Source organism: Rhodococcus rhodochrous (assembly GCF_900187265.1).
Lineage (GTDB): Bacteria > Actinomycetota > Actinomycetes > Mycobacteriales > Mycobacteriaceae > Rhodococcus > Rhodococcus rhodochrous.
Window position 1 is genome coordinate 3330219 of record NZ_LT906450.1, and the last position, 57671, is coordinate 3387889.

The following is a 57671-nucleotide window of genomic DNA, read 5'->3' on the forward strand; positions in this document are numbered from 1 at the left end:
GACAACGGACTCTTCGCGGCGCTGAGCATGGTGGTGATCGGGATGCTCATCGGCCTCGACGGATCCGGCTGGGCCGGACTGCCGCTCACCGGCGGCATCGCTGCCTCCCTCGCTCCGCAGGTCGGCATGGACACCGCGACGCTCGCCGCCCTCGCTCAGAACGCCGCGACCTGGACCGGAGGCGGCACCCTCGTCATCTGGTCGTCGCTGATCGTGGTCGCGGGATTCTGCCGCGTTCCGGTCGGAGATCTCGTGCGCCGCCTCGCGATCCCGGTGGTGAGCGGATTGCTCGTCGCCGCCGTCGCCGCTGTGGTGCTCTGGTGACGACCACACACGCAACGAACAACCAACTTCGACGAGAGGACCCTCGCATGAACGAGTCGGGATTCCGCTACGACCCGCAGCGGTGCGCGCTGGTGGTGATCGACATGCAGAACGACTTCTGCTCGCCGGACGGCGCTCTCGCCGGGTGCGGCTTCGACGTCTCTGCCGCGGTGACGATGACGCCGCGCCTCGCGGAACTGATCGCCGGTGCCCGCCACGCGGGTGTGCCCGTCGTCTGGGTCCGCACGGAACACGACGAGACCACCGACTCGCCCCAATGGCTGGGGCGGGTCGGCGACGGGCCCGGTACCGCCCGGACCGGGCTGACCTGCCGGCCCGGGACCGTCGGCGCCGAGTTCTACGGTGTCCGGCCGGCGCCGGGTGAACCGGTGATCGTCAAACACCGCTTCAGCGCCTTCGTCGGCACCGACCTCGATCGGGTCCTGCGCTCACGCGGGATCGAATCGCTGTTGTTCACGGGCGTCGCGACGGAGATCTGCGTCGAATCGAGCCTGCGCAGTGCCCTCTTCCACGAGTACTGGGTCTCTCTCGTCGAAGACTGCGCCGCCTCGTACAGTCCGGCCGCGCACGCCGCATCGGTCGCGGTGGTCGCCCAGAATTTCGGGACCGTGGTGACGGTGGACGACCTGCTCCCGAGGTGGGCCACGCGCCCGGCCGTCACTCGCGTCTGAACGACCACGGCCCGGATCCGGACAGCGTCAGAATCCCAGACGTCCGAGCTGTTTGGGATCGCGCTGCCAGTCCTTGGCGACCTTGACGTGCAGATCGAGGTAGATCTTCACCCCCAGCAGTTTCTCGATCTGGGTGCGCGCGGCGGTGCCCACCTCGCGCAGCCGCGCGCCCCCCTTGCCGATGACGATGCCCTTCTGGCTCGGCCGCTCGACGTAGAGCAGGGCGTGCACGTCGAGCATCTCGCCCTGCTTCTCGGTGCGGCCCTCGCGTTCGGTGATCTCCTCGATCACGACGGCGAGGGAGTGCGGCAGTTCGTCGCCGAGACCTTCGAGGGCTGCCTCGCGGATGAGCTCGGCCATGAGGGTCTCCTCGGGCTCGTCGGTGAGCTCCCCGTCGGGATAGAAGGCCGGTCCGGGCTCCATGTGCGAGACGAGGACATCGATGAGGACCTCGACCTGCTCACCCGAGGTCGCGGAGACGGGCACGACGTCGCAGTCCTCGCCGAGGAGCTTCGAGACGGCGAGCAACTGCGCGGCGACCTGCTGCTTGCCCACCTTGTCGATCTTCGTGACGATGCCGACCACCGGTGTCTTCGGCGCCATGTGACGCACCTGCTCGAGGATCCAGCGGTCGCCGGGGCCGATCTTCTCGTCGGCGGGGAAGCACATGCCGATCGCGTCGACCTCGGAGTAGGTGTCCTGCACCAGATCGTTCAGCCGCTGGCCGAGCAGCGTGCGGGGGCGGTGCAGTCCCGGGGTGTCCACCAGGATGAGCTGGGCGTTGTCGCGGTGGACGATGCCGCGGATGGTGTGGCGGGTCGTCTGCGGACGCGACGAGGTGATCGCGATCTTGCTGCCGACGAGCGCATTCGTGAGCGTCGACTTCCCGGTGTTGGGCCGGCCGACGAAACAGATGAAGCCGGAACGGAAGTCGGTGTCGGTCATGCATGCTCCTCGGTGGTGGCCGTATCGGTATCGGTGGGTTCTTCTTCGGGTGTGGCGCGCTGCACGAAGACGGTGCTCACGCGCACCCGTCCGCGGACGTCCGGGCCGCCCTCGCCGCGGAGCAGCAGGCCGTGGGTCCGGACCTCCGCACCCGGCAGCGGAACTCGGCCGAGTTCGTAGCCGAGGAGTCCGCCGACGGTGTCGACCTCGTCGTCCTCGATGTCGATGTCGAACAGTTCGCCGAGGTCCTCGACGGGCAGTCGCGCGGAGACCCGGTAGGTGTCGTCGTCGAGTTCCTCGACGTCGGGGATCTCCCCGGTGTCGTACTCGTCGGCGATCTCGCCGACGATCTCCTCGATGACGTCCTCGATCGTCACGAGCCCGGCGATGCCGCCGTACTCGTCGACGAGGACCGCCATGTGGTTACGGTCGCGCTGCATGTCGGCGAGCAGGTCGTCGAGACGCTTCGAATCCGGTACGAAGACCGCCGGCCGCATGACGTCGGCGACGGAGACGCTGCGTCCGCCGTCGCGGTGGTAGTAGGTCTGCTGGACGAGATCCTTGAGGTAGACGACACCGCGGATGTCGTCGACGTTCTCGCCGATCACCGGGATCCGGGAGTGCCCGCTGCGCACGGCGAGCGAGGTGGCCTGACCGGCGGTCTTGGTCTCCTCGATCCACACCATCTCGGGACGCGGAACCATGATCTCGCGGGCGGTGGTATCGCCGAAGTCGAACACCGACTGGATCATCCGGCGTTCCTCGTCGGCCACGACCCCGCTCTCCTGAGCGAGATCGACCAGTTCGCGCAGCTCGATCTCGTTGGAGAACGGGCCGTTCCGGAAACCGCGACCGGGCGTGACGGCATTGCCGACGCTGATGAGGATCCGGCTGATCGGACCGAGCAGGACACCGAGGATCCGCAACGGTCCGGTGGCGGCGAGCGCGATCGGGTACGCGTGCTGGCGTCCGAGCGTGCGCGGGCTGACACCGATGACGACGTAGTCGACGATGACCATCACCGCGGCACCCACGACGAGCGCCCACGTGCGGTCGAGCACGGCGAGCAGCGCACCGACGAGGACGACGGTGGCGGTGATCTCGCAGAGGATGCGCAGCAACACCGTCAGATTGACGTAGCGGGGCCGGTCGTCGAGCAGACCGAGCAACCGGCGCGCACTGGGGCGGCCCTCTTTCGCGAGTTCCTCGGCGCGTGCCGCGGATACGGTGTTGAGCGCGGAATCGACGGCGGCGAACAGGCCGCCGAGCACCACCAGGACGACCGCCAGGACGACGAGGGGCACGGTACTCACGCGATCGTCACTCCCTCGATCGGTGCCGTCCGATCACGATGGCTCGTACTGTCGCCGCTCATGATTCGGGGGTGTCGACGAAACCGGCCTTGCCCAGCAGCTTCCGGTCGCGGGCGGCGAGCTGCGCCTCGTGCTCGGCGCGGCGGATCTCCTCGTACCACTCGGCGAGGAGCTGGTTCTGCAGGCCGAACATCTCCTTCTCCTCCTCCGGTTCGGCGTGGTCGTAGCCGAGGAGGTGGAGCATGCCGTGCACGGTGAGCAGGGCGAGTTCGTGGGCCACCGGGTGACCGGCTTTCGCGGCCTGGTCGGCGGCGAACTGCGGGCACAGCACGATGTCGCCGAGCATCGACGGTCCCGGTTCGGGAGCGTCGGGACGCCCGCCGGGCTCGAGTTCGTCCATGGGGAACGACATCACGTCGGTGGGGCCGGGAAGGTCCATCCACCGCACGTGCAGATCGGCCATGGTGTCGAGGTCCACGAGCACCATCGACAACTCCGCCGCCGGATGCACATCCATCCGGGCGATCACGAAACGGGCGACGTCGAGGAGTTCCTCCTCCGAGACGTCCATTCCCGATTCGTTCGAGATCTCGATGCTCATGACTGGAGTTCCTTCTGCACGACGGTATTCGGTTGATCTACAAGGGTGTTCATCGACGCTGCACCCGCTGCGCGCGACGCTGGGCACGGTTGCCGGGGATCCCGTCGCCGTCGCGGGTGGCCTCGAAACGGCTGTAGGCGTCGACGATGTCGGAGACGAGCCGGTGCCGCACGACGTCGCTGCTGTCGAGTCGCGCGATGTGGATGTCGTCGATGCCGTCGAGGATCTCGGTAGCGGCGGCGAGACCCGAACGGGCACCGCCGGGCAGGTCGATCTGCGTGATGTCGCCCGTCACGACGATCTTGGAATTGAAGCCCAGACGCGTGAGGAACATCTTCATCTGTTCGGCGGTGGTGTTCTGCGCCTCGTCGAGGATGATGAACGCATCGTTCAGGGTGCGGCCACGCATGTACGCCAGGGGCGCGACCTCGATGACCCCGGCCTGCATGAGCTTCGGGATCGCCTCGGGATCCATCATGTCGTGCAGCGCGTCGTGCAGTGGACGCAGATACGGGTCGATCTTCTCGTGCAGGGTGCCAGGCAGGAAGCCGAGCCGCTCCCCTGCCTCGACGGCGGGACGCGTGAGGATGATGCGGTTGACCTGCTTGGTCTGCAGCGCCTGCACGGCCTTCGCCATGGCGAGATAGGTCTTGCCCGTACCGGCCGGTCCGACACCGAAGACGATGGTGTGGGCATCGATCGCGTCGACGTACCGCTTCTGGTTCAAGGTCTTGGGCCGGATCGTCTTCCCGCGCCGCGACAGGATGTCGAGGCTGAGCACGTCGGCCGGCGACTCGGAGAGCCCCTGGGTGAGCATGCCCACGGTGCGACGCACGGCGTCGGGGGCGAGCGCTTGTCCGCGACGGACGATGGTGACGAGTTCGGCGAGCGCGCGTTCGGCGAGTGCGACGTCGGCGGGCGCTCCGGTCAGCGTGACGGTGTTGCCCCGCACGTGGATGTCCGCCGCCAGGAGGGCTTCGAGGGCGATCAGATTCTCGTCCGCGGCTCCGAGCAGGGGCGCAGCGGCCTCCGAGGGGAGGTCGAGGCTCGATTTCACCGTGGTCGGTTCGAATTCGGCGGGCTCGTGGGGTCGGTCTGGTTCACTCACGTGGACGGTACGTCCTGCTTTCGGTTCGGCTCCTGCACGACGGTCGTCGTGTTCGTGCCAGTCTAGCGCCGGACGGGGCGTACCCTCCCGCAACAGCGCGTTTCACCGGGGTTCGGTTCCGCCGCCGCGGGGGGTGGCCTCCGCGAGCCACCGCCGTGCCTCGGCGAGGATCCCGGGCGCCCGGTCGGGTGAGACGCCGGCGAGCACGAGGTTGCCCAGGACGATGGTGTCGCCCGAGTCGTCCACGAGCCCGAGATTGGCCTGCTCGAGGGTGGCCATCGTCAGGCCCTCCATCATCCCCACGAGCACGGGCGCCGGAAGGTAGTCGGAGAACTGTCCCTGGGCGAGTCCGCACTCGACGTGCCCGAGGACACGCGAGCGCACCGGGGAGACGAGTTCGGCGATGCGCTGCTCTCCCATCTCCTTGCGCGCGAACGAGAGCAGCACGCGGTAGCGGTCGCCGATGGGCCAGGTCCGCAGCCCCACGACCGCGAGCGCGACCGCGGGATCGTCCGGCTCGGGGTGATCGAGAGCATCGGCGAGAGCGGTCGAGGCGTCGTCGACGATCCCCTCGACGAGAGCTTCCCGGTTGGGGAAGTGCGCGTAGACGGTGCGGCGGACGACGCCCGCAGCCTTGGCGACGTCGTCCATGCTCGCGTCGGAGTCGGCAGCGAAGCACATCACCGCAGCGTCGAGTATGCGCATGCGGTTCGCATTGAATCGGGTGCGCGGTCGTGTGACCGAGTTCTCCACGTTCTCGTCCTGTTCGCCGACTGTGATCTGTCTTTCATTTTAGTTGCACATGAATGTGCAGCTGCGTAACTTGCACACCACCGTGTAGATCGGGGCTCCGGTCCCGGCCCGTGTCGCACCCGAGGAGAACCCATGACCACTGCCGTCACCCCCGCAGGAGGGACCGCAGCGAAGGAACCCTATCGGCTGCGCTGGGCAGGACTCGCGGTGCTGTGCCTGAGCCTCCTCATCGTCGTGATGGCCAACACCTCACTGATCGTCGCCGCCCCCGGGATGCTGCGCGACCTGCAGCTCACCAGCGCCGACATGCAGTGGATCATCGACGGCTACACCGTCCCCTACGCCGCGCTGATGCTGCTGTTCGGTGTGCTCGGCGATCGCTACGGGCGACGCCGCGCGTTGCTGGCAGGCCTGATCGCCTTCGCCGCCGGCGCGGTCTACGGATCGTTCGCCGACAGCGCCGGTGACGTGATCGTCGCGCGCATCGTCATGGGTGTGGGCGCCGCCGTGATCATGCCCGCGACGCTGTCGCTGCTCGTCGCGATGTTCCCCGTGCACGAGCGTGCCCGTGCGATCGCGGCCTGGGCGGCTACGTCCGGGCTCGCGATCGCACTGGGCCCCCTGCTCGCCGGATGGCTCCTCGAATCGAACTCGTGGGGTTCGACCTTCCTCATCAACGTGCCGATCGCGGCGCTCGCCGCCATCGCGGCCCTGATCCTCGTACCGGCGTCGAAGGCGGACGATCTCACCCGCACCGACTGGGTCGGCGGTGCCCTGTCGGTCGCTGCTCTCGGCGGAATCGTCTACACCATCATCGAGGGATTCCACTTCGGTTGGGGTACCGGGGTGATCGCCACCTCGATCGGCTCGGTGGTCGCCGCCGTCCTGTTCGTGGGGTGGGAACTTCGCCACCCCCGGCCGCTGCTGGACGTGCGCCGGGTCGCGGACCGGACCGTCGGCGGCGCCTGCATGTCGGTGCTGCTGCTCTTCCTCGTCGCCTTCGGCGCCATCTACTTCGTCGCGCAGCAGTTCCAATTCGTGCTCGGTTACGGCCCGCTCGAGACCGGACTGCGCCTGCTTCCCCTCGCGGCGACGGTCTCACTCGGCGCCGCACTGAGCGGCCGGCTCGCACCCCGACTCGGTGCGCGGATCCTCGTGGGCGCGGGCATGATCGCCGCTGCGGCAGGCATCCTCACGCTGACCGTCACGGACGGCGCCTCCGGCTTCACGCCCTTCCTGATCTCGCTGCTGCTGCTGGGATTGGGCATCGGTCTGGCCACACCCCCGTCCACCGACCTGATCATGGGCGGCTTCCCCGACTCGGATCTCGGAGCCGCGGGCGGATTGAACGACACCGCAGTGGAATTCGGCGGTTCGCTGGGTATCGCCGTGCTCGGTTCGATCCTCGCGACCACCTACCACCGCGAGATCTCCGGCTTCCTCGACGGACTGCCGTTGGCGAACCTGCCGGACCCGATGGCCGATCAGGCCGCGATGGCGATCGAAGCGGCCGGCGATTCGGTGGGCGGAGCGGCGATCGTCGCGGAGGAACTCGCGGCGAACCCGTTCGCGGCGTCGTATGCACAACCGCTGCTCGACGCGTCGTCCGCAGCCTTCGCCCAGGCGATCTCGTCCGCGAGTCTCGTCGCCGGCATCGTCCTGCTGGTCGGCGCCGCAGCGGTCACCGCGCTACTCCCCCGCGGACTCCACACGCGCGCCCGCAGCGAAGCCCAGATCGGCAGCTGAACGGGCGGTGAGCAGGTCGAGCGATCGTTCCCAGGCGCGGGTGGTCCGGTTCAGGAAAGCGACGTGATCCTCGCCGTCGAACAGTTCCAGCAACACCGGATCCCCCGCCGCGTCGGCCGCGTCGACGTAACGGTGCGCGACGCTCACCGGCACCTGTTCGTCGGCGGTGCCGTGCAGCACCGCGACCGGCACACCGATCGGCGGGCGGTGCGTCGGTGAGGCCGACCGGTAACGCTCGGGCGCATCCGCGTAGGACACACCGAAGAGCGCCTCGAACGCCTCCACGCGACGACCACGCTCACCGGCCGTGACGAGGTCGAGCGCACCCGCCTGCGAGACCACGAATTCCGGTCGCACCGACGTGCTCTCACCCGCGAGCCACACCGCCAGCTGGCCTCCCGCCGAGTGACCGACGAGCCGCACACGGTCGGGATCGACCTCGACACCGCCGCGCTGCGCATGCGGAACCACCTCGGTGAAAATCGTCTCGTACGCCGCGACCACATCGGCGGACATCTCGTCCCACGCGCCACCGGCCTCGAGACGTCGGTACTCGACGTTCCACGCCACCACACCGCGACGCGCGAGTTCCACGGAAAGCGCCGTGCCGAGGGTTAGCTGGTAGCGGCCGTGCCACGAACCGCCGTGGACGACCATCGCGACGGGAACGGGCCCCGTCACCGTCGCGGGGTCGGGCAGGAAGACGTGCCCGAACTGCTGCGAGTGGGTGCCGTAGGCAATCTTCGTACGAGCCAAGAGAATTCCTTCGGTACAGATGGTCGGGACCCGCAAGCGATCCCTAGTGCAAGGGCCGAGCACGCCACCGGTCGGTCAGCACACCGATCGCGCCGAGTGCCACGGCCGCCGCGGTCGAGGTGCGCAGCACCGTGGGGCCGAGGCCGACGGCCACCGCGCCCGCATCGACGAGGGTCTCGACCTCCGCGTCGTCGAGTCCCCCTTCGGGACCGACGATCAACGTCAACGAATCGGCATCGCGCACCGGCAGATCAGCGAAGGGGATGGTGGCGGATTCGTGGAGCACCGCGACGACGTCGCCGCGCTCGACGGCCGACCGGACCCGGGCGACGACCTCGGGCGTGCGGTGCAACCCCGCGACCGTCGGCACGTGCGCGCGCCGCGACTGCTTCGCCGCGGCGGTCGCGACCGCCTGCCACTTGGCAACACCCTTGTCCGCCTTGGCATCCCACCGCGCGACGCACCGCGCCGACTGCCACGGCACGAACTCGTCGGCACCGGCCTCGGTGGCCAGCTCGACGGCGAGTTCGGACCGGTCGGACTTCGGCAGCGCCTGCACGACGGTCACGCTCGGACGCGGCGGGTCGACGACGCGACGATCGAGCACGAGCGCTTCGAGCCGGTCCTTCGCCACCGCCGTGACCTCGACGTCGGCGACCTGCCCGGCACCGTCGGACAACACGAGCCGCTCGCCGACCGCGATGCGACGCACCGTCGCGGCGTGCCGGCCCTCCTTGCCGTCGAGGACGGCCGTGCGCCCCTCGTCGGGCAGCGGGTCGAGGTAGAACAGTGTCGCGGCCACCCGAGCGACCTAGCGGGCGCTGAACGCGTCGCGCAGGCGCGAGAACAGACCGCCGGTGTTCTGCGAACCCGTGGTCACGACCTCGACGTGCTCCCGGTCGCTGTGCCGACGCAGGTCCTCGAGCAGCTTCGTCTGCTTGTGATCGAGCTTGCTCGGCACCACGACCTCGAGGTGCGCGTGCAGATCGCCACGGGTACCCGAGCGCAGCTTCGGCATGCCGTGGCCGCGCAGGACCGAGACCGAACCGGGCTGGGTGCCGGGATCGATGGTGATCTCGGTGGGACCGTCGAGGATGGTCTCGACGGTCACCTTGGTGCCGAGCGCAGCGTCGACCATGGGCACGCGGATGGTGCAGTGCAGGTCGTCGCCGTCGCGCACGAAGACCTCGTGCTGCTGTTCGAGCACCTCGACGTAGAGATCGCCGGCGGGGCCGCCGCCGGGGCCGACCTCGCCCTGGGCCGCGAGGCGGATGCGCATCCCGTTGCCGACACCGGCGGGCACCTTGACGGTGATCTCGCGGCGGGCACGCACGCGGCCGTCGCCGCCGCACTTGCGGCAGGGATCCGGGATCGTCTCGCCGACACCGCGGCAGGTGGGGCACGGACGGGACGTCATGACCTGGCCGAGGAACGAACGCTGGACGGACTGGACCTCACCGGCACCGCCGCACGTCTCGCAGCGCACGGGCTTCGAGTCTCCGTGGGTACCGGAACCGGTGCACGCGTCGCACAGGATCGCGGTGTCGACAGTGACCGTCTTGGTGACGCCGCGGGCGCATTCCTCGAGGGTCAGGCGGGTCCGGAGCAGCGAGTCGGCGCCGGGCTGGACTCGGCCGCGCGGACCGCGGGAACCGCCGGCGCCGCCACCGAAGAACGCCTCGAAGACGTCGCCGAGGCCGCCACCGAATCCGGCACCGCCGAAGCCGCCCGCACCGCCGCCACCGGGTTCGAGCGGGTCGCCGCCGAGGTCGACGATGCGTCGCTTCTCGGGATCCGACAGCACCTCGTAGGCGGCCGAGATCTCCTGGAAACGCTTCTGCGCCGACTCGTCGGGGTTCACATCCGGGTGGTGCTCGCGCGCCAACTTGCGGTACGCCCGTTTGATCTCCTGGTCGGTCGCGTTCTTGGACACGCCGAGCGTCCCGTAGTAGTCCCGTGCCACGTTTGGTTCTCGTCCTTACGTCGTTCTACAGAGCAAAAATGGACGGTGCTCAGCGTTCGCCGAGCACCTCACCGATATATCTCGCAACGGTGGCGACCGATGCGATGGTTCCCGGATAGTCCATCCGGGTGGGGCCGAGCACTCCCAGACCACCGAAGACCGTACCCGCGGCCCCGTAACCGGTGGACACGACCGAGGTGGTGCGCATCTCCTCGAACTGGGTCTCCTCACCGATGCGGACGGTGACCCGGCCGGCGTCCTGGCTGGACGCGAGCAGTTTGAGCACCACCACCTGTTCCTCGAGGGCTTCGAGGACCGTGCGCAACGAGCCCGGCACCATGCCGTGGCCGTCGAAGTCGGCGGCGTTGCGGGTGAGATTGGCCGTGCCGCCGAGCACGAGACGCTCCTCGGGGTGCTCGACGAGGGTCTCGACCAGCACGGTGGTGCACCGGATCAGCGCGTCGCGCAGATCGTCCGGTGCGTTGTCGGCGAGTTCGGTGACCGCGATGGACGCGGCGGCGAGCCGCTTGCCGGTCAACGCCCCGCCGAGCAGCTCACGCAGCCGCGACAGGCCGTCCTCGTCGATCACGTCGCCGAGTTCGACGATGCGCTGATCGACGCGGCCCGAATCGGTGATGAGCACGAGCAGCAGCCGCGCCGGTGTCAGCCCGACCACCTCGAGGTGACGCACGGACGACGCCGACAGCGTCGGGTACTGCACGACCGCCACCTGACGGGTGAGCTGCGCGAGCAACCGCACCGCGCGTCGCAGCACGTCGTCGAGGTCGACGCCCGATTCGAGGAACTGCAGGATCGCGCGGCGCTCGGCCGACGAGAGCGGCTTGACCTCCGCGATCCTGTCGACGAACTGGCGGTAGCCCTTGTCGGTGGGCACGCGTCCCGAGCTCGTATGGGTCTGTGTGATGTATCCCTCTGCCTCGAGCACAGCCATGTCGTTGCGGACCGTGGCGCTGGACACACCGAGGTTGTGCCGGTCGACGAGAGTCTTGGAGCCGATCGGCTCCTTGGTGGACACGTAATCCGCCACGATGGCGCGCAAGACCTTGAATCTTCGCTCCTCGGTACTCGACAACCCGCCACCTCCGTTTCCGCCGCCTGTAGGACTGCACCTCTCGGGGCCGTACCCTGCCAGTCTAATCGCGCGACGACCTCGAAGGTGTCGGGCACGTGTGCGACACCACCCCCGACACCGGAAGCGACGCCGGTGGCGCGTCCCCCGTAATGTGTCCGCATGATCTTCAAGGGCGTCCGGGACGGCAAGCCGTATCCCGATCACGGACTGTCTCTGCGCGACTGGTCGAGGATTCCGCCCCGTCAGGTGCGCCTCGACGAGATCGTCACGACGACGAAGGTGCTCGAACTCGACCGGCTGTTGTCGGAGGATTCGACCTTCTACGGCGACCTGTTCCCCCACGCCGTCCAGTGGCAGGGCGTGCTGTACCTCGAGGACGGACTCCACCGTGCCGTGCAGTCCGCGCTGCGGAACCGCCCGGTGCTGCACGTACGTGTCTTCGAGTACGACGTGCTGATTCCCGGTGGCGTGTCCGACCCGGGTGCCGGGGTTCGGGGCCCGTCTCCCGCATAGCCCGATCATGGGTACATTCGCCCCGTTTCGACCGACGTCCGACGGACCGACCGAGCTCTCGGACCACGACCGGAGGAGAGGCATGGGCAGTGCGACGGGCCGTGGCACGGGCGAGACGTTCGGTCGCTACGAGCTGCAGACCCGGCTCGGTCAGGGCGGGATGGGCCAGGTGTGGTGCGCATTCGACTCGGTCACCGATCGTCAGGTCGCGGTCAAGGTCCTGCCGCCGGAACTCGCCGACGACGCCGGATACCGCGCGCGTTTCGATCGTGAGGCCCGGGCCGTCTCCAAGCTCCGCCATCCGAACGTCGTCCCGATCCACAATTTCGGTGAGATCGACGGTCGGCTGTACATCGACATGGCCCTGCTCGAGGGCGAGGATCTCGGCACCGTCCTGAGACGTGAGGGCTCTTTGCCGCTCGACCGCACCGTGCGTGTGATCGGGCAGGTCGCTGCGGCTCTCGACGCCGCACACGATTCCGGATTGGTACACCGGGACGTCAAACCGGCCAACATCGTGCTGCACCCCAGCGGCCATACCTATCTGATCGACTTCGGGATCGCGCATGCCGACGGCCAGACCGCCCTCACGCGCGACGCCGGGGCGATCGGCACGCTCGCGTACATGGCCCCGGAACGCTTCGACGGCCGATCCGGACCGGGTTCCGACATCTACGCGCTGACCTGCGTGTTGTTCCAGTGCCTCACCGGACGGCCACCGTTCGCCGCCGACAGCACCGCCCAGCACATCGCGTCCCATCTGACGAAACCGCCGCCGCGCCCGACCGGCCTCGTGCCGGGCCTCCCCGCCGCGCTGGACGGTGTCGTCGCACGCGGGATGGCCAAACGGGTCGAGGATCGGTATCGCCGTGCCGGTGAACTCGCCGAGGATCTGGCCCGGAGCGCGATGGATCGGCGGCCGCCGCGAGGGGCGCCGGTCCCGCTCCGGAAGGTCCGATCCGGACCGCCGCCTACGGCAGTGATCCCGCCGACCGCGGTGAACCCGCCGGACTTCCCGAACACACCGGACTTCCCGAGCCCGGCCTCGATGGGGCCTCCTCCCCCACCGCCGACGCGTGCGCCGCGCCGTGGTGCGGTCGTGGCACTCGCGGTCGCCGCCGCGGTGCTCGTACTGGGGGCGGTGCTCGCCTTCGTCCTCGGGCGGGACACCGGCGACTCGTCAGCCGTTGCCACGAGTCCGATATCGACGGAGACCTCGACGCCCCCCACCGCGCCGTCCTCACCCGAATCGGCCACGTCCGAGTCGCCGCCGAGCTTCGAACGCATGGCGACCTTCGTGCGGGACTACTACGGGTTGCTCCCGGACGACACCGAACAGGCCTGGGCGCTGTTCGATCCCCACTACGCGGAGAAGGTCGGCCGGGCCGGATTCGACGAGTTCTGGCCGACGATCCGGTCCGTCTCGGTGGGCGCCGTGGAACCCCGCGATGCGTCGAGTGTGATCGTCACCCTCACGTTCGTCACCGTCGACGGCCGGACCGAATCCGAAAAGCGCTGGGTGTCCGTGGCCGAGAACCGCGGGCGGCTGTCGGTCTACGACTCGGAGCGAATCGGAGCAGCCTGACGCGGCCGGTCGATCGGAGCGGCGTGACGCGGCCGGCCGGTCAGTCGTCCGCGCCGAGCAGGATGGTGCGGACCACCGCGTCGGCGAGCAGCCTGCCCCGGTCGGTCAGCACCAGATGGTCGTCGCGCACCACGGCGAGACCGTCGGCGACCACCGTCTCCGCCGCTTCGCGCTCCCCGTCCTCGAGTTCCGACAACGGCAGGCCCGTGCGCAGCCGCACCGTGAGCATCACGAGTTCGGTGTGCCGGTCCTCGGCCGTGAGGTGTTCGCTGCCCCCGACGGGCAGGACTCCGTCGGCGAGGGTCGACGCGTAGCGGGCGGGATGCTTGACGTTCCACCAGCGAACACCGCCGACATGGCTGTGCGCGCCCGGCCCGGCGCCCCACCAGTCGCCGCCGTCCCAGTAGCCGAGGTTGTGGGCGCACCGCGCCGACGGATCGTCGGACTTCGCCCAGTTCGACACCTCGTACCAGGTCATCCCGGCGTCGGCGAGCCGCGCGTCGATCCGCTCGTACCGCGAGGCGAGCACGTCGTCGTCCGGGGCCGGCAGTTCGCCGCGCCGGACCCGGCGAGCGAGGGCGGTGCCGTCCTCGACGATGAGCGCGTAAGCCGAGACGTGGTCGACACCCGCTTCGAGCACGGCGTCGAGGGAGGCGTCGAGATCGGTGTCGCGCTCGCCGGGAGTGCCGTAGATCAGATCGAGGTTGACGTGGCCGAAGCCGGCCGCGCGCGCTTCCTTCGCCGCCGCGACCGGACGTCCGGGCGTGTGGGTGCGGTCGAGGACCGCCAGCACGTGCGGCGCGGCGGACTGCATGCCGAGCGACACGCGGGTGTATCCGGCCTCGCGGATCGACGAGAAGAACTCCGTGGAGGTCGACTCCGGGTTCGATTCGGTGGTCACCTCGGCGCCGGGAGCGAGCCCGAACGAGTCGCGGATCGCGTCGAGCACTTGCGCGAGACCGTCCGCGCCGAGCAGCGAGGGTGTTCCGCCGCCGACGAAGACCGTCTCGGCGGCGGGAGTCCGTCGTCCGGATTCGGACAGCAGCCGGGCACCGGCGTCGAGTTCGCGGCGCAGACCCTCGAGCCAGGACTGCGGCGAGGCCGCGCTGCCGAGTTCCCCGGCGGTGTAGGTGTTGAAGTCGCAGTAGCCGCAGCGGGTCGCACAGAAGGGCACGTGCACGTACACGCCGAACGGTCGTGTCCCCACGCCGGCGAGTGCCGAAGCGGGAAGTTCGAGACCGGCCGGACGACCCGCGATACCGATTTCCGTGCCGGTGCGTCGACCGATCCCAGTGCTGTTCACGCCCTCCAGTGTTCCAGAGACCCGGAGGGTGGCCCCGCACACGAGGCCCCTACCTCGACATTTCCCGAAAATCTGGTGGAAATACCGCCCGCAATTCGGATTCGCCCCGGTGACATGGCACAATGGTCCGCATGACAGGACACGGAGTGCGACTCGTGGCGCGACGCCACGTCGACTTCAAGCGCGTCTGCGCATCCTGTTGTCTGCCTTGCGCCGCTTGTCTCTGCGCCGACTGTCTCTAGTCGGTACTCCCCGGCACATCCCAGATCCCGCCGGGTCGAAGCATGCGTGCACGAGGTCAGCCCCCTCCTGCGCTCGTCGGCCCGGTTCCAGCGAATATCAGGAGACCCTGTATGTCGTCGACCACCGACGTCACTCCCGCCGACGAGTCGGCCAAGCCCGCGCGCCGCGCGCGTCCCGCCAAGCGTCGCGCCGAAGGCCAGTGGGCTCTCGGTTACCGGGAGCCGCTCAACGCCAACGAGCAGACGAAGAAGGACGACAACCCGCTCAACGTCCGCAAGCGTATCGAGAACATCTACGCGCACACCGGTTTCGACGGAATCGACAAGGGCGATCTGCGTGGCCGCTTCCGCTGGTGGGGTCTGTACACCCAGCGCGAGCAGGGCTACGACGGCACCTACACCGGTGACGAGAACATCGACCTGCTCGAGGCGAAGTACTTCATGATGCGGGTGCGCTGCGACGCCGGCGCCCTGAACCTGGCGCAGCTGCGCACGATCGCCGGTATCTCCACCGAGTTCGGCCGCGACACCGCCGACCTGTCCGACCGCGAGAACGTCCAGTACCACTGGATCGAGGTCGAGAACGTCCCCGAGATCTGGCGTCGCCTCGAATCGGTCGGGCTCAAGACCACCGAGGCGTGCGGCGACTGCCCTCGCGTCGTGCTCGGTTCGCCGCTCGCCGGTGAGTCCCTCGACGAGATCATCGACGGCACCCCGGCGATCGACGAGATCGTGCGCCGCTACATCGGCAACCCCGAGTACTCGAACCTGCCGCGCAAGTTCAAGACTGCGATCTCCGGCCAGCAGGATGTCGTGCACGAGATCAACGACGTCGCCTTCATCGGCGTCGAGCACCCCGAGCACGGACCCGGCTTCGACCTGTGGGTCGGTGGCGGTCTGTCCACCAATCCGATGCTCGCGCAGCGGGTCGGCGCGTGGGTGCCGCTGGAGGAGGTCGCCGATGTGTGGGAGGGCGTCGTCGCGATCTTCCGCGACTACGGCTACCGCCGGCTGCGGTCCAAGGCGCGCCTGAAGTTTCTCATCAAGGACTGGGGCATCGAGAAGTTCCGTGAGGTGCTCGAGACCGAGTACCTGAAGCGTCCGCTGCTCGACGGCCCGGCCCCGGCCGCGCCGGAGCGTCCCATCGATCACGTCGGTGTCCAGAAGCTGCGCAACGGTCTCAACGCCGTGGGTGTCGCGCCGATCGCCGGCCGGGTCTCGGGCACGATCCTGTCGAAGGTCGCCGACGCCGCCGAGCGTGCGGGTTCGGACCGGATCCGGTTCACCCCGTACCAGAAGCTGATCGTGCTCGACGTGGCCGACGACAAGATCGAGCAGCTCGTCACCGAGCTCGAGGCGCTCGGTCTGCCGGCCTCGCCGTCGCCGTGGCGCAAGAACCTCATGGCCTGCACGGGAATCGAGTTCTGCAAGCTGTCCTTCGTCGAGACGCGCAAGCGTTCGCAGGCCCTCGTGCCCGAGCTCGAGGAGCGTCTCGCCGACATCAACGCGCAGCTCGACGTCCCGGTGACGATCAACATCAACGGCTGCCCCAACTCGTGCGCGCGCTCCCAGATCGCCGACATCGGCTTCAAGGGTCAGCTCGTCGACGACGGTGAGGGCAACCAGGTCGAGGGCTTCCAGGTGCACCTCGGCGGTGCGCTGGGCTTCGACGCGAAGTTCGGGCGCAAGCTGCGCCAGCACAAGGTCACCAGCGCCGAGCTCGGCGACTACATCGAGCGGGTGGTGCGCACCTTCGTCAAGGAGCGCACGCCCGGTGAGCGCTTCGGCGAATGGGTCGTCCGGGCCGAGGAAGCCGACCTGCGATGACCGGCGCTGCTGCAGCGGTCGACACGAAGACGGATCGGGAAGGGACGCGATGACGATCGATACGAACATCGACGAGCTCCGGAGTATTGCCGCGCAGGGGGCGGCAGCACTCGAGGGCGCGTCGGCGCAGGAACTCCTGCGGTGGACGGACGAGACCTTCGGCACCCCCACCACCGACGGTGGACGGAGCGGCTACATCGTCGCGTCCAACATGCAGGACGGTGTCCTGGTCCATCTGGCCGCGCAGCAGCGTCCGGGCGTGGACGTGCTGTTCCTCGACACCGGCTACCACTTCGCCGAGACGCTCGGCACGCGCGACGCGGTGGAGCAGGTGTACGGCGTGAACATCGTGAACGCCCGGGCCGAACAGTCCGTCGCGGAGCAGGATGCTCTGCTCGGCAAGGATCTGTTCGCCCGCGACCCGAACGAGTGCTGCCGGCTGCGCAAGGTGGTGCCGCTGAAGGAGAGCCTGAAGGGCTACCGCGCCTGGGTGACCGGCATCCGCCGTGTCGAGGCCCCCACCCGCGCGAACGCACCGCTCGTCTCGTTCGACGACGCGTTCGGACTGGTGAAGATCAATCCGATCGCGGCATGGTCCGACGAGGACATGCAGAACTACATCGACGAACACGGGATCCTCGTCAATCCCCTCGTCGACGAGGGCTACCCGTCCATCGGGTGCGCCCCGTGCACCACCAAACCACTTCCCGGAGCCGATCCGCGCAGCGGGCGCTGGGCCGGCCGAGCCAAGACCGAATGCGGGTTGCACGCCTCATGACACTCATCGATACGAATCCCACCGACACCCGGACGCTGCTGGACGGCAACCGGTTCGACACCCTCGACGCCCTCGAGTCGGAGGCGATCCACGTCTTCCGCGAGGTCGCGGGCGAGTTCGAACGCCCCGTCATCCTGTTCTCGGGAGGCAAGGACTCCACCGTCCTGCTGCACCTCGCGATCAAGGCGTTCTGGCCCGCGCCGCTCCCCTTCGCGCTGCTGCACGTCGACACCGGCCACAACCTCCCCGAGGTCCTCGAGTTCCGCGATCACGTGGTCTCGAAGTACAACCTGCGCCTGCACGTCGCGAGCGTCGAGGACTACCTCGCCGGCGGCCGGCTCACCGAACGTCCCGACGGCATCCGCAACCCGCTGCAGACCGTGCCGCTGCTCGACGCGATCTCGGAGAACCGGTTCGACGCCGTCTTCGGTGGCGGACGCCGCGACGAGGAGCGTTCGCGCGCCAAGGAGCGGATCTTCTCGCTGCGCAACGCATTCGGCCAGTGGGATCCGAAGCGTCAGCGTCCGGAGCTGTGGAATCTGTACAACGGGCGGCACGCACCCGGGGAGCACGTGCGCGTCTTCCCGCTGAGCAACTTCACCGAGCTCGACATCTGGCGTTACATCGCCCGCGAGAACGTCGAACTGGCGAGCATCTACTACGCGCACGAACGCCCCGTCTACCGCCGCGACGGCATGTGGATGACCCCGGGTGTCTGGGGCGGTCCGGCCGAGGGCGAAGAGCTCGAGACACGTTCGGTGCGCTACCGCACCGTCGGCGACGGATCGACCACCGGCGCGATCCTGTCCGAGGCCTCCACGAACGAGGAGATCCTCGCCGAGGTCGCGGCATCACGACTGACCGAGCGCGGCGCCACCCGCGGCGACGACCGGGTTTCCGAAGCGGCGATGGAAGACCGCAAGCGAGAGGGCTATTTCTGATCATGAGCGACCTTCACGAGCAGAGCGTGCAGAGCGACACGCAGCTGCTGCGCCTCGCCACCGCCGGTTCGGTCGACGACGGCAAGTCCACCCTGGTGGGCCGACTGCTCTACGACACCAAGTCCGTACTCGCCGACCAGATCGACGCCGTCACCCGCGCGTCGGTCGACCGCGGCCTCGACACCCCCGACCTCTCGCTGCTCGTCGACGGCCTTCGCGCCGAGCGTGAGCAGGGCATCACCATCGATGTGGCCTACCGCTACTTCGCGACGCCGAAGCGCAGCTTCGTCCTCGCGGACACCCCGGGTCACGTCCAGTACACCCGCAACACGGTGTCGGGTGCGTCCACCGCGCAGCTCGTCGTCCTGCTCGTCGACGCGCGCAAGGGTGTCGTCTCGCAGACCCGCAAACACGCCGCCGTGCTCGCCCTGCTCGGTGTGCCGAAGCTCGTCCTCGCGGTCAACAAGATCGACCTCGTCGAGGATCCGGCCTCGGTGTTCGCGCAGATCTCCGCCGAGTTCGGGGAACTGACGAGTTCGCTCGGCTGGGCCCCCGAGGACGTGCAGGAGATCCCGGTCTCCGCGCTGCACGGCGACAACGTGGCCGTGCGCAGCGAGAACACCCCTTACTACGACGGCCCGACCCTCATCGAGTACCTCGAGTCGGTTCCCGTCGACGCCGATGCGCACGGCCGGCACGAGACCGGTCTGCGCTTCCCGGTGCAGTACGTGATCCGTCCCCGCACCGCCGAGTTCCCCGACTACCGCGGCTACGCCGGTCAGGTCGCGGCAGGGTCCGTGCGCCCCGGTGACGAGGTCGTCGTGCTGCCGTCCGGTGTCCGCACCACCGTCGAGCGCATCGACAGTGCCGACGGCGCATTCGATGTCGCGCACGCCGGCCGGTCGGTGACCCTCGTGCTCGCCGACGACGTCGACGTCTCCCGCGGCGACATCATCGCCACCCCGGAGGCGGCACCCGAGCCGCTGTCGGAGTTCGAGGCCACCGTGTGCTGGCTCGCCGAGAAGCCGCTGCGTCCCGGCGCCCGGCTGCTGCTCAAGCACGGCACCCGCATCACGCAGGCCATCGTCGGGACGATCGACGAGCGGTTCGACGAGCAGGATCTCACCTCCGTCCCGAGCCCGGAGAGCATCGAGCTCAACGAGATCGCGCGCATCACGGTGCGTGTGGCCGAGCCGATCGCCGCGGACGACTACCGCGTCAACCGCCGCAGCGGCAGCTTCCTGCTGATCGATCCGGCCGGGGGCAACACCCTCGCCGCGGGTCTCGTGGGCGACGGACTCGCCGACATCGAGCTCGGGGACCGCGTCCCGGCATGATGCCGCTCGTCGCCGTCGCGCACGGCAGTCGCGACCCGCGTTCGGCGCGGGCCGTGGCTGCCGCGCTCGACACCGTCCGGGCCGAGAACCCCGGTCTGGACGTGCGACTCGCGTTCCTCGATCTGAACACCCCGTCGGTCGGTCAGGTTCTCGACGCGCTCGCCGCGGACGGGCACCGGCAGGTCGCGGTGGTGCCGCTGCTGCTCGGCAGTGCCTTCCACGCAAGAGTCGATCTGCCGGCCCTGTTGCACGAAGCGCAGCAACGTCATCCGCTGCTCGAGGTGCTGTGCTCGCCGATCCTCGGCGACGACGATCTCCTCGTCGACGCGGCTCGCGATCTCATCACGGCCACGGGGGTGTCGGCCGACGATCCGTCCGTCGGTATCGCGGTGTGCGCGGTGGGATCGCGACGCCCCGAAGCGAACCGGGCGACGGAACTGGTGGTACCCCGCATTCTCGCCGGCACGGCGTGGACGCAGGCCGCGGCGTGCTTCGCCACGACCGGTCCGTCGGTCGGGACGACCCTCGCCGACCTCACCTCCCGCGGTGCCCACACCGTCGTGCTGACACCGTGGATCCTCGCCCCCGGACTGCTGTGGGACCGCGCTTGCGCCGAGGCCGACAGCGTCGGGCACGTGCGGGTCGCGGAGACCCTCACCCGGCACGATGCCGTCGCGCGGGTGATCACCGAGCGCTACACCGAGACCGTGCACCGGCGGCGCGGACTGCGCGTCGCCTGAGTCGCGTCCGACTCTCCGCCGGAGTTCACGCACGATTCGCATTCCTCCGCTACAACGGAGTCACGGTCGTCGTTCGGCGACATCGGTGATCCGGGAGGACCTCGCGTGCAGAACGAACTCCGTCGCTACATCGACCGGCTCCGCACGGAGGGTTATTCGGTGCGCGACGACCACGGTGAGGACCCCGATCTGATCGACATCGAGGGCCGGGCCGTCGACACCTGGCGGGAGAACTATCCGTACGACACCCGGATGGACCGCGCCACCTACGAGGTCGAGAAGTACCTCCTGCAGATCGAACTGCTGAAGTTCCAGTCGTGGGCCAAGGACAACGGGTCCAAGCACATCATCGTGTTCGAAGGTCGCGACGCCGCCGGCAAGGGCGGCACCATCAAGCGGTTCCAGGAGTACATCAACGTCCGGCACGCCCGGACCGTCGCGCTGAACAAGCCGTCCGACCGTGAGCAGGGCCAGTGGTACATGCAGCGCTACATCCAGCACTTCCCCACCGCCGGTGAGCTCGTGCTGTTCGACCGCTCCTGGTACAACCGCGCCGGGGTCGAACGGGTCATGGGTTTCTGCAGCGACGACGAGTACGAACGCTTCATGGAGCACGTCCCGTTGTTCGAGAAGCTCGTCGTGGACGCCGGCATCACGCTGACGAAGTTCTGGTTCTCCGTCACCCGGAGGGAGCAGCGCACGCGCTTCGCCATCCGCCAGCTCGATCCGGTGCGACGCTGGAAGCTGTCGGAGATGGACCTCGAATCGCTCGACAAGTGGGACCAGTACACCAACGCGAAGGAAGAGATGTTCCGGCGCACCGACACCGACTGGGCGCCGTGGACGACCATCAAGTCCAACGACAAGAAGAGGGCGCGGATCAACGCGATGCGGTTCTTCCTCAACCAGTTCGAGTACGAGGACAAGGACCGTCAGATCGTCTTCCCGGCCGACCCGAAGATCGTCCAGCGTGGCAAGGACGCCGTCGGCGACTGACCACCGGGCAGTTGTCCGCGCGTGCCGAGGTGCTCGGGGCTGGCGCGCACCGTGTGATCCGTACCACACTGGACGGTGACGCGAGGAGGCAGCATGGGCACAGCCAATGTCGGTCACGGAATCGTCGTCGGCATCGACGGATCGGACAGCGCACTCGATGCGGCCCGGTGGGCCGCCTGCATCGCCCGACGTCTCGGCGAACCGATCGACCTGGTCCACGTTCATCCCCCCACCTCCGGCGACGGGACCGACCCGTCGGAGGAGGCCGTTCTGACCGCCGCGGAAGCGGCAGTTCGGGGCGCGGTCGACCGGGTCGAGGTCCGGCGGTCCACTCCGTCGGGCAAGCCGGATCGCGTGCTCACCGACCTGTCGCGCGAGGCACGGATGATCGTCCTCGGCCACACGACCACCACGGAGTGGGAGTCGATGATCCGGCGCTCCGACGTCGTGTCGGTGGCCAACCACGCCGAATGCCCGGTGGTGACGTGGCGCAGCCGCGACGGATTCCAGCCGCCCGACGGGCGCCCGGTCGTCGTCGGAGTGGACGGCACCGAGGTCAGCGAGTCCGCCGTCGAGCATGCGTTCGCGACCGCCGCGGCGCTCGAGGCACCGCTCGTCGCGATCCACACCTGGACGGAGCAGTCCACGCTCACCTACGGCGAGGGGTCACGGTTCACAGACTGGACGGCCTACGTCGAGCACCGGAGGGAGGAGATGAAGTCGCATACCTCCGGGCACACCGAACGGTTCCCCGACGTCGAGGTCTCCTATCGGGTCGAGCGGGGCAAGCCCGACATCGTCCTGCTCGAGGAATCCAAGAGTGCCCAGCTCGTGGTGGTCGGCAGCCACGGCCGGAGCCCGCTGGCAGCTGCGGTGGTCGGCTCGAGCAGTCAGGGACTCATCCACCACAGTTGCTGTCCGGTCATGATCTGCCGGGCCCACCACCGATCGGAGACCGAGGCCCACTGAGCCGAGCCGCGTGACCCTCGAGTCCCCCGCTCGGTTACTGCGCGGCGGTACCGAGCGGGGCGGTCTCCGACGCGGCGGGAGCGTGCGCGTAGACGGTGTCGCCCGCGGCGAGGCCCAGGTCGTGGGCTTCGCCGCGGGTGATCTGCGTCGTGAACTGCTCACCGGTCGCGTCGTTGCGCAGTTCGACGCGCACCTCGAAGCCCAGCCGGACCACACGCTCGACGGTCGCCCGCGTGACACCGACCGAGCCGCCGGAGGTGTCGGAGAGCGCCGGTTGCCGGGCGAGCCGGATGTCGTGCGGCCGCACCAGCACGCCGTTGAGCTTGGACACCGTCCCGAGGAACGACATCACGAAGCTGTTCGCCGGGCGATCGTAGAGTTCCTCCGGCGTTCCGACCTGTTCGATGCGTCCGGCATTCATCACCGCGATGCGGTCGGCGACGTCGAGCGCCTCCTCCTGGTCGTGCGTGACGAGCACGGTGGTCACGTGCACCTCGTCGTGCAGGCGGCGCAGCCAGGTCCGCAGGTCGGCGCGGACCTTCGCGTCCAGGGCGCCGAACGGCTCGTCGAGCAGCAGCACCTGCGGGTCGACGGCGAGGGCACGGGCGAGTGCCATGCGCTGACGCTGGCCGCCGGACAACTGCGCCGGATAGCGTCGCTGGAACCCGCCGAGCCCGACGATCTCGAGCAGGTCGTCGACCCGCTTCGCGATCTCGGCCTTGGGTCGTTTGCGGATCTTGAGTCCGAAGGCGACGTTCTCGCGCACCGTCATGTGCTTGAACGCGGCGTAGTGCTGGAACACGAACCCGATGTCGCGTTTCTGCGGGGTGACGCCGGTGACGTCCTTGCAGGCGATGTGGACGGTGCCCGCGTCGAGGGTCTCGAGGCCGGCGATCGAACGCAGCAGCGTCGACTTCCCCGAGCCCGAGGGTCCGAGCAGAGCGGTGAGCGAGCCGGACGGGATGTCGATGTCGACGTCGTCGAGTGCGGCGAAATCTCCGTAGTTCTTGCGCGCCCCGGTGACGGTGATCATTCGGTGCTCCTCTTCCGGTCGAGCAGGGTCATCAGCAGCAGGACGATCACCGCGATGGCCATGAGCAGGGTCGCGGCGCTGTAGGCGCCGAAGGTGTTGTGGTCGTCGATGTACCGGGCGTGCACGAGCAGCGTCAGCGTCTGGGAGACGCCGGGGAAACCGGACGAGACCATGATGACGGCGCCGAACTCGCCGAGAGCTCGCGCGACGGTGAGGACGATGCCGTAGGTCAGGCCCCAGCGGATCGCCGGCAGGGTGATCCGCCAGAAGGTCTGCCAGGTGTTCGCGCCGAGGGTCGCGGCGGCCTGCTCCTGCTCCTCCCCGATCTCGCGCAGCACCGGTTCGACCTCGCGCACGACGAACGGCAGGGTCACGAAAATCGTCGCGAGCACCATGCCCGGCAGCCCGAAGATCACCTTGAAGCCGAGATCCTCGACGGCGCCGAACCACCCGTGGGCGCCCCACAACATGATCAGGGCGACACCCACGACGATCGGCGAGACCGCGAAGGGCAGGTCGACGACGGCCTGCAGCAGTCCCCTGCCCGGGAATCTGCCGCGGACGAGGGCCAGCGCGACGACGATGCCGAAGATCACGTTCACGGGAACGACGATCGCGACGATCAGCAGCGACAGGTTCAGCGCCGAGATCGCCGCCGGGGTGCTGATCGACTCGGCGAACGCCACGACGCCGTTCTCGAAGGTGCGGTAGAGGATCACCCCGATCGGGACGAGCAGCAGCACGAACAGGTACGCGAGCGCGACGAAGCGCAGCGACAGTCGGGCTGCGAGGGACGGTTTCACCGGTCGTCCTCCTCTCGGCGCAGTCCCCGGTTCGCGACCAGGCGCAGGACGAACAGCACGACGAAGGCGATCACCAGCAGCGCGACGGAGACCGCGGCGGCGTTGACCGGCCGGTCGATCTCGATCTGCTGCTGAATGTACTGCGACGCGACCTGGGTCTTGTACGGGATGTTGCCGCCGATGAGCACGATCGAGCCGTACTCACCGATGGCGCGGGCGAATGCCAGGCCGGTGCCGCCGAGGACGGCCGGTGCGAGCACGGGCAGCACGACCGTGCGGAAGATCGTGAAGTTGCCGGCTCCGAGCGAGGCGGCGGCCTCCTCGACCTCACGGTCGGCCTCGATGAGCACCGGCTGCACCGAGCGCACCACGAACGGCAAGGTGACGAACGCGAGCGCCACCACCAGTCCCGGCTCGGTCGCGTTGAGCTGCACACCGATCGGGCTCTGCGGCCCGTACAGCGAGAGCAGCACGATGCTCGCGACGATCGTCGGTAGTGCGAAGGGCAGGTCGATCAGGGCGTTGACGAACTTCTTCCCCGGGAACTCGTCGCGGACGAGAACCCACGCGATCACCGTGCCCATCACCGCGTTGATCGCCGCGACGACCAGCGAGACGACGACGGTGATCCGCAGGGTCGCGAGAGCGGCCGGTGCGGTGATCGCATCGACGAAGGTGCCGAGGCCGTCCGAGACGGAGTGGAAGGCCAGGGCCGCGAGGGGAAGCAGGACGATCAGACTCAACCACAGGGTGGCGATGCCGATACCGAGGGGCCCGACGGCGCCGGTGAACATCCGGCGACGCGGACGGGCGGGGGCCGCGGCGGACGGCCCGCGACGCGAACCCGCCGGGGCGGGAGACGAAGCTCCCGACCCGGCGGTGTGTTCCGAAACGGTCACGCGCGTGCTCTACTTCGTGGCGTTGTCGTAGATCACCGCGATGGTACCGGTGCTGTCGGCGAACAACTCCTCGTTCACGGTCTCCCAGCCGCCGAGATCTGCGACGGTCCACAGCTTCTCCGGCTGCGGGAATTCCTCGGCGAACTCCTCGGCGACGCCCGGGTCGACGGGCCGGAAGCCGGCCTCTGCCCACAGGCGCTGGCCCTCTGCGGTGTACAGGAAGTCGTTGAACGCCTGCGCGACCTCGACGTCCTTCGCATTCTTCAGTACCGCCGCGGGGTTCTCGATCTTGAAGGTGACGGGCGGGGTGACGTGCTCGACGGGGTCGCCGTTGCGCTCGATGAACAGCGCCTCGTTCTCGTAGCTCAGCAGCACGTCGCCGGTGCCCTGCAGGAAGGTCTCGGTGGCCTCGCGACCGGACTTCGGCTGTACCTTCACGTGATCGGTGACCAGTGCGGTGACGTAGTCGATGCCGGCCTGCGGGTCGGCGCCGCCGTTGCTCTTCGCGGCGTACGGCGCGAGCAGGTTCCACTTCGCCGAACCCGAGCTGAACGGGTTGGGGGTGACGACCTCGACGTCCGGACGGAGCAGGTCGTCCCAGTCCTGAATGTTCTTCGGGTTGCCCTCACGGACGACGATGGTGACGACCGATCCGAACGGGATCCCGTTGTAGGCGTCGTCGTTCCAGTTCTCGTCGACGAGACCCGCGTCGACGAGACGAGTGATGTCGGGCTCGACGGAGAAGTTCACGAAGTTGGCCTCGGCGCCGTCGCGCACCTTGCGGGACTGGTCTCCGGAGGCGCCGTAGGACTGCTGGAAGACGACACCCTCGCCCTCCTCGGTCGCCTCGAATGCGGGGATCAGCGAATCGAATCCGACCTTGGGCACGGCATAGGCGTAGAGGTTGATCGTGCCGCCGGATCCGTCGCCGCCGCTCTCGGCTCCAACGGTGTCGCTCGAACCGCCGGCGCAGGCGGTGAGGGAGAGGGCGGTGATCGCGGCGAACGCCGCGACGACGAACCTGGAACGTTTCATGACGAGCCTCCTGAGGGGCTGTTTCGAGGGGGATGAACGCGACCGGCACCGGACGAGGGGCTGCCGGAATCGGACCGGCCGGGATTCGCGAGGATGCGGCACCGACGGACGAGAGGATCCGGAAGATGGGCACCGCGGAGAGAAGAAGGGTTCAGCGACAACAGTCGATGTCGGCGACCGAAGGCATGCCCACAGCGATCAACGCCAACTCGTGGCGGAGGCGGGGCAGAGTGGTCGCGGACACGCGGCAGAGATTAGCAGAGGCCGAGGGTCGACCGAAATCGACGATTCGGACACCGGGCGTCGAGCACCGAACCGGATGCGCGAGCGGCGTGCTCACATGGAGACGAGCCATGCGACGACGACGATGATCAGCAGCGCGATCAGCGCCAGGGTCACGCGCGAACGCGGCATGTCAGCAATCCTCCGTCGTCGTGGCGGGCGAGTCCGTCTCTCCGCGGCCGAGCAGTCCGAAGACACCGGCCATCGCCCGATCGAGCAGCCATGCGACCCCGAAGCAGGCCGGCACCAGCACCGCCAGCACCAGGGCCACCTGGGGGACGAAGGACAGACCCGCGAGCCACAGCTCGAAGCCGTCCCACCACGAAGCCACCCGATCCATTGCCTACACCCTAGTAGGTTCGGCAACCACGCTGCGATCCACCCGGCCCGCAGTGATCATGGAGTGATGGACCAACACCACTCCTCGCCGCTGTCGGGGTCACCCTTCCGACGGAGCGTGTTCCCGCCCATCGACGACTACGCATTCCTCTCGGATTGCGAGAGCACCTGTCTGATCGCGCGCGACGGAACCGTGGAGTGGATGTGCGTGCCGCGACCCGACTCCCCCAGCGTGTTCGGCGCACTGCTGGACCGCAGCGCGGGCCATTTCCGGTTGTCGCCGCACGATCGCACCGTGCCCGCGGCACGGCGGTACCTGCCCGGCGGTCTGGTCCTCGAGACGACCTGGCAGACCGACACGGGCTGGATGATCGTGCGCGACGCCCTGGTCATGGCGCCCTGGTACGACGTCGAGGAGCGCTCCACGACACACCGCCGCACACCGTCCGACTGGGAGGCCGAGCACATGCTGTTGCGGACGGTGCGCTGTGTGAACGGGACGGTGGACCTGTACGTCAGTTGCGAACCCGCCTTCGACTACCACCGGGGCCGCACCGAATGGCGGTACACCGGCAAGGTCTACGAGGAGGCCACCGCGGTGTGCCGGAACGCGGCGGACGAGCATCCGACGCTGCGCATGACCACGGATCTGCGACTCGGCATCGAGGACCGCGAGGCCCGCGCGCGACGTCGGCTCAACAAGGGCGACACGGCCTTCGTCGCATTGTCGTGGGGGGACTGCCCGATGCCGCACACCTTCGACGAGGCGGTCGCCAAGATGGTCTCCACCCAGGACTACTGGCGCGAATGGATCACGACGGGCCGCTTCCCGGATCATCCCTGGCGCACCTATCTGCAGCGCAGCGCGCTCACACTCAAGGGACTGACCTACAGCCCGACCGGGGCGCTGCTCGCGGCGTCGACAACCTCGCTCCCCGAAACACCTGGCGGAGAACGTAACTGGGACTACCGTTACGCGTGGGTACGCGATTCGACCTTCGCACTGTGGGGTCTGTACACCCTCGGATTCGACCGGGAGGCAGACGACTTCTTCTCGTTCATCCTCGACGTCTCGCGCGACGCGGACGGCGTCCGCTATCCGCTCCAGGTGATGTACGGGGTGGGCGGCGAGCGCGAACTGCCGGAGTCGACCCTCGGGCATCTCAGCGGCTACGACGGCGCCACCCCGGTCCGCATCGGCAACGACGCCTATCACCAACAGCAACACGACATCTGGGGCACACTGCTCGACTCGGTCTACCTTCACGTCAAGTCCCGCGGGCACTTCCCCCAGACGTTGTTGCACACCCTGCGCCGGCAGGTCGAGGAGGCATCGGCCAACTGGCGCAAGCCCGATCGGGGCATCTGGGAGGTGCGCGGCGAGCCCCAGCACTTCGTGTCGTCGAAGGTCATGTGCTGGGTGGCGCTCGATCGCGGCTCGAAACTCGCCGAACTGCAGGGTCGTCCCGACTACGCCCGGAAGTGGGCGGCGATGGCCGACGAGATCAAGGCCGACGTCCTCGAACACGGCGTCGACGAACGCGGTGTCTTCACCCAGCGGTACGGCCACCCGTCGCTCGACGCCTCGGCTCTGCTGATCCCCTTGTTGCGCTTCCTGCCCGCGGACGATCCCCGGGTGCGGGCCACGGTGCTGGCGATCGCCGACGAACTCACCGAGGACGGGCTGGTGCTGCGCTATCGGGTGGAGACCACCGACGACGGGCTCGCGGGCAAGGAGGGCTCGTTCACCATCTGCTCGTTCTGGCTGGTCTCGGCGCTCGTCGAGATCGGCGAGGTCGAGCGGGCGGCCGCCTTGTGCCAGCGCCTGCTCGACTACGCGAGCCCCCTGAAGCTCTATGCCGAGGAGATCGACACCGAGACGGGACGCCATCTGGGGAACTACCCGCAGGCGTTCACCCACCTGGCGCTCATCAATGCCGTCGTCCACGTCATCCGCGCCGAGCGGGAGATCGGAGCGGGCAACTTCCGGCCCGCGCATCTCGGGCCGTGAGCCGGTCTCAGGCGTTGGCGACCGCCTCGAGCTGCGGCCGGATCACGTCGAGCGCATAACCGATCGACAGCGACGAGGGCGTGTTGAACGCGACGACCGTCGGGAAGTCGACGATGGCGAGACCGCCTCCGGTGACGGCGGGCAGCCGGTCGAATCCGGGCAGGGCCATCAGGTCCTGCTCGGTTCCGCCGCGCGGCAGGATGATCAGCAGATCGGCGACCAGGGCGTCGACGCGTTCGGGACCGAGCACGACCCGCCCCTGGGAGGCTCCGCCCTCCGCGACCAGCGCGGGCGGCAGCGTCATGCCCAGCTGCGTGAACAGCGCAGCGGCACCGTCGTCCGGATCGGCGACCACGACGACCTGCTGCTCGTTGGTGACGTACTGCGACAGCGCAGCGGTCCGGCCCTCCAGTCCCGGCAGAGCAGCCTCCTCGATCTCGGCGTTACGGTCGGCGATGATCCGCTCGGCGTCGTCGGTGCGGCCGAGGACCTCACCGAGCACGCGCACCTGTTCGTCCCAGCGGTCCACGCCGGTGTCGCCGAGAGGCCCGATCGTCGGCGCGACCGCGGAGATCGTGTCGTAGTCGTTCTGCGAAGCGATCTGCCAGGCGCCGAGGATCAGGTCGGGTTCGAGAGCGGCGACCTCCTCGACAGGCACCGACGTCTCCGCTGTCGGACTCAGCGCCATCGCATCCGGGGAGACGTCGGTCTGCCAGGGGTAGAGGCCGCGATCGTCGCCGTACGAGCCGGCGCTGTAGTACGCGATGGGCTGCACCCCGAGTTCGACGAGGGCGTCGAGCCATTGGCTGGAGGTCGCGACGATCCGCTCGGGTGTGCCCTCGATCGTCGTCGTGCCGTAGGAGTGCTCGACGGTGACGGTCTCGCCGCCGGCAGTCGCGGTGTCATCGGTGTCCGACGAACACGCCACGAGGGTCGGGGCGACGAACAGTACGAGCGCTACCGCGGAGAGAACGACTCGGCGCATGGGCGACCTCCATTTCAGGTGAGGCTCACCTTAACCCGAGTGGGACGTCCGTGTGCCGGTGCAGTGCTCAGCGGAAGCGGGACAGCAGGGTCTCCGCCTGTTCGGCGATACCCCGGATCACCTCGCCCGCGGGTCGCTCGGACCGCACCAGACCGGCGGCCTCCCCCGCGTAGACCACCCCGATGTCGGGATCGTCACCGGTGTACGCCGCGGCGAGGGTGTCCTCGTCGGCGCCCCGGCCGTGCCACTCCTCGGTGAACGCATTGCGCAGGGCGCGTCCGCCCCAGCGCGCCGGCCACGGCTGGTGCCGGGCCTTGTCGAAGACGTCGGTGTAGACGGTGTCGGCGCTGCCGGCCTCCACGAGCCGGCCACGGGCGTAATCGGGGCCGACGGTCTCCGGGCTGGCGAGCAGAGCCGTCCCGACCAGGGCGCCCTGTCCACCGGCTGCGAGCACCGCCGCCAGACCGCGGCCCGTGGCGATGCCGCCTGCGGCGAGCACGGGCAGCGACGTCGACTCGAGTACCTCCTGCAGCAGCGGGAGGGTGCCGATCCGGCCCGTGTGCCCACCGGCCTCGTGTCCCTGCGCGATCACCGCGTCGACACCCGCGGCCTCGACCACCCGCAGGTCGTCGATCGTGTTGATCTGCGAGAGGACGACAGCCCCGGCATCGTGGGCACGCTCGACGTAGGGTGCGGGATCGCCGAACGAGAGCGTGACCACCTGCGGGCGGTGCTCGAGCACCGCGGTGAGGAGGCTGTCGTCGTCGGCGAGCGCCCAGGTCATCAGACCGAATCCCACGGCCCCACCACCGATCTCGCGGGCGGTGCGGACCTCACCCTCGATCCACTCGGCGGTGTTGTACCGGGCGGCACCGATCAGGCCGAGGCCGCCGGCCCGCGTCACCTCGCCGGCGAGCCGCCCACCGGCCCGGCCACCCATGGGCGCACCCAGCAGAGGAACGGAGATTCCGAGTTCACGGGTGAGCCAGGTGTCGAGCACGCGAATCCTTCCGGTGGGCGTCGCAGCAGGAGCGACTACTTCTTCGGCTTGTCGGACGAGGCCTCGGACGACAACGCGGCGACGAACGCCTCCTGCGGCACGTCGACGCGGCCGATCGTCTTCATCCGCTTCTTGCCTTCCTTCTGCTTCTCGAGCAGCTTGCGCTTACGGCTGATGTCGCCGCCGTAGCACTTGGCGAGAACGTCCTTGCGGATCGCCCGGATGTTCTCGCGGGCGATGATCTTCGAGCCGATCGCAGCCTGGACGGGCACCTCGAACTGCTGCCGCGGGATGAGTTCCTTGAGCTTGGTCGTCATCTTGTTGCCGTAGGCGGCCGCGGCGTCCTTGTGGACGATCGCGCTGAACGCGTCGACGGCCTCGCCCTGCAACAGGATGTCGACCTTGACCAGCGCGGCCTCCTGCTCGCCGGCCTCCTCGTAGTCCATCGAGGCGTAGCCGCGGGTGCGCGACTTCAGCGAGTCGAAGAAGTCGAAGATGATCTCGGCCATCGGCAACGTGTACCGCAGCTCGACGCGGGTCTCGGACAGGTAGTCCATGCCGCCGAGCTCACCGCGCCGCGACTGGCACAGCTCCATGATCGAGCCGATGAACTCGCTCGGCGCGATGATGGTGCACTTGACGATCGGTTCGTAGATCTCGCGGGCCTTGCCCTCGGGCCAGTCGGACGGGTTCGTCACGACGACTTCCTGACCACCTTCGAGCACGACGCGGTAGACGACGTTGGGGGCGGTGGAGATCAGGTCGAGGCCGAACTCGCGCTCGAGGCGCTCGCGGGTGATCTCCATGTGGAGCAGACCGAGGAAGCCGCAGCGGAAGCCGAATCCGAGGGCGACGGACGTCTCGGGCTCGTAGGTGAGCGCAGCGTCGTTGAGCTGGAGTTTGTCGAGCGCGTCGCGCAGCACCGGGTAGTCGGAACCGTCGACCGGATACAGGCCGGAGTAGACCATCGGGCGCGGTTCGCGGTAGCCGGTGAGCGGCTCCTCCGCACCGTTGCGGGCGGTGGTGACGGTGTCGCCGACCTTCGACTGGCGCACGTCCTTCACGCCGGTGATGAGATAGCCCACCTCGCCGACGCCGAGACCGGCGGTGGCCTTGGGTTCGGGCGAGACGATGCCGACCTCGAGCAGTTCGTGGGTCGTGCCCGTCGACATCATCTTGATCTTCTCGCGGGGCACGATCTTGCCGTCGACCACACGCACATACGTCACGACACCGCGGTAGGTGTCGTAGACGGAGTCGAAGATCATGGCGCGGGCAGGCGCGTCGGCGTCACCGACCGGCGGCGGCACCTGGCGGATCACGGCGTCGATGAGTTCGGGGACGCCCTCGCCGGTCTTGCCGGAGACCCGGAGCACGTCGGACGGCTCGCAGCCGATGATGTTCGCGATCTCACCGGCATAGCGGTCAGGGTCGGCCGCGGGCAGGTCGATCTTGTTGAGGACCGGGATGATCGTCAGGTCCTTGTCGAGCGCGAGGTAGAGATTGGCGAGGGTCTGCGCCTCGATGCCCTGCGCGGCGTCGACGAGCAGGACCGCGCCCTCGCATGCCTCGAGCGCGCGGGAGACCTCGTAGGTGAAGTCGACGTGGCCCGGGGTGTCGATCAGGTGCATCACGTAGTCTTCGCCGTCGAGCTTCCACGGCAGACGTACGTTCTGCGCCTTGATCGTGATGCCGCGCTCGCGCTCGATGTCCATGCGGTCGAGGTACTGGGCGCGCATCTGCCGCTCCTCGACCACCCCGGTGAGCTGCAGCATCCGGTCCGCGAGCGTCGACTTTCCGTGGTCGATGTGCGCGATGATGCAGAAGTTCCGGATCTTTGCGGGGTCCGTGAACGTGGTGTCGGCGAAGGTGCTGATGTCGTGCTCCTGACTCGGACTGGCAGCGGCCTGCAGACCGCGGTCACCCTGCAGAATATCCAAGTCGGGCGGCGGCCGGGACTTCGCCCGGGTCAGGTCCGGTTAAGCTCGGTTCCCGTGGCCGGTACATGGAAGAAATTGGGCAGGCAGCTGGGGCGTCTCGCCGTCGAGCAGGGGCCGAAGATCTACCAGCAGTTGCAGCAGTCCGGGGCGCTCGACAAGGCGCGCGCCGCGCTGAACGCGGCCGGCCAGGCCGGCGCAGCGAGCGGAACTTCGGGGAGCGGTACCACCGCGGCACCGAAGCCCGGCGCGGACCGGACCGCGGCACCGAAGCCCGGTGCTGCGAAGACCCGGTCCGGCACGAAGCGCCCGGCCCCCGGTCGCCCGGTGGCGTCGCGCACCACGCCGACGGCGCAGCGTGCCCGCCGCCTCGAGTACTCCCCCGATCTCGACGGTCGCGCCGATCCGGGCGAGATCGTGTGGACCTGGGTGGCCTACGAAGAAGATCCGACGCAGGGCAAGGACCGCCCGGTGCTCGTCGTGGGCCGCGACGACTCGACGCTGCTCGGACTGATGCTGTCGTCGAACGCCGACCGCGACGGTCACCGTTACTGGCTCGGAATCGGCTCCGGACGGTGGGACGCGGAGAACCGCCCGAGCTGGGTGCGCCTCGATCGCGTGCTCGACGTCCCCGAGGACGGCATCCGCCGCGAGGGCGCGATCCTTCCCCGCGCACGCTTCGATCAGGTCGCGGCCCGGCTCCGCACCGATTTCGGCTGGAGCTGAACCGGGCCGCGTCCCGCCCGCGGGACCTCAGGAGGCCCGGAGCCCGTACCGCCGTCCGAAGAGGAAGGTGTAGACGAGGGCTCCGAGTGCGCCGCCGATGAGCGGGAACACGATGAACGCCCACAGCTGCCCGAGCGCACCGTCCTGGTAGAAGGCAACGGCGAGGCTGCGTGCGGGGTTGACCGACGTGTTGTCGATCGGGATCGAGATCAAATGGATCACCGCGAGGGTGAAGCCGATGGCGATGCCGGCGATCGGTGCGTCGGCGACCTGATCGGTCGCACCGAGCACCACGAACACGAGCACGGCCGTGAGCAGGACCTCGACGACGATCATCGCGCCGATGCCGTAGCCGTTCTCGAGCACACCGCCGAGCGGGCCGTGCACGGCCGAGGGGCTGTGTGCGCCCCAGCCGTTCGCGCCGAGCCCGTCGGCGGCACGGTCGTAGCTCGGCAGCGACGACGCCACCGCGTAGAGCGTCAGACCGGCGATCAGACCGCCGACGACCTGCGCGATCCAGTAACCCACGGCGCGCACCGGCGTCACATGACCGACGATGAGCTGCCCGAGCGTCACCGCCGGATTCACGTGACACCCGGAGATCGGGCCGATGGTGTACACGAGGAACAGCAAGGTCAGGCCGAACGCCAATGCGACGCCGAGCTGGCCGACATAGGTTCCGGCGAACACCGCGGTACCCACCGCGGAGAACACCAGGAGGAAGGTTCCGATCGCCTCCGCCACGTACTTCCGCAGATCGGAGAACTCACCGGGGTCTCTGATTTCCAGGGATGTCTGGCGTGCGAGATCTTCGTCGATTCGGGACTCGGGATCGCGTGGGGGTTCCATGGGTCACCTCGATGTTCGCGGTCCCGCATGCAGGCGGAACCTGGTGGTAGAACACTTCGAGTCGATGCACCGCAGCCGCGAACTCGTCGTTCGCGCTGTGAGGGAGATTACGCAAGCGCCGTGACCTCGACAACAACATCGTGCGCCGTGGCGTGTCCGCCCATGTAGATGCCCTCCCGCGGCGGCACGCAACAACAACAGTCAGGTGCGCGTAGTCCTGGCCGAAACGATCAGGCCGGTGAGAAGGGTGATTCGACCGCCGGTTTGGGCTTTGTGATCCGTTCTTGGTAGCCTTGTCCATCGGTGCTCAGATGCACCCAGAGCTTTCCTACCAGCTACCAGCAAGACGACAGGATTTACGCGTGGCCAACATCAAGTCCCAGGTGAAGCGGATTCGCACCAACGAGCGCAACCGACTCCGGAATCAGTCGGTGAAGTCGTCGCTTCGTACGGCGATCCGTTCGTTCCGCGAGGCTGCGGCCGCCGGCGACAAGGACAAGGTCAACGAGCTCCTCGTCGCCACCAGCCGTCAGCTCGACAAGGCTGCCAGCAAGGGTGTCATCCACCCCAACCAGGCCGCCAACAAGAAGTCTGCTCTCGCGAAGCTTGCCAACAAGCTCTGAGTTCATCGCTCCGAGGTAGTAGACGCAGGCTCTGCTTCACGAAGGCCGTCCCCCGCCGGGGACGGCCTTCGTGGCATTGAACGGCAGACATGACGCCGCCCCTGAAGCGGGATCGGGGCGCGGACGGCTCAGGCCGCCAGTTCGGAGATGACCCGCACGGCGTGCTCGAGAGCGTAGTCCGGATCGGCGGCCGCTCCCTTGACGTCGGCGTTGAGCGCAGCGACCACCGTGAGCGCGGTGCCGATCGACGCCGGCGCCCATGTGCGCGCCTGTGCCTGGGCCTTCTTCACCTTCCACGGCGGCATACCGAGCGACGACGCGAGGGAGAACGGGTCGCCGCGACCGGCGGAGCCGACCCGGGCGATGGTGTGCACGGCGTCGGCGAGGGCATCAGCGAGCAGCACGTGGGCGACACCGCGGTGCATCGCCCACCGCAGCGCTTCGAGCGCACCGGCCGTGTCGCCGGCCACGGCCTTCTCGGCCACGTCGAATCCCGACACCTCGGCCTTGCCCGAGTAGTAGCGCCGCACGGCCGCAGCGTCGATCTTGCCGCCGGTGTCGGCCACGAGCTGGCTGCACGCAGCGGCGAGTTCGCGCAGGTCGGATCCCACCGCTTCGATGACGAGCTGTTCGACGTCGCCCGAGACCCGTACGTCCGCGGCCTGGAACTCCTTGTGGACGAACGTGCGCACCCACGCGGCCTTCTCCCCCGCCTTCGCGGGAGCAGCGCACATGTGTTCCTCGGCGCCGCACTTGCGCAGCGCGGGCACCATCGCCTTGGTCCGACCGCCGCCGCTGTGGAGGATCACCAGTGTCACGCCCGGCGGCGGATCGGCTGCGACGTCGAGGATCAGCGCCGCGGCGTCCTTTCCGGCGTCGGCCGTGGATTCGAGGATCACGATGCGTTCTTCCGCGAACAGCGACGGGCTCAGCAGCTCGGCGAGTTCGGGCACACCCGCGTCGCCGGCGCGGAGCCGGGAGACGGGGAGGTCGCCGGGAGTTCCGCTGCGCGTGCGGACATCGGACACGATCTGCGCGACGGCACGGTCGACGAGCAGTTCTTCCTCACCGAGGACCAGATGCAGGGACGCGTCGCTCACGGTTCGATCGTGCCACGCACGTCCGACACCACCGCGAGCGCCCCGGAACCGGCACGGACCACTGCGACGTCGCCGTGCAGGTCGGTGCGCAGCACCCGCGCCCCGATTCCGGTCAGGGTGGAGACGATCTCGGGATGGGGATGCCCGAACAGGTTGTCGCGCCCGGCGCTGACGAGGGCGACGCTCGGCCGCACGGCGGTGAGGAACCGGGCGGGTGTGGTGCGCGAGCCGTGATGCGGCACCTTCAGCACGTCCGCACGCACGTCGGTGCCCGACCGCACGAGTGCGTCGAGCGCGGTCTCCTCCGCGTCGCCCGGCAGCAGGACCCGACCGACGACGGTGTCGACCGCCAGGACGAGCGAGTCGTCGTTCTCGGAACCGCCCGTCCGTCGCCCCGCCGGGCCCAGCACCCGGAGGTCGAGATCGCCCGCACGCAGGGTCGCACCGGCACCCACTTCCCGCACCACGACACCGATCCCGGTCGCCGCGTCGAGCACACCCGCCGCGTCGTCACCGGCAGCGCCCGGCCCGACCACGACCGTCTCGACCGAGCGCCCGGTGAGGACACCGCGGATTCCACCCGCGTGGTCGGCGTGCAGGTGCGACACGACGAGCAGTGCGACACGGCGAATCCTCAACCGGCGCAGGCACCGATCGACGGGTTCCGGTTCGGGTCCGGTGTCGACGACGACCGCGCGCCCGTCCCCCGTCGCCAGCACCAGCGCATCGCCCTGACCGACATCGCATGCGACGAGTACCCACCCGGCCCCGGGCCAGCCCGGTCGCAGCATCCGCACCGGCAGCCACACCGCCGCGACCGCCAGCGCGATCACGAGTGCCGTGATCCGCACCCGCCGGTGACGAGCCACCGACCACACGACGGCGACCAGCACGGCCGCGACGAGAGCCCCCACCGGCCCGTCCGGCACCTCGAGCTCGGCCGACGGCAACGATGCCGCCCGGTCGGCCACCGTGATCAGCCACCACAGGAACGGCCCGGTGCCGCGCGCGAGCACCTCCCCGACCCACGGGACGACGGAGGCGCCCACCGCGACCAGCGAACCGAGGACCGTCAGCGGCGCCAGTACCGGGGTGACGAGGACATTGGCCGCGACCGACACGACACTCACCGTCCCGCTCACCGCCGCGACGAGAGGTGCGGTCGCCACGAACGCGACCAGCGACATCGCCGTGACCTCCGCGACGGGACGCGGCCACCTGCGATCCACGAGCCGGGTCACGACGGGTGGCGCGGCGACGATCAGTGCCGCCGTCGCGGACACCGACAGCGCGAACCCGACGTCGACGGCGAGGTCGGGCAGGAGCACGAGCAGTACGCCCACCGCGGTGCACAGGGCGGGAAGTGCCTGTCGCTCACGACCCGTCACGAATGCCAGCAACCCGATCGATCCCATCGCCGCCGCGCGCACCACACTCGCCGACGGACGGACCACGACGACGAAGGCGACGAGAGCGGTTCCGGCGAGGACGGTCCCGGAACGCGGTCCGAGTCCTACCGCACGCACGAGGAGCAGTACCGCTCCGAGGACGATGCTGACGTTGGCTCCGGACACGGCCGTCAGGTGCGTCAGTCCGGCCACGCGGAAGTCCTCCCGCACCTCGTCGGTCAGCGCCGTGGTGTCGCCCACCACGAGACCGGGCAGCAGGCCGGCCCGATCGGCGGGAAGCACCGCGGAACCCACCTGCGCGAGCCGGTCGCGTACCGTGCCGGCCCATCGCTGCCACACCGGTGGCGGGCCGACCGTCGTCGGCGCCGTCTCCGCGCGGAGCAACGCCACCGTGGTGCCCGGCCCGGTGTGCGGCGCCGCCCGCACACGTGCGGTGACGGACTGCCCGGGCAGGAGATCTCCCCACGAGTCGGCCGGTGCGAACACCACCACCGATCCCCCGGTCTCCACGGATCGCCCACCGACCGTCACGTGCTCGAGCCGTGCCGGGATGCGTACCCGGGGTGTGTCGTCGAATGCCGCGGCCCGGATGTGCCGCGGGTCGTCGGTGGGGACTAGGACGACGCCGGCCCACGCTCCCCTTTCCGCTGCGGAGGCGAGCGGGTGCTGGTCGGCGGCCCACATCCGCAGACCGGCGGCCGGTCCGAATCCCGCGACGACGGCCAGTGCGGCGAGGAGGATCCGCGCACCTCCGCGAGGGATGCGACCGGCCGCGACGAGACGGACCGTCACGGCGCATCCGACGACGGCCGCGACCGCCACGGCGGTCACGATCCGCCATCCCGTGTACAACCCGAGAAGTGTCACCGCCCACGCGGCCAGCGCGCACGGCACCAACCGGGCATCGAGAACCGTTGCGGTGTCGGATCCGTCGTTCCGGACGGTCACACCGTCACCAGTTCACGCAGCCTGGCCAGGCGCGCCGGTCCGATCCCGTCGACCTCACCGAGTTGTTCGACGTCCGTGAACGGTCCGTTGGTGTCACGCCACGAGACGATCGCCGCGGCCGTCACAGGGCCGACTCCCGGCAGCGCGTCGAGCGCGGTCTCGTCGGCGGTGTTGAGATCCACCAACCCGCCTGCCTCCGGTGGAGTATCACCCGGGGCCTGCGCCCCGACGATTCCACTGGCCTGCGGAACAGGTTGGGGCGGGGCGATTCCCACGACGATCTGGTCACCGTCGGCGACCCGCCGCGCCAGATTCAGGCCGATGAGGTCGGCACCGTCGACGGCACCGCCGGCAGCGTCGAGCGCGTCGGCCACACGGGATCCTGCCGGTAGGCGCACGAGCCCGGGCCGTGTCACCGCGCCCACGACGCTGACGACGAACTCGGCGGAATCCGGCTGTGCCGTGTCCGTCTCCTTCGTGGCGGACGGCTCGGAGGTGTCCACGACTTCGACCCTTGGCAGCGGCGGTACCGGTTCGGGGACCGGCCGGTCGCGCCACACGACGACGAGAGCCACTGTGGCGGCGAGCACTCCGATCGCGGCGAGAGCAGCGGTTCCCCGTCGTCCCGTGTCCCATCGCGCGGCGGTCAGCCGATCGACGAATCGTTCCCGGCCGGAACCGCTGTGGACGGGTTCGTCGTCGTCCGGATCCGCCCAGGGGTGCTCGTCGGTCGACGTGTCGTCGGTCCAGGGCGGTTCCGCGGGCATCGCCGAGGAACGTGTGATCGCGCCGAGGCGGGTGCGCGCGAGATCGCGGTGGTCACTGCTCGCCATGCCGCGACGCTAACCGCGTCCGCGAACGCCGGATTCGGTGTCGGTGCCGATCCGGCCGGGGTTGTGGATGACTAGCACCCTTGTGGATGAATGCCCGGATCGGGCCTCCACCGGCATGATCCGGGCCGGGAGGTAATGTAGGGGGTCAGTCCTCGGAGACACCGGTCGCCGCGGACGCGACGACCACACCGACCGCGCCCGGTCCGACGTGCGCGCCGAGAACCGCGTCGAGTTCGGACACGACGATCTCGGTGCCCTCCGGAAGGCGCTGCGCGAGCTGATCGGCGAGGCTGCGCGCCCGTTCGGGTGCCCCGCGGTGGTGCACCGCGACGAGCGGTTCGTCGCCGACATCGGTTGCGGCTCCGTCGACGAGTTTGGCCATCGCCTTGGTCATCGTGCGGGTCTTCTCCCGCAGGACGAGCTTGCCGTCGGAGATGTGCAGCACGGGCTTCATCGCGAGCGCTGTACCCAACAGCGCTGTGGCCGTGCCGATCCGGCCACCGCGACGGAGGTGGTCGAGCCGGTCGACGACGAGCAGGGTCCGGGCGGACGCCGCGACCTCCACGGCCCGCTCGTACACCCGGGCCAGGTCTTCTCCGGCCCGTGCGGCGCGCACCGCTTCGAGGACGGCGAAACCCGAACCCATGGCGGTGTTCCGCGAATCGACGAGCCGGATCCGGTCGCCCAGCGATTCGGCGGCGTGCCGGGCTGCGTCCCACGTCCCGGACAGCACCCGCGAGAGGTGCACGGCCACGACGCCGTCTCCCCCACTGTCCTCGAGGGCCTCGGTGTAGGCGTCGGTCAGTTCTGCGGGAGACGGACCGGAGGTCGTCACGGTCGACAGATCCTCCGGCAACTCGTCGACGCCCTCGCGGAGGTCGCGTCCGCCCGCGATGATGTGCAGTGGCACAACACGGATGTCGTACCGACGGATCAGTTCGGGGTCGATACAACTCGACGAATCTGTGACGACGACGACGGACACGACGCCTACCGTAGGCCCTCCACCGGGACTTCCGCATCCCGATGCACGATCCGGACCGCGTCGCCGACAGCGGCGGCGACACGGCGGTGTCCTTCCCAACCCCAGTGGATCCCGTCGGGATTGGCGTCGTCGGAGAAGACGTTCTCCCGCACCGCTTCGGCGAGATCGACGAGGGGAACCGACTTCTCGGCCGCCCAGCGGGTGATCGCGCGTGCCGCGGGGAGCCGGCCGGCATGCACCGACCGGTACTGCTCGCTGCGGTGCACCGACGGCAGGGTGCCGATGACGGGCAGATCGGGGCGCATGTATGCCAATGCGTCCCTGATCGTTTCGAGGTACTCGACGCTGACCCGAGGTGGGAGCGCCACCGGTCGACCGAGCGGTGACAGTCGCGGCTGCAACCACCCGTAGGCGTTACGCGCCGCGCGACGCAGGGCCGGCGGGCGGATGTAGCGCAGGCCCTCCCGCAGTGCGGTGGGCAGCGGGGACGGGAGGGTGTCCATCCCGCCCACGGCCAGGACGACGGCTCCGGCGTGCGGGATCGCGGCCCACACCCGCGGGTCCTGGGTCATGGCCCACCACGCGTCGCGTGTGGTCCACCCGATCCGGGCGACGAGTTCGACGTCCCATCCGAGTTCGGCCGCGACCAGGTTGGGCCAGATCCGCGGATGGTCGGCGGGCAGGCCGCCCTTCGGGCCGTAGTAGCTCAGCGAGTCGCCGATCACCAGCAGGACCGGGCGCCGCGGGGCGGCGTCGGTCCCGATCGGCGTGGGTTCAGAGGACGTCATCGGGCGCCACCGTGGCCGACGCGTTCCAGACGTCGAGGCGCCAGGACGGCACCTCGCCGTATCCGCTGAGCTGCACCCAGCCGGTGTTCCCGAGACCGCCGAGGACGGGCCACCGATCGACGGGCAGGTCGAGCAGGGCCGCGGTGAGCGCGGCGATCAGACCCCCGTGTGCGACCAGCACGATGGGCCGATCGCTCCAGTTCTCGTACTTGTCGAGCAGTTCGCCGACGACGGCCATGCTGCGCCGCGCGACGTCGATCCGGTTCTCGCCTCCCGGCGGTGCCCAGGTCGCGTCGGCGCGCCACGCGCTGCGCGCGCCCGGGGCCACGGCGTCGACCTCGGTGTGGGTCAGGCCCTGCCATTCGCCGAGATGCGTCTCGCGCAGCCGCGTGTCGATCGCGACCGGCAGCCCGATGCGATCACCGAGCGCGGTCGCCGTGTCGTAGGCGCGGCGCAGATCGGACGAGACGACGGCGAGCGGATCGAACCGGGCGATCGCGTCGGCGACGGCGAGCGCCTGCTGCCGACCGAGCTCGGAGAGGTCGGTGTCGAGCTGGCCCTGCATCCGCCGCGTGGCGTTGTACTCGGTCTGGCCGTGGCGCAGCAGCACCAGCTGCCGCACCCGCGGGCTCTGCGAACCCTCCTCCGGACGACTCACACGTCCTCCGGCGAGTCGGCGGCGTCGATCGCCGAACGGGGGCCACCCACACCGTCGACCTCGATGGTCGGGCAGTCCTTCCACAGGCGGTCGAGGGCGTAGAAGTTGCGCTCGTCCTCGTGCTGGATGTGCACCACGACGTCGACGTAGTCGAGCAGCGTCCACCGTCCCTCGCGGGTGCCCTCGCGGCGGACGGGCTTGTGGCCGGCCTCGCGCAGCTTCTCCTCGACGTTGTCGACGATGGCGTTGACCTGACGCTCGTTGGGTGCGGACGCGATGACGAAGCAGTCGGTGATCACCAGCTGCTCGGACACGTCGAGCACCACGACGTCGGTGGCGAGTTTCTCGTCGGCGGCCAGGGCTGCGATTCGGGCCATCTCCGTGGCTTCTGCCGTTGCGCTCACTGCGTGCTCTTTCTCTCGATGGTGCCGGGGGTGTTTCCGTCGAACACCGGGACGGGATCTCCGTCGAGGTGCGTATTCGTGCGGTAGAGCCGGCGTTTGCTGATGTACTGCACCACTCCGTCGGGCACCAGGTACCAGACCGGCCGGTTCTCGCGAGCCCTCCTGCGGCAGTCCGTGGAGGAGATCGCCAGTGCGGGGATCTCGACCAGGCTCACCGCCTCGGCCGGGAGTTCGTCCAGATGCGGTGCCAGATGTTCGGCGTGCAGGTCGTATCCGGGCCGGGACACCCCGACGAAGCGGGCGAGGTCGAACAGGGTCTGCCAGTCCTGCCAGGACAGGATCGATCCCAGGGCGTCCGCGCCGGTGATGAAGTACAGCTCCGCGTCGGGATACTGCTTGCTGAGATCTCGCAGCGTGTCGACGGTGTAGGTGGGTTTGCGTCGATCGATGTCGACACGGCTGACGGAGAACCGCGGGTTGGATGCGGTCGCGATCACCGTCATCAGGTAGCGGTCCTCGGCGGGGCTGACGTCGCGTCCGGTCTTCTGCCAGGGTTGCCCGGTGGGCACGAAGATCACTTCGTCCAGGTCGAAGCTCGCGGCGACCTCGCTGGCCGCCACGAGGTGTCCGTGGTGGATCGGGTCGAACGTTCCACCCATGACGCCCAGGCGGCGCCTGGGGGCCGAGGGCCGATCCGTTGGCTGATGCACGGTTGTCCAGCTTACGGGTTCACACGGGGAGCAGACTCGCCACCACCGTTGCGAGCTGCTGCGCCGACCGGCACTCGTGCATCGTGACGACCTCGCTGTAGACCCTGGCGGCCGAATCCCCCGAACCCCATTGTCCCTTCGGCTCGGGATTGAGCCAGTGCGCGTGCCGTGCGACGGACACGAGATGTTCGAGGACCTCGAGGTTCGGATTGCGGTAGTTCGTGCGGCCGTCGCCGAGGATCAGCAGCGAGCTACGGCTGGTGAGGGCATGCGCATGGTTATCCGCGAAGCTGCCGAGGGCGTGTCCGTAGTCGGAGTGACCGTCGTAGGTGATCAGCTCCGCTTCCTTCAGCATCCGCGACATGGACTCGCCCAGATCGGACCCTGCGGCGAAATAGTGGGTGACCTCGTCGGCGGTGTCGATGAACGCGAACACGCGCACTCGGGAGAACTGCTCGCGCAGGGCGTGCACGAGCAGCAGCGTGAAGTGCGAGAAGCCGGCGACGGAACCGGAGACGTCGCAGAGCACGACGAGCTCGGGACGCGCCGGACGGGGCTTGCGGTTGACCAGGTCGATGGGCACGCCACCGGTCGACATGGACTTGCGCAGTGTGCGCCGCAGGTCGATGGCGCCGGCACGAGCGCGCCGGCGGCGCGCCGCGAGACGGCTCGCGAGCAGACGCGCGAGCGGCATGACGCTGCGGCGCAGCGCGACGAGTTCCGCGTCGGACGCGCGCAGGAAGTCGACCTCCTCGGCGAGCTTGGGCACCCCGTACTTCTCGACGCGTTCGCGGCCGAGCTGCTCGGCGGTGCGTCGGCGGGTCTCCCGTTCGACCATCGCCCGGAAATCGGCGATGCGCTGGGCGGCGGTGCGCCGCGCAACCTCGCTCTCGTAGGCGGCGTCGTCGCGTTCCTCGCGGGTGCTGTTGCCGAGCAGTCCCTCGAGGATCTTCGTGAGCAGGGTGTCCGGGGAGACGTCGCGCAGCGCCTGATAGGCCGAGAAGGAAGGGCCGTTCGACGACGCATACTGGCCGAGTTCCTCGACGATGGCGGAGACGAGCATCTCGGAGGCCTCGAGTGCCTCCGGCGACTCGTCGGACAGCAGCTCGGCGATGAGGTCGCGCAGGGCTTCGAAGTCGACCTCCCCCGTCGGGGTGCGCGGGATGCTCACCTGAGGGTCGGTGGACTCGCGGCGTCCGATCGCTGGCGGGAACCACAGGTCGAACAGGGCGTCGAAGGTCGGCCGGTGTGTGGACCGGCGGAGCAGGGTGCACGCGAGGCCTTCGCGGAGGGCCTCCCGATCGAGGAGATCGAGCACCGTCATGACCCGTCCGGCGTCGACCGTCTCGGACGGCCCGACCGCGATGCCGCGGCGGCGCAGCGCCTCGACGAATCCGACCAGGTGCCCGGGCAGTCCGTGGGGTGCCGGGGGCGCCTCGGATCCGGGAAGGTGCGCGGCGGCCATGTCAGTTCAACCGGAGCTCGGCGGCAGCGCGGATCTGGTCGGACTGGTGCTTGAGGATCACGCCGAGCGTGCTGCGCAGCGCGGTGTCGTCGAGGGTGTCGAGCCCCAGTGCGAGCAGGGTGCGACCCCAGTCGATCGTCTCGGCCACCGACGGCACCTTCTTGAGCTGCATGCCGCGGAGCACGCGGACCGTGCGCACGAGCTGGTCGGCGAGCGCGTCGGGCAGATCGGGGACCCGGCTGGCGAGGATGCGTCGTTCGAGGTCGGCGTCGGGGAAGTCCAGGTGCAGGAACAGGCACCGGCGCTTGAGCGCTTCGGACAACTCGCGGGTGGCGTTCGAGGTGAGCACCGCGAACGGCTTGCGGGTGGCCCGGATGGTGCCGAGCTCGGGCACCGTGACCGCGAAGTCGCTGAGCACCTCGAGCAGCAGGCCTTCGATCTCCACGTCGGCCTTGTCGACCTCGTCGACGAGCAGCACGGTCGGATCCTCGCGGCGGATCGCGGTGAGCAGCGGCCGCGACAGCAGGAACTCCTCGGAGAAGACGTCCTCCTTGGTGCGGTCCCACGACTCGCCCGCCGCGGCGGTCGCTCCTGCCGACTGGATGCGCAGGATCTGCTTGGCGTGGTTCCACTCGTACAGCGCGCGGGATTCGTCGACGCCCTCGTAGCACTGCAGGCGCACGAGTTCGGCCTCGGAGGTTTCGGCGACGGCACGGGCGAGCTCGGTCTTGCCCACGCCCGCGGGTCCCTCGATCAGCAACGGCTTGCCGAGGCGATCGGCGAGGAACACCGCGGTCGCGGTGGACTTGTCGGCGAGATAACCGGTACCGGCCAGACGATCGACGACGTCCTGGACGTCCGCGAAGATCGGCGGGGTGGTGGGCAGCGCACGATCCACGCTGGTTCCTTTCGTCGGGCCGGTCTCGATCAGGCGGGGCGGGTGTGGCCGTCGCCCCACACCACCCACTTCGTCGACGTCAGCTCGGGCAGACCCATCGGACCGCGGGCGTGCAGCTTCTGGGTGGAGATCCCGATCTCCGCGCCGAATCCGAACTGCTCACCGTCCGTGAACGCCGTCGAAGCGTTGACCATAACGGCTGCGGCGTCCACGCGCGTCGTGAACTCCCGCGCAGCAGCGAGGTCCGAGGTGACGATCGCCTCGGTGTGACCGGTGCCGTAACGGTCGATGTGGTCGACGGCGGCGTCGAGGTCGTCGACCACGGCGAGGGCGACGTCGAGCGAGAGGTACTCGTCCGACCAGTCCTGTTCGGTCGCGGGCACGAGGCCGGGCAGGTCGCCGTGGACCGTGACGCTGTGTTGCTGGAAGGCCTGCAGGATCTTCGGAACGGCGGTGTCGGCGATCGCCTTGTCGACGAGGATCGTCTCGGCGGTGTTGCACACGCTGGGCCGGCGGGTCTTCGCGTTGATCACGATCTTCTCGGCCATCTCCAGATCGGCCGCGGAGTGGATGTAGACGTGGCAGTTGCCGGTGCCCGTCTCGATCGTGGGGACGGTCGCGTCGCGGACCACCGCGGCGATCAGACCGGCGCCACCGCGCGGGATCACGACGTCGACCAGCCCCCGGGCCTGGATCAGATGCGTCACCGACGAGCGGTCGGCGCTCGGCAGCAACTGCACGGCGTCGGCGGGGATGCCCCGATTCTCGAGCGAGGCACGCAGCACCTCGACGAGCGCGGCGTTCGAGCGGGCCGCGGACGACGAGCCGCGCAGCAATGCGGCGTTGCCGGACTTCAGGGCGAGACCGAAGGCGTCGACCGTGACGTTCGGACGCGCTTCGTAGACCATGCCGACCACGCCGAGCGGGACGCGCACCTGGCGCAGCTCGAGACCGTTCGGCAGCGTCGAGCCGCGGACCACCCCGCCGATCGGGTCGGGCAGTCCGGCCACCTGGCGCAGACCGGCGGCGATCCCGTCGATCCGGTCAGGGGTCAGGCGCAGCCGGTCGAGGATGGCCTCCTCGGTGCCACCGGCACGAGCGGCCTCGATGTCCTCGGCGTTCGCAGCCAGGACGGTGTCGGCGGCGGCGAGCAGAGCGTCGGCCGCGGCGTGCAGAGCCGCGTCCTTCTCGGTGGTGGTGAGCAGCGCGAGACGACGCGATGCCACGCGGGCGCGACGCGCGGCCTCGTGGACGGCCTCACGGGTGTCCGTGCCGGCGTCGGTCGCAGCTGAGTCGGGGGTCACGGCAGTCATGTGTCCAGCCTAGTCGGGTCCTCGCGGAACCCGACAGGCCGTGTGCCGTCAGCGCAGCCCGGTCCCCCGCGCCAGCGCCGTCTCCACCAGGATCGACAGCAGCTCGGCGTACTCCACGCCGGTGGCCTCCCACATCCGCGGGTACATCGAGATCGAGGTGAATCCGGGCATCGTGTTGATCTCGTTGATCACCGGTCCGTCCTCGGTGACGAAGAAGTCGACGCGGGACAGGCCGTGGCAGTCGAGGGCGCGGAACGCCCGGACCGCGAGTTCGCGGATCCGGTCGGAGGTCTCCTCGTCGAGCTTGGCCGGGACGTCGAACTCGCAGACGTCGTCGAGGTACTTCGTGTCGAAGTCGTAGAACGCCTCGTGGTCGCCGGAGGTGTCGGGCATGCGGATCTCGGCGACGACACTCGCGCGGACGTCGCCGTCCGGGAACTCGAGCACGCCGCACTCGACCTCGCGGCCGATGATCGCGGACTCGACGATGACCTTGGGGTCGTGCTGCCTGGCCTTCGCGACGGCGTCGTCGAAGGCGGCCCAGTCGGCCACGCGACTGATGCCGATGGACGATCCGCCGCGGGCGGGCTTGACGAAGACGGGCAGGCCGAGGCGGGTCTTCTGCTCCTCGGTGAGGGACGCGGTGCCGGGACGCAGGACGATCTGGAAGCCGACCGGCAGGCCTTCGGCCGCGAGCAGCTTCTTGGTGAACTCCTTGTCCATACCGGCGGCGCTGGCGAGGACGCCGGGACCGACGTACGGGATGTCCGCGAGTTCGAGCAGACCCTGGATGGTGCCGTCCTCGCCGTAGGCGCCGTGCAGGACCGGGAACACCACGTCGACCGAGGCGAGCACCCGGCCGTAGGAGGCCTCGTCGAGGGCGACGATGTCGCCACCGCGGGTCGGATCCGCGGTGAGGACGAGATCGGAGCCGTCGCCGGCGACGACGGGCAGTTCACGACCGGCCGCGGCGAGGCCGGCGGGGTCCGCGTCGCCGAGGACCCATGCGCCCTCGGGAGTGATGCCGATGGGCACGACCTCGTACTTCTCCGGATCCAGGTTGCGCAGGATGCTCCCTGCCGAGATGCAGGAGACGGAATGTTCGTTGCTGCGACCACCGAAGACGACGGCCACCCGGGTTCGGGGCGTACTCACGTGTCGAACCGTACCGGGTGGCGATCTCCGCGTGTCGAGCGAGTCCTACGCGGGTGGGACCGGACACCCTGCTATGTCTCCGCGGGCCCCGGTCTCCCTCACCGGAGGGTCGCCTCCCTCAGTGGAGGGCCGTCTCCTTCAACGCCGCGTCGAGATCGGCGAGCAGATCCGCGGTGTCCTCGATTCCGCACGACAACCGGACGAATCCCTCCGACACCGCATCGCCCCAGCGTGCGCGACGATCCGCTGTCGTGTGGATACCGCCGAAGCTGGTGGCGGGTGCGACGAGCGTGGCCGCGCGGACGAAGCGGTGCACCTCGTCGCGCCCGGGCAACCGGAAGGTGAGCAGGGGGCCGAAGCGGCTCATCTGGCCGGCCGCCACGGCGTGGGCCGGGTCGCCGGCGAGCCCGGGATAGCGGACGTCCGTGACAGCGGGGTGCTCGAGCAGCATCCCGGCGACGGCGAGCGCGTTGGCGCACTGCCGTTCGAAGCGCAGTCCGGCGGTGCCGAGGCTGCGGTGCGCGAGCCAGGTCTCGAAGGGTCCCAGCACGGTTCCCGACAGCAGTCGTTCCCGGTCGATCGCGGGCAGCAGTTCGGGATCGGCGACGGCGATGTAGCCGAACAGCAGGTCACTGTGTCCGCTGAGCGATTTCGTTCCGCTCGCCACCACGACGTCGGCCCCGAGGTCGAGCGGGAGCTGTCCGAGCGGGGTGGCGGTCGTGTTGTCGACGAGCAGCAACGCCCCGGTGCGACGGCACGATTGCGCGGTCTCACGAAGATCCACCGTGTCGAGACCGGGATTCGACGGCGTCTCGGCGAGGACCACCGCACCGGGGCCCGCACCGTCGAGCACCCGCTGCAGGGAGCCGTCGCCGAATTCGGCGACGGAGAGTTCGTGGACGTCGATGCCGTGCGGCGCGAGATATTCGGTGGCGAACTTGCGCACCTGGTAGTAACCGTCGGAGGGGACGACGACCGTGCCGCCCGGTCTCACGAGCGATCGCAGCGCGACCGTGATCGCCGACATTCCCGAGCCGACGACGCGGGCGGCCGAGGCGTGCTCGAGGTCGGCGAGCGCCGATTCGAGTGCGCGCCAGCCGGGATTCGAGGCACGCGCATAGGTGTCGATGTCGTCGCGTTCGTCCTCCCCGAGGAGATACGGCGCCGCGAAGACCGGTCCCGCCTGCAGCGGGGAGCCCGGAACACCCTCGTGTGCAACTGCCTTCACGCAGCGAGTCGAATCGCCCGTCATGCCGCTCATTCCGGCTTGATCCGGCGTCCGAGCAGCTGCCCGATCGCGTCCCGCACCGACATGCCTTCGTGGCACACGCGGTGCACGGCGTCGGTGAGCGGCATCTCGACGTCGTAGCTCGCCGCGAGGGCGCGGACCGAGGTGCACGACTTGACCCCTTCGGCCACCTGACCGTGGGTGGCCTCCTGCGCGCTCTCGAGGGACTCACCGCGGCCGAGTCGTTCGCCGAACGAACGGTTGCGGGACAACGGGGACGTACATGTGGCGACGAGGTCGCCGACACCGGCGAGACCGGCGAGCGTGGCCGGCTTGGCCCCGAGGGCGGTTCCGAGCCGGGTGATCTCGGCGAGACCGCGGGTGATGATGCTCGCGACGGTGTTCTCACCGAGCCCGACCCCGGCGGCCATGCCGCACGCGAGGGCGATGACGTTCTTGCAGGCGCCACCGATCTCGCAGCCGATTACGTCGGAATTGGTGTACGGTCGGAAATACTTTGTGGCGCAGGACTTCTGGATCTCCATGGCGCGGGTGGAGTCGGGGCACGCGATGACGGTCGCGGCCGGTTGTCCCTCGGCGATCTCACGGGCGAGGTTGGGGCCGGACAGCACGGCGATGCGATTCTGCTCGGCGCCGGTGACCTGACCGATCACCTGACTCATGCGCATCAGGGTGCCGCTCTCGATTCCCTTGGCGAGACTGAGAAGTGTCACGTCCGGTCCGATATCCGCCTTCCACGCCTCGAGATTGGTGCGCAGGGTCTGGCTCGGGACGGCGAGGACCACGAAATCGGCGCCCTCTAGGGCCACCCGATGATCGGCCGTCGCCTTCAGCGAGTGCGGCAGTTCCACACCGGGCAGATAGTCGGAGTTCTCGTGCCGCTCCGCGATGCCGCGCGCCACCTCCTCGCGCCGCGCCCAGATCGTCACGTCCGTTCCGGCGTCGGCCAGCACCTTGGCGTACGCCGTCCCCCACGAACCCGCGCCCAGTACTGCTGCTGTGGTCACGCGATCCTCACTCTCGTCCGATGCCCGGCACTCACGCTCGCGATCGGCCCGGAGCGGGCGGTCGCGACCGGTTCGGTCCGGGCGGTCACCACCCACGGTCGCACCCAGTATCGCGCAGGCGCCACCGACGCCGCGCCGGGTCGGAGGACGGACCGCACACGACCCGGTCGCAGCGGGCGGTCGTGCGGTTCGTCACCTCGCACGACCGTGTGATCGATCGCTGATGGCACAATCGGGCAATGCCCGCGACGCACGTGCTCGTTCCCGTCAAGGCCCTCGGCCTGGCGAAGTCGCGGCTCTCGCACGTCCTCGACCCGGCGGCACGGGAATCGCTGGTGCTCGCGATGCTCCAGGACACCGTGACGGCGGCGCTGTCCGTCGGAGACGTGACGGTCACCGTCGTCACCGCCGACGAGCGCGTCGCGGCCGCCGCACTGGACTGCGGCGCAGACGTCCTCCCCGACCCGATCCGTCCCGGCTCCCCCGACCCACTGAACTCCGCGCTGCTCGCAGCGGCCCGCCGGGCGCGGGAGCACACACCCGGCGCAGAACTCGTGGCGTTGCAGGCCGACCTACCGGCCCTGCGGGCCGAGGAGTTCGCGCTAGCCCGCGAGACCGCGCGGCGAACGGGTACAGCCGTCGTCGTCGACCACACGGCGAGCGGTACGACGGCGTTGCTGCACTGCGTGAGCGGTACCCTGCCGCCATTGTCGTTCGGACCGGGGTCGGCCGGCCGCCATATCGACGCCGGCGCATATCCGGTACCGGACGCGCTCCCCGGACTGCGACTCGATGTGGACACACCGGACGATCTTGCCGCTGCACTGCGACTCGGCGTCGGATCGGCCACCGCAGCCGTGCTCGACACGGTCGAATTCCCACTGCGCCACCGCTGCGACAGCGCTGCAGGGAGCCGTCGCTCTGCCACAATGAACTGGTGACCAACGGCGATTCCCCCGATCCCACGAGTTCCGAGCACGCGGCACCGTCCAACGTCGTACGACCTGCCGGCCGCGTGGCAACCGCGACCAGCGCGCCTCCGGCCGCGACGGGACTGCAGTCGAGGACCGATCACGACAACACGCTTCCCGTCGACCGCTATCTCAACCGGGAGCAGAGCTGGCTCGATTTCAACGCCCGCGTTCTCGCGCTGGCGGAGGACACCTCGCAGCCGTTGCTCGAACGCGCCAAGTTCCTCGCGATCTTCGCGTCGAATCTCGACGAGTTCTACATGGTGCGGGTCGCCGGGCTGAAACGTCGCGCCGAGACGGGGTTGTCGGTCCGGTCCGCGGACGGCCTGTCCCCGCGGGCCCAGCTCGCGCTCATCGCGTCGAGCACGCGCGAACTCGCCGGGCGCCAGGCGCAGGTCTTCCTCGACTCGGTCATGCCCGCCCTGGCGGCCGAGGGCATCTCGATCATCCGATGGGCGGATCTGACCGAGGACGAACGTCGACGGCTGACACAGTATTTCGCCGAGCAGGTCTTCCCGGTCCTGACGCCGCTCGCGGTCGATCCCGCCCATCCCTTCCCCTACATCAGCGGCCTGTCCCTCAACCTCGCTGTCACGGTCAAGGATTCACAGTCGTCCGGTGAACACTTCGCGCGTGTGAAGGTGCCCGACAACGTCGACCGGTTCGTCCGGGTCGATCGCGCGGGTTCGTCGCACGGGCTGCCGGCCTTCCTCCCTCTCGAAGAGCTGATCGCCGCGCACCTCGACGTGTTGTTCCCGGGTATGGAGATCGTCGAGCACCACGCCTTCCGCGTCACCCGCAACGCCGACTTCGAGGTCGAGGAGGACCGCGACGAAGATCTCCTCCAGGCCCTCGAACGCGAGCTCGCCCGGCGGCGCTTCGGTTCTCCCGTGCGCCTCGAGGTGTCGGACGACATGACCGAACACATGCTCGACCTCCTGCTGCGCGAACTCGACGTCGATCGGGTGGATGTCGTCCAGTTGCCCGGCCTGCTCGATCTGTCGTCGCTGTGGCAGGTGCACGCCGTCGACCGGCCGGATCTCAAGGACGCCCCCTTCGTGCCGGCGACCCATCCCGCCTTCGGCGAGCGTGAGACACCGAAGAGCGTGTTCTCCACCCTGCGCGAAGGCGACATCCTCGTCCACCATCCGTACGACTCGTTCTCCACGAGCGTGCAACGGTTCATCGAGCAGGCCGCAGCCGACAGCCAGGTCCTCGCCATCAAGCAGACGCTGTACCGGACGTCGGGCGACTCCCCCATCGTCAACGCCCTGATCGCCGCTGCCGAAGCGGGCAAGCAGGTCGTCGCGCTCGTGGAGATCAAGGCGCGCTTCGACGAGCAGGCCAACATCAAGTGGGCACGCAAACTCGAACAGGCCGGTGTCCACGTCGTATACGGACTCGTGGGTCTCAAGACGCACTGCAAGACCTGCCTGGTCGTGCGGCGCGAGGGTTCGACGATCCGCCGTTACTGCCACATCGGCACCGGCAACTACAACCCGAAGACCGCTCGTCTCTACGAGGACGTCGGCCTGCTGACATCGTCCCCCGAGATCGGCGCCGACCTCACCGACCTGTTCAACACCCTCACCGGATACTCCCGGAAGGCGCAGTACCGCAATCTGCTCGTCGCACCGCACGGGGTCCGCAAGGGCATCATCGAACGCGTCGAGCGTGAGATCGAGCACCACGAGGCCGGTCGCCCCAGCGGGATCCGGCTCAAGGCCAACGCCCTCGTCGACGAGCAGGTGATCGACGCGCTCTACCGCGCGTCGCGGGCGGGGGTACGGACCGAGGTGGTCGTGCGCGGGATCTGCGCCCTCAAGCCCGGTGTGCCCGGCCTGAGCGAGAACATCACGGTGCGCTCGATTCTGGGGCGGTTCCTCGAACACTCGCGGTTGTTCCATTTCCGGGGCAGCGACGAGTACTGGATCGGCAGCGCCGACATGATGCACCGCAACCTCGACCGTCGCGTCGAAGTGATGGTGCAGGTGAAGAACGCCCGGCTCGCAGCGCAGTTGGACGGCATCTTCGATTCCGCGCTCGACCCGGTCACCCGCTGCTGGACTCTCGAGGGCGACGGCACGTGGACGGCGTCCCCGGAGCCGGGAACCGCTGCCCGCGACCACCAGGTCGAACTCATGCGTAGCCGCGCGTCCTGAGGTGGAGGGAACGTTGACCGAATCACGCGACAAGCCCGTGAAGGCCAACATCTTCGCGGCGGGCGCCGTCCTGTGGCGTCCTGCGGCGGACGACGCTCCGCACGATGCGCAGGTCGCGCTCGTGCATCGTCCGCGCTACGACGACTGGTCCTTCCCCAAGGGCAAACTCGACGCGGGTGAGACGGCCGTGATCGCCGCGGTGCGGGAGATCGAGGAGGAGACCGGATTCCGCGCCGCGCTCGGCCGCAGCCTCGGGAAGGTCGTCTACCCCGTTCCAGGGCACCGCAAACTCAAGCGGGTGGACTACTGGGCGGCGCGCTGCCTCGACGGGCGGTTCGCGCCCAACGACGAGGTGGACGAATTGCGTTGGGTGTCCCCCGAAGAGGCATTCGACCTGTTGTCCTACCCGATGGACCGCAGCGTCCTGCGCCGGTTCCGCCGGGTGCCGTTGGACACGACCACGGCGCTGATCGTGCGGCACGCCAAGGCCGGAAGTCGGAAGAAGTACAAGGGCGACGACCGTTACCGGCCCCTCGATGCGTCCGGACGGGCGCAGGCCGAGGCTCTCGTTCCGCAGTTGACGGCATTCGGCGGCGACAGCGTGGTGTCCGCCGACCGCACCCGGTGCATCGCCACGGTCGAACCGTTCGCCTCCCGGCACGGACTCGAGATCGCGATCGAGCCGTCCCTGTCGGAGGAGGAGTACCGCGCCGATCCGGACCGCGGCCGCAAGCGGGCGTTGGAGATCGCGTCCGGTCCCGGCACTCCCGTGATCTGCAGTCAGGGCAAGGTGATCCCGCCGCTGCTGGAGTGGTGGGCCGAGCGCGACGGTCTCGCGCTGCCTCCGGCGCGGAACCGGAAGGCGAGCATGTGGGTGTTGTCGCTGCGCGGGGATCGTCTCGTCGCGGCCGACCACATCGACAGTCCGCTTCCGACGGGCCACCCGCCGGTGGACGACGAGAGCATCTGACCCGAGTACGCACGACGGCGGCCACCGGATCTCCGGTGGCCGCCGTCGTCTCACCTGTGCGGCTCGCACGTGTGCGAGCCGCATCGCGGGTGGGTGTTACTTCTTGGTGCTCTTGCGGGCCGTGGTCTTCTTGGCCGGGCTCTTCTTGGCCGGGCTCTTCTTGGCCGCGGTCTTCTTGGCCGCGGTCGACTTGGTGGCGGTGGTCTTCTTCGCCGGAGTCGACTTGGCCGCCGTGGTCTTCTTCGCCGCGGTGGTCTTCTTCGCCGCGGTCGACTTGGTGGCGGTGGTCTTCTTCGCCGGAGTCGACTTGGCCGCCGTGGTCTTCTTCGCCGCGGTGGTCTTCTTCGCCGCAGTCGACTTCGTCGCCGTGGTCTTCTTCGCCGGAGTCGACTTGGCCGCGGTGGTCTTCTTCGCCGCGGTGGTCTTCTTCGCCGCAGTCGACTTCGTCGCCGTGGTCTTCTTGGCCGCAGTCTTCTTGGCCGCCTTCTTCGCTGCCGCGGTCTTCTTGGCCGCTGCGGCTGCACCGCGCTTCACGGCCGGACCCGAAGAGGGGAGCTTCTGGGTGCCCGCGATGATGTTCTTGAAGGACTGGCCGGGACGGAAGGCCGGCACCGAGGTCGGCTTGACCTTGACCGTCTCGCCCGTGCGCGGGTTCCGCGCGACACGAGCCGCCCGGCGACGCTTCTCGAAGACACCGAATCCGGTGATGGTGACGCTCTTACCGTCGTGCACGGCGCGAACGATCGCGTCCACGATGTGCTCGACGGCCGCGGTGGCGGTGCGCCTGTCCGAACCGAGTTTCTCGGTCAGAACGTCGATCAGTTCTGCCTTGTTCATTGATTTCCTCCGCACATACACGGTCCACCGTCAGACCGACTCCAGTCCACGGTAGACCCGCAAACGGGCAAGAGTCTATGTGCCACGCGGATTCTCATGCAAATAACCTCCGGGCCCGGCCCGACGGGAGCGTCGGACCGGGCCCGGAGAAGGCGCGTTCGCGGGGTGTTTTCAGGGCGCCGGAAGGGTACTCGGTTTCCATGACGGCCTTGACTTTTCGTACTCGGAAATCGCGTCTACCTGGCGCAATGTCAATCCGATGTCGTCGAGACCCTCCAGCAGACGCCACCGCGTGTAGTCGTCAATGGTGAACGGCACCACGGTGGTTCCGGCGGTCACGGTCCGGTTCTCGAGATCCACTTCCAGTTCGAGTCCGGGCTGTTGCTCGATCAGCTTCCACAGCAGTTCGACGTCGTCCTGCGAGACCTGAGCGGCGAGCAGACCGGCCTTTCCGGCGTTGCCGCGGAAGATGTCGGCGAAACGGGACGAGATCACGACCCGGAATCCGTAATCCGACAACGCCCACACGGCGTGCTCACGCGAGGAGCCGGTGCCGAAATCCGATCCGGCGACGAGAACGCTGCCGCGATCGAAGGGCGGAGTGTTGAGCACGAAGGACGGGTCGTTGCGCCATGCGGCGAACAGACCGTCCTCGAATCCCGTACGGGTGACGCGCTTCAGGTACACGGCCGGGATGATCTGATCCGTGTCGACATTGGAGCGGCGCAGCGGGACGCCGATGCCCTTGTGAGTGGTGAAGGCTTCCATCGAAAATTCTCCTCGTCGGTCCTGTGGTCTAGTCCAGATCCGCCGGTGCGGAAAGCGTTCCCCGCACCGCGGTTGCGGCGGCCACGGCCGGCGAGACGAGATGCGTCCGTCCGCCCTTGCCCTGCCGTCCTTCGAAATTCCGGTTCGAGGTCGACGCGGAGCGTTCGCCCGGCGCCAACTGGTCGGGGTTCATGCCCAGGCACATCGAGCACCCGGCCTGACGCCACTCGGCGCCTGCGGCGGTGAAGATCTCGCCGAGACCCTCCTCCTCCGCCTGCGCGCGCACCCGCATCGAACCCGGCACGACGAGCATCCGGACACCGTCGGCGACCTTGCGGCCCTTCAGGACATCCGCCACGGCACGCAGATCCTCGATGCGGCCGTTGGTGCACGAGCCGACGAAGACGGTGTCGATCTTCACATCGCGCAGCGGCATGCCCGGTTCGAGATCCATGTAGCGCAACGCCTTCTCCGCGGCAGACCGCTCGGTTTCGTCGGCGATCTCCGCGGGTACCGGAACCGTGGACCCGAGCGGTGCGCCCTGGCCCGGGTTGGTGCCCCACGTGACGAAGGGCGTCAGGGCGCTGCCGTCGATGTGGACCTCGGCGTCGAAAACCGCGTCGTCATCGGTCTTCAGCTGCTCCCACGCCTCCACAGCGGCGTCCCAGTCGGCACCCTTCGGGGCGTGCGGGCGACCCTTGATGAACTCGTAGGTGGTCTCGTCGGGAGCGATCATGCCGGCGCGGGCGCCCGCCTCGATCGACATGTTGCAGATGGTCATCCGCGCTTCCATCGACAGCGCGCGGATCGCCTCCCCGCGGTACTCGAGGACGTAGCCCTGTCCACCGCCGGTGCCGATCTTCGCGATGATCGCGAGGATGAGGTCCTTGCTCGTCACTCCCGGCGCGAGGGTGCCGTCGACGTTGATGGCCATCGTCTTGAACGGCCGCAGCGACAACGTCTGTGTCGCCATGACGTGTTCGACCTCACTGGTGCCGATGCCCATCGCCAATGCGCCGAAGGCGCCGTGGGTGGAGGTGTGGCTGTCGCCGCACACCACCGTCATGCCGGGCTGCGTGAGACCGAGCTGCGGGCCGACCACGTGGACGATGCCCTGATCGAGATCGCCCATGGGGTGCAGACGGACACCGAACTCCTCGCAGTTGCGGCGCAGGGTCTCGACCTGTGTGCGCGAGACCGGGTCGGCGATCGGCTTGTCGATGTCCACCGTGGGGACGTTGTGATCCTCGGTGGCGATCGTGAGATCGGGACGCCGCAGCCGGCGTCCTGCCAGCCGCAGACCGTCGAAGGCCTGCGGGCTGGTCACCTCGTGTACGAGATGCAGGTCGATGTAGATCAGGTCCGGCTGTCGCGCCGATCCCTCTCCTTCACCGCGCACGACCACGTGCTGGTCCCACACCTTTTCCGCCAGAGTCTTTCCAGCCATCTTCTCCACCTTGTCGTACGTGACGAACGCGGGATCCCGGGGGCTGTCCGGCCGCGTATGGCGTCGTCCCCACCGCTCTCGGCATGCGATATGCTTCCCATTATGCGAGACGGAGGTATCGACCTATGAGACAGCATAGCGGGATCGGAGTGCTGGACAAAGCGATGACAGTCCTCCATGCGGTTGCCGAACAGCCGTGCAACCTCAACGAGTTGTGCGCGCGGACCGGCCTGCCCCGTGCCACGGCGCACCGTCTCGCCGTGGGCCTCGAGGTCCACCGCCTCCTCATGCGCGACAGCGACGGACAGTGGCGTCCCGGCCCCGGGCTGGCCGAATTGTCCGCGGGCGCAGGCGACACCCTCGTCGAGGCCGCCTCGCTCGTCCTCCCCCGCCTGCGCGAGATCACCGGCGAGAGCGTGCAGTTGTACCGCCGCGAGGGCACCCAGCGGGTCTGCGTCGCCGCTCTCGAACCGCCGACCGGTCTGCGCGACACGGTCCTCGTCGGCGCACGCCTTCCGATGACGGCCGGCTCAGGCGCGAAAGTTCT

56 protein-coding genes (2 of these 56 cut by a window edge) are annotated in these 57671 nt (G+C 69.0%); 19 read left to right on the plus strand and 37 right to left on the minus strand.

All coding sequences use genetic code 11. The features are described from left to right. Both CKW34_RS15290 and CKW34_RS15295 read left to right on the plus strand, forming a co-directional pair. Positions 1–324, plus strand: partial view of a permease gene (locus CKW34_RS15290; protein WP_095092096.1) — the final stretch only. 1227 nt of this gene lie to the left of the window's left edge; only the last 324 of its 1551 coding nucleotides appear in the window; its start codon lies off the left edge, out of view; its stop codon occupies positions 322–324. A gap of 47 nt (positions 325–371) precedes the next feature. Then, the gene (locus CKW34_RS15295) at positions 372–1016 is read left to right on the plus strand and encodes a cysteine hydrolase family protein (protein ID WP_059380838.1); all 645 of its coding nucleotides are present in this window, start codon (positions 372–374) and stop codon (positions 1014–1016) included. A 27-nt stretch (positions 1017–1043) separates the two neighbouring features. Here the strand turns inward: CKW34_RS15295 and era are convergent, their stop codons facing one another. The 5 genes from era to CKW34_RS15320 all read right to left on the minus strand — a co-directional run bounded on the left by era (position 1044) and on the right by CKW34_RS15320 (position 5688). Then, the gene (gene era / locus CKW34_RS15300; RefSeq protein ID WP_059380837.1) at positions 1044–1961 is read right to left on the minus strand and encodes a GTPase Era; all 918 of its coding nucleotides are present in this window, start codon (positions 1959–1961) and stop codon (positions 1044–1046) included. Next, a complete protein-coding gene (locus tag CKW34_RS15305) occupies positions 1958–3274 on the minus strand; it encodes a hemolysin family protein (protein WP_059380836.1) in 1317 nt (438 codons plus the stop codon). The genes era and CKW34_RS15305 overlap by 4 nt, the downstream gene beginning before the upstream one ends. A gap of 58 nt (positions 3275–3332) precedes the next feature. Then, entirely contained in the window at positions 3333–3875 is a 543-nt protein-coding gene (ybeY, locus tag CKW34_RS15310; protein WP_059380835.1) for an rRNA maturation RNase YbeY, read from the minus strand. A gap of 49 nt (positions 3876–3924) precedes the next feature. Continuing rightward, a complete protein-coding gene (locus CKW34_RS15315; protein WP_059380834.1) occupies positions 3925–4983 on the minus strand; it encodes a PhoH family protein in 1059 nt (352 codons plus the stop codon). A gap of 102 nt (positions 4984–5085) precedes the next feature. Continuing rightward, positions 5086–5688 (minus strand): TetR/AcrR family transcriptional regulator, encoded by a 603-nt coding sequence (locus tag CKW34_RS15320; protein ID WP_197700673.1) that lies wholly within the window; start codon positions 5686–5688, stop codon positions 5086–5088. Positions 5689–5868: 180 nt separating this feature from the next. On the opposite strand from CKW34_RS15320, the gene CKW34_RS15325 reads away from it, so the two are divergent. Then, positions 5869–7482, plus strand: a complete 1614-nt coding sequence (locus tag CKW34_RS15325) for an MFS transporter (protein WP_059380833.1) — start codon at positions 5869–5871, stop codon at positions 7480–7482. Here the strand turns inward: CKW34_RS15325 and CKW34_RS15330 are convergent. Genes CKW34_RS15330 through hrcA form a run of 4 tightly spaced genes read right to left on the minus strand, consistent with a single transcriptional unit; the run spans position 7426 to position 11294 of the window. Continuing rightward, positions 7426–8238 (minus strand): alpha/beta hydrolase family protein, encoded by an 813-nt coding sequence (locus tag CKW34_RS15330; RefSeq protein ID WP_059380832.1) that lies wholly within the window; start codon positions 8236–8238, stop codon positions 7426–7428. The two genes, CKW34_RS15325 and CKW34_RS15330, sit on opposite strands and share 57 nt — an antisense overlap. Before the next feature lie 43 nt (positions 8239–8281). Beyond that, positions 8282–9040, minus strand: a complete 759-nt coding sequence (locus CKW34_RS15335) for a 16S rRNA (uracil(1498)-N(3))-methyltransferase (protein WP_059380831.1) — start codon at positions 9038–9040, stop codon at positions 8282–8284. A gap of 9 nt (positions 9041–9049) precedes the next feature. Beyond that, positions 9050–10201, minus strand: a complete 1152-nt coding sequence (gene dnaJ / locus CKW34_RS15340) for a molecular chaperone DnaJ (protein WP_059380830.1) — start codon at positions 10199–10201, stop codon at positions 9050–9052. A 49-nt stretch (positions 10202–10250) separates the two neighbouring features. Next, complete coding sequence (gene hrcA, locus CKW34_RS15345; RefSeq protein WP_059380829.1) at positions 10251–11294, minus strand: heat-inducible transcriptional repressor HrcA; 1044 nt, start codon at positions 11292–11294, stop codon at positions 10251–10253. A gap of 159 nt (positions 11295–11453) precedes the next feature. On the opposite strand from hrcA, the gene CKW34_RS15350 reads away from it, so the two are divergent. Continuing rightward, a complete protein-coding gene (locus tag CKW34_RS15350) occupies positions 11454–11807 on the plus strand; it encodes a type II toxin-antitoxin system VapB family antitoxin (protein WP_059380828.1) in 354 nt (117 codons plus the stop codon). 82 nt (positions 11808–11889) lie between these two features. Then, on the plus strand, positions 11890–13392 hold the full coding sequence (locus CKW34_RS15355) for a serine/threonine-protein kinase (RefSeq protein ID WP_059380827.1): 1503 nt from the start codon (positions 11890–11892) through the stop codon (positions 13390–13392). Between the two features lie 40 nt (positions 13393–13432). Here the strand turns inward: CKW34_RS15355 and hemW are convergent, their stop codons facing one another. Then, positions 13433–14680: a radical SAM family heme chaperone HemW gene (gene hemW, locus CKW34_RS15360; protein WP_167388375.1), complete on the minus strand. Its 1248-nt coding sequence runs from the start codon at positions 14678–14680 to the stop codon at positions 13433–13435. A gap of 368 nt (positions 14681–15048) precedes the next feature. On the opposite strand from hemW, the gene CKW34_RS15365 reads away from it, so the two are divergent. The 7 genes from CKW34_RS15365 (at position 15049) to CKW34_RS15395 (ending at position 22525) form a co-directional block, all read left to right on the plus strand. Continuing rightward, positions 15049–16764: a nitrite/sulfite reductase gene (locus tag CKW34_RS15365; protein WP_059380826.1), complete on the plus strand. Its 1716-nt coding sequence runs from the start codon at positions 15049–15051 to the stop codon at positions 16762–16764. 49 nt (positions 16765–16813) lie between these two features. Beyond that, on the plus strand, positions 16814–17542 hold the full coding sequence (locus CKW34_RS15370; RefSeq protein ID WP_059380825.1) for a phosphoadenylyl-sulfate reductase: 729 nt from the start codon (positions 16814–16816) through the stop codon (positions 17540–17542). Then, positions 17539–18483, plus strand: coding sequence for a sulfate adenylyltransferase subunit CysD (gene cysD / locus CKW34_RS15375; RefSeq protein WP_059380824.1), 945 nt, complete (start codon positions 17539–17541; stop codon positions 18481–18483). The genes CKW34_RS15370 and cysD overlap by 4 nt, the downstream gene beginning before the upstream one ends. A gap of 2 nt (positions 18484–18485) precedes the next feature. Continuing rightward, complete coding sequence (locus tag CKW34_RS15380; protein WP_059380823.1) at positions 18486–19820, plus strand: sulfate adenylyltransferase subunit 1; 1335 nt, start codon at positions 18486–18488, stop codon at positions 19818–19820. Beyond that, positions 19817–20560 carry a sirohydrochlorin chelatase gene (locus CKW34_RS15385; RefSeq protein ID WP_059380822.1) on the plus strand — a complete coding sequence of 248 codons (744 nt, stop codon included), beginning with the start codon at positions 19817–19819 and terminating at the stop codon, positions 20558–20560. The genes CKW34_RS15380 and CKW34_RS15385 overlap by 4 nt, the downstream gene beginning before the upstream one ends. Before the next feature lie 105 nt (positions 20561–20665). Further along, positions 20666–21556 (plus strand): polyphosphate kinase 2, encoded by an 891-nt coding sequence (gene ppk2, locus CKW34_RS15390; RefSeq protein ID WP_059380821.1) that lies wholly within the window; start codon positions 20666–20668, stop codon positions 21554–21556. A 93-nt stretch (positions 21557–21649) separates the two neighbouring features. After that, positions 21650–22525 (plus strand): universal stress protein, encoded by an 876-nt coding sequence (locus CKW34_RS15395; RefSeq protein WP_059380820.1) that lies wholly within the window; start codon positions 21650–21652, stop codon positions 22523–22525. Positions 22526–22559: 34 nt separating this feature from the next. On the opposite strand, the gene CKW34_RS15400 is transcribed toward CKW34_RS15395, so the two are convergent. From CKW34_RS15400 to CKW34_RS15420, 6 genes are all read right to left on the minus strand, one after another. Then, entirely contained in the window at positions 22560–23558 is a 999-nt protein-coding gene (locus tag CKW34_RS15400; RefSeq protein ID WP_059380819.1) for a sulfate/molybdate ABC transporter ATP-binding protein, read from the minus strand. Then, the gene (gene cysW / locus CKW34_RS15405) at positions 23555–24361 is read right to left on the minus strand and encodes a sulfate ABC transporter permease subunit CysW (RefSeq protein WP_059380818.1); all 807 of its coding nucleotides are present in this window, start codon (positions 24359–24361) and stop codon (positions 23555–23557) included. Before cysW ends, CKW34_RS15400 begins: the two co-directional genes overlap by 4 nt. Beyond that, a complete protein-coding gene (cysT, locus tag CKW34_RS15410) occupies positions 24358–25155 on the minus strand; it encodes a sulfate ABC transporter permease subunit CysT (protein ID WP_016694104.1) in 798 nt (265 codons plus the stop codon). Before cysT ends, cysW begins: the two co-directional genes overlap by 4 nt. A gap of 114 nt (positions 25156–25269) precedes the next feature. Beyond that, positions 25270–26295, minus strand: coding sequence for a sulfate ABC transporter substrate-binding protein (locus tag CKW34_RS15415; protein ID WP_059380817.1), 1026 nt, complete (start codon positions 26293–26295; stop codon positions 25270–25272). Positions 26296–26446: 151 nt separating this feature from the next. Then, the gene (locus CKW34_RS24865) at positions 26447–26539 is read right to left on the minus strand and encodes an Ms4533A family Cys-rich leader peptide (RefSeq protein ID WP_309568822.1); all 93 of its coding nucleotides are present in this window, start codon (positions 26537–26539) and stop codon (positions 26447–26449) included. A 171-nt stretch (positions 26540–26710) separates the two neighbouring features. Then, complete coding sequence (locus CKW34_RS15420; protein WP_016694101.1) at positions 26711–26917, minus strand: hypothetical protein; 207 nt, start codon at positions 26915–26917, stop codon at positions 26711–26713. A 66-nt stretch (positions 26918–26983) separates the two neighbouring features. Between CKW34_RS15420 and CKW34_RS15425 the strand changes: the two genes are divergently transcribed. Further along, on the plus strand, positions 26984–28927 hold the full coding sequence (locus tag CKW34_RS15425) for a glycoside hydrolase family 15 protein (protein WP_059380816.1): 1944 nt from the start codon (positions 26984–26986) through the stop codon (positions 28925–28927). A 7-nt stretch (positions 28928–28934) separates the two neighbouring features. Here the strand turns inward: CKW34_RS15425 and CKW34_RS15430 are convergent, their stop codons facing one another. From CKW34_RS15430 to lepA, 3 genes are all read right to left on the minus strand, one after another. Then, positions 28935–29912 carry an ABC transporter substrate-binding protein gene (locus CKW34_RS15430; protein WP_059380815.1) on the minus strand — a complete coding sequence of 326 codons (978 nt, stop codon included), beginning with the start codon at positions 29910–29912 and terminating at the stop codon, positions 28935–28937. A gap of 67 nt (positions 29913–29979) precedes the next feature. Then, positions 29980–30912 carry an NAD(P)H-dependent flavin oxidoreductase gene (locus CKW34_RS15435; protein ID WP_059380814.1) on the minus strand — a complete coding sequence of 311 codons (933 nt, stop codon included), beginning with the start codon at positions 30910–30912 and terminating at the stop codon, positions 29980–29982. Between the two features lie 35 nt (positions 30913–30947). Then, on the minus strand, positions 30948–32843 hold the full coding sequence (lepA, locus tag CKW34_RS15440; protein WP_237451241.1) for a translation elongation factor 4: 1896 nt from the start codon (positions 32841–32843) through the stop codon (positions 30948–30950). A gap of 63 nt (positions 32844–32906) precedes the next feature. On the opposite strand from lepA, the gene CKW34_RS15445 reads away from it, so the two are divergent. Beyond that, positions 32907–33575, plus strand: a complete 669-nt coding sequence (locus CKW34_RS15445; protein ID WP_059380812.1) for a type II toxin-antitoxin system PemK/MazF family toxin — start codon at positions 32907–32909, stop codon at positions 33573–33575. A gap of 27 nt (positions 33576–33602) precedes the next feature. On the opposite strand, the gene CKW34_RS15450 is transcribed toward CKW34_RS15445, so the two are convergent. Then, a complete protein-coding gene (locus CKW34_RS15450) occupies positions 33603–34424 on the minus strand; it encodes an aquaporin (protein WP_059380811.1) in 822 nt (273 codons plus the stop codon). 362 nt (positions 34425–34786) lie between these two features. Between CKW34_RS15450 and rpsT the strand changes: the two genes are divergently transcribed. Then, positions 34787–35047, plus strand: coding sequence for a 30S ribosomal protein S20 (rpsT, locus tag CKW34_RS15455; protein ID WP_006554505.1), 261 nt, complete (start codon positions 34787–34789; stop codon positions 35045–35047). Positions 35048–35175: 128 nt separating this feature from the next. On the opposite strand, the gene holA is transcribed toward rpsT, so the two are convergent. From holA to CKW34_RS15525, 14 genes are all read right to left on the minus strand, one after another. Then, on the minus strand, positions 35176–36147 hold the full coding sequence (gene holA / locus CKW34_RS15460) for a DNA polymerase III subunit delta (protein WP_059380810.1): 972 nt from the start codon (positions 36145–36147) through the stop codon (positions 35176–35178). Then, positions 36144–38504: a DNA internalization-related competence protein ComEC/Rec2 gene (locus CKW34_RS15465; RefSeq protein WP_059380809.1), complete on the minus strand. Its 2361-nt coding sequence runs from the start codon at positions 38502–38504 to the stop codon at positions 36144–36146. The genes holA and CKW34_RS15465 overlap by 4 nt, the downstream gene beginning before the upstream one ends. Further along, positions 38501–39337: a ComEA family DNA-binding protein gene (locus tag CKW34_RS15470; RefSeq protein ID WP_059380808.1), complete on the minus strand. Its 837-nt coding sequence runs from the start codon at positions 39335–39337 to the stop codon at positions 38501–38503. Before CKW34_RS15470 ends, CKW34_RS15465 begins: the two co-directional genes overlap by 4 nt. 145 nt (positions 39338–39482) lie before the next feature. Then, complete coding sequence (locus tag CKW34_RS15475; RefSeq protein WP_059380807.1) at positions 39483–40322, minus strand: DegV family protein; 840 nt, start codon at positions 40320–40322, stop codon at positions 39483–39485. Positions 40323–40327: 5 nt separating this feature from the next. Then, a complete protein-coding gene (octT, locus tag CKW34_RS15480) occupies positions 40328–41110 on the minus strand; it encodes a diglucosylglycerate octanoyltransferase (protein ID WP_059380806.1) in 783 nt (260 codons plus the stop codon). Then, positions 41097–41675 (minus strand): histidine phosphatase family protein, encoded by a 579-nt coding sequence (locus CKW34_RS15485; RefSeq protein ID WP_229579462.1) that lies wholly within the window; start codon positions 41673–41675, stop codon positions 41097–41099. The genes octT and CKW34_RS15485 overlap by 14 nt, the downstream gene beginning before the upstream one ends. Before the next feature lie 89 nt (positions 41676–41764). After that, positions 41765–42172, minus strand: coding sequence for a ribosome silencing factor (gene rsfS, locus CKW34_RS15490; protein ID WP_024101369.1), 408 nt, complete (start codon positions 42170–42172; stop codon positions 41765–41767). Next, positions 42169–42831 (minus strand): nicotinate-nucleotide adenylyltransferase, encoded by a 663-nt coding sequence (gene nadD / locus CKW34_RS15495; protein WP_059380804.1) that lies wholly within the window; start codon positions 42829–42831, stop codon positions 42169–42171. The genes rsfS and nadD overlap by 4 nt, the downstream gene beginning before the upstream one ends. A gap of 70 nt (positions 42832–42901) precedes the next feature. Beyond that, positions 42902–44347: a vWA domain-containing protein gene (locus CKW34_RS15500; protein ID WP_059380803.1), complete on the minus strand. Its 1446-nt coding sequence runs from the start codon at positions 44345–44347 to the stop codon at positions 42902–42904. 1 nt (position 44348) lies between these two features. After that, on the minus strand, positions 44349–45245 hold the full coding sequence (locus CKW34_RS15505; RefSeq protein WP_006554514.1) for an AAA family ATPase: 897 nt from the start codon (positions 45243–45245) through the stop codon (positions 44349–44351). 29 nt (positions 45246–45274) lie between these two features. Continuing rightward, positions 45275–46558 carry a glutamate-5-semialdehyde dehydrogenase gene (locus tag CKW34_RS15510; RefSeq protein ID WP_059380802.1) on the minus strand — a complete coding sequence of 428 codons (1284 nt, stop codon included), beginning with the start codon at positions 46556–46558 and terminating at the stop codon, positions 45275–45277. 48 nt (positions 46559–46606) lie between these two features. Continuing rightward, positions 46607–47713: a D-alanine--D-alanine ligase family protein gene (locus tag CKW34_RS15515; protein WP_059380801.1), complete on the minus strand. Its 1107-nt coding sequence runs from the start codon at positions 47711–47713 to the stop codon at positions 46607–46609. 118 nt (positions 47714–47831) lie between these two features. Then, complete coding sequence (locus CKW34_RS15520; protein ID WP_080968135.1) at positions 47832–48965, minus strand: cystathionine gamma-lyase; 1134 nt, start codon at positions 48963–48965, stop codon at positions 47832–47834. A 5-nt stretch (positions 48966–48970) separates the two neighbouring features. Next, on the minus strand, positions 48971–49969 hold the full coding sequence (locus tag CKW34_RS15525; protein WP_059380799.1) for an NAD(P)H-dependent glycerol-3-phosphate dehydrogenase: 999 nt from the start codon (positions 49967–49969) through the stop codon (positions 48971–48973). 239 nt (positions 49970–50208) lie between these two features. Here CKW34_RS15525 and cofC point away from each other — a divergent pair, with 239 nt between their 5' ends. The 3 genes from cofC to CKW34_RS15545 are packed head-to-tail and all read left to right on the plus strand — an operon-like array spanning position 50209 to position 54072. Continuing rightward, a complete protein-coding gene (gene cofC / locus CKW34_RS15535) occupies positions 50209–50910 on the plus strand; it encodes a 2-phospho-L-lactate guanylyltransferase (RefSeq protein WP_059380797.1) in 702 nt (233 codons plus the stop codon). Further along, positions 50907–53102: an RNA degradosome polyphosphate kinase gene (locus CKW34_RS15540; protein WP_059380796.1), complete on the plus strand. Its 2196-nt coding sequence runs from the start codon at positions 50907–50909 to the stop codon at positions 53100–53102. Before cofC ends, CKW34_RS15540 begins: the two co-directional genes overlap by 4 nt. A 13-nt stretch (positions 53103–53115) precedes the next feature. Beyond that, a complete protein-coding gene (locus CKW34_RS15545; protein ID WP_059380891.1) occupies positions 53116–54072 on the plus strand; it encodes an NUDIX hydrolase in 957 nt (318 codons plus the stop codon). A 96-nt stretch (positions 54073–54168) separates the two neighbouring features. Here the strand turns inward: CKW34_RS15545 and CKW34_RS15550 are convergent, their stop codons facing one another. From CKW34_RS15550 to leuC, 3 genes are all read right to left on the minus strand, one after another. Continuing rightward, positions 54169–54909: an HU family DNA-binding protein gene (locus CKW34_RS15550; protein WP_064059830.1), complete on the minus strand. Its 741-nt coding sequence runs from the start codon at positions 54907–54909 to the stop codon at positions 54169–54171. A gap of 171 nt (positions 54910–55080) precedes the next feature. Further along, the gene (gene leuD / locus CKW34_RS15555) at positions 55081–55677 is read right to left on the minus strand and encodes a 3-isopropylmalate dehydratase small subunit (protein WP_059380784.1); all 597 of its coding nucleotides are present in this window, start codon (positions 55675–55677) and stop codon (positions 55081–55083) included. A gap of 28 nt (positions 55678–55705) precedes the next feature. Then, entirely contained in the window at positions 55706–57133 is a 1428-nt protein-coding gene (leuC, locus tag CKW34_RS15560; protein ID WP_059380783.1) for a 3-isopropylmalate dehydratase large subunit, read from the minus strand. A gap of 116 nt (positions 57134–57249) precedes the next feature. On the opposite strand from leuC, the gene CKW34_RS15565 reads away from it, so the two are divergent. Then, positions 57250–57671 carry the 5' portion of an IclR family transcriptional regulator gene (locus CKW34_RS15565; protein ID WP_059380782.1) on the plus strand. 280 nt of this gene lie beyond the right edge of the window, so 422 of the gene's 702 nt are visible here — the first part of the coding sequence; it begins with the start codon at positions 57250–57252; its stop codon lies beyond the right edge, outside the window.

Bases quoted from the DNA above. Each gene is read 5' to 3' on its own strand.
- CKW34_RS15350 (WP_059380828.1), top strand. From the start codon at position 11,454: ATGATCTTCAAGGGCGTCCGGGACGGCAAGCCGTATCCCGATCACGGA.
- cysT (WP_016694104.1), bottom strand. From the start codon at position 25,155: ATGTTCACCGGCGCCGTCGGGCCCCTCGGTATCGGCATCGCCACCCTG.
- CKW34_RS15365 (WP_059380826.1), top strand. From the start codon at position 15,049: ATGTCGTCGACCACCGACGTCACTCCCGCCGACGAGTCGGCCAAGCCC.
- CKW34_RS15450 (WP_059380811.1), bottom strand. From the start codon at position 34,424: ATGGAACCCCCACGCGATCCCGAGTCCCGAATCGACGAAGATCTCGCA.
- CKW34_RS15395 (WP_059380820.1), top strand. From the start codon at position 21,650: ATGGGCACAGCCAATGTCGGTCACGGAATCGTCGTCGGCATCGACGGA.
- nadD (WP_059380804.1), bottom strand. From the start codon at position 42,831: ATGGGTGGAACGTTCGACCCGATCCACCACGGACACCTCGTGGCGGCC.
- CKW34_RS15425 (WP_059380816.1), top strand. From the start codon at position 26,984: ATGGACCAACACCACTCCTCGCCGCTGTCGGGGTCACCCTTCCGACGG.
- CKW34_RS15320 (WP_197700673.1), bottom strand. From the start codon at position 5,688: ATGCGCATACTCGACGCTGCGGTGATGTGCTTCGCTGCCGACTCCGAC.
- CKW34_RS15485 (WP_229579462.1), bottom strand. From the start codon at position 41,675: ATGCAGGGCCAGCTCGACACCGACCTCTCCGAGCTCGGTCGGCAGCAG.
- CKW34_RS15470 (WP_059380808.1), bottom strand. From the start codon at position 39,337: ATGGCGAGCAGTGACCACCGCGATCTCGCGCGCACCCGCCTCGGCGCG.
- octT (WP_059380806.1), bottom strand. From the start codon at position 41,110: ATGACGTCCTCTGAACCCACGCCGATCGGGACCGACGCCGCCCCGCGG.
- CKW34_RS15430 (WP_059380815.1), bottom strand. From the start codon at position 29,912: ATGCGCCGAGTCGTTCTCTCCGCGGTAGCGCTCGTACTGTTCGTCGCC.
- CKW34_RS15370 (WP_059380825.1), top strand. From the start codon at position 16,814: ATGACGATCGATACGAACATCGACGAGCTCCGGAGTATTGCCGCGCAG.
- CKW34_RS15400 (WP_059380819.1), bottom strand. From the start codon at position 23,558: ATGATCACCGTCACCGGGGCGCGCAAGAACTACGGAGATTTCGCCGCA.
- leuD (WP_059380784.1), bottom strand. From the start codon at position 55,677: ATGGAAGCCTTCACCACTCACAAGGGCATCGGCGTCCCGCTGCGCCGC.
- era (WP_059380837.1), bottom strand. From the start codon at position 1,961: ATGACCGACACCGACTTCCGTTCCGGCTTCATCTGTTTCGTCGGCCGG.
- CKW34_RS15295 (WP_059380838.1), top strand. From the start codon at position 372: ATGAACGAGTCGGGATTCCGCTACGACCCGCAGCGGTGCGCGCTGGTG.
- CKW34_RS15325 (WP_059380833.1), top strand. From the start codon at position 5,869: ATGACCACTGCCGTCACCCCCGCAGGAGGGACCGCAGCGAAGGAACCC.
- cysD (WP_059380824.1), top strand. From the start codon at position 17,539: ATGACACTCATCGATACGAATCCCACCGACACCCGGACGCTGCTGGAC.
- CKW34_RS15385 (WP_059380822.1), top strand. From the start codon at position 19,817: ATGATGCCGCTCGTCGCCGTCGCGCACGGCAGTCGCGACCCGCGTTCG.
- CKW34_RS15420 (WP_016694101.1), bottom strand. From the start codon at position 26,917: ATGGATCGGGTGGCTTCGTGGTGGGACGGCTTCGAGCTGTGGCTCGCG.
- CKW34_RS15550 (WP_064059830.1), bottom strand. From the start codon at position 54,909: ATGAACAAGGCAGAACTGATCGACGTTCTGACCGAGAAACTCGGTTCG.
- CKW34_RS15355 (WP_059380827.1), top strand. From the start codon at position 11,890: ATGGGCAGTGCGACGGGCCGTGGCACGGGCGAGACGTTCGGTCGCTAC.
- CKW34_RS15500 (WP_059380803.1), bottom strand. From the start codon at position 44,347: ATGGCCGCCGCGCACCTTCCCGGATCCGAGGCGCCCCCGGCACCCCAC.
- cofC (WP_059380797.1), top strand. From the start codon at position 50,209: ATGCCCGCGACGCACGTGCTCGTTCCCGTCAAGGCCCTCGGCCTGGCG.
- CKW34_RS15520 (WP_080968135.1), bottom strand. From the start codon at position 48,965: ATGACGGGCGATTCGACTCGCTGCGTGAAGGCAGTTGCACACGAGGGT.
- CKW34_RS15510 (WP_059380802.1), bottom strand. From the start codon at position 46,558: ATGACTGCCGTGACCCCCGACTCAGCTGCGACCGACGCCGGCACGGAC.
- CKW34_RS15380 (WP_059380823.1), top strand. From the start codon at position 18,486: ATGAGCGACCTTCACGAGCAGAGCGTGCAGAGCGACACGCAGCTGCTG.
- ybeY (WP_059380835.1), bottom strand. From the start codon at position 3,875: ATGAGCATCGAGATCTCGAACGAATCGGGAATGGACGTCTCGGAGGAG.
- CKW34_RS15415 (WP_059380817.1), bottom strand. From the start codon at position 26,295: ATGAAACGTTCCAGGTTCGTCGTCGCGGCGTTCGCCGCGATCACCGCC.